47 protein-coding genes and 3 tRNA genes (2 of these 50 running past the window's edge) are annotated in these 57,671 nt (G+C 73.7%); 22 read left to right on the top strand and 28 right to left on the bottom strand.

Translation table 11 applies throughout. The features are described from left to right. Positions 1–915, bottom strand: partial view of an ATP-dependent chaperone ClpB gene (gene clpB / locus E4198_RS13395; RefSeq protein ID WP_136183355.1) — the beginning only. It extends 1,701 nt beyond the left edge of the window; 915 of the gene's 2,616 nt are visible here — the first part of the coding sequence; its start codon is at positions 913–915; its stop codon lies off the left edge, out of view. Between the two features lie 167 nt (positions 916–1,082). Between clpB and E4198_RS13390 the strand changes: the two genes are divergently transcribed. The 3 genes from E4198_RS13390 to E4198_RS13380 all read left to right on the top strand — a co-directional run bounded on the left by E4198_RS13390 (position 1,083) and on the right by E4198_RS13380 (position 4,394). After that, positions 1,083–1,478, top strand: coding sequence for a TIGR03618 family F420-dependent PPOX class oxidoreductase (locus E4198_RS13390; RefSeq protein ID WP_136183354.1), 396 nt, complete (start codon positions 1,083–1,085; stop codon positions 1,476–1,478). 503 nt (positions 1,479–1,981) lie between these two features. Next, positions 1,982–3,049 (top strand): zinc metalloprotease, encoded by a 1,068-nt coding sequence (locus E4198_RS13385; RefSeq protein WP_247597668.1) that lies wholly within the window; start codon positions 1,982–1,984, stop codon positions 3,047–3,049. A 367-nt stretch (positions 3,050–3,416) separates the two neighbouring features. Continuing rightward, complete coding sequence (locus E4198_RS13380; RefSeq protein WP_037790409.1) at positions 3,417–4,394, top strand: LuxR family transcriptional regulator; 978 nt, start codon at positions 3,417–3,419, stop codon at positions 4,392–4,394. Positions 4,395–4,454: 60 nt separating this feature from the next. On the opposite strand, the gene E4198_RS13375 is transcribed toward E4198_RS13380, so the two are convergent. Beyond that, positions 4,455–4,736: a hypothetical protein gene (locus tag E4198_RS13375; RefSeq protein ID WP_247597667.1), complete on the bottom strand. Its 282-nt coding sequence runs from the start codon at positions 4,734–4,736 to the stop codon at positions 4,455–4,457. Further along, positions 4,733–6,133: an amidohydrolase gene (locus E4198_RS13370; RefSeq protein ID WP_247597666.1), complete on the bottom strand. Its 1,401-nt coding sequence runs from the start codon at positions 6,131–6,133 to the stop codon at positions 4,733–4,735. Before E4198_RS13370 ends, E4198_RS13375 begins: the two co-directional genes overlap by 4 nt. Before the next feature lie 155 nt (positions 6,134–6,288). On the opposite strand from E4198_RS13370, the gene E4198_RS13365 reads away from it, so the two are divergent. Continuing rightward, a complete protein-coding gene (locus E4198_RS13365; protein WP_023529351.1) occupies positions 6,289–6,465 on the top strand; it encodes a thiazolylpeptide-type bacteriocin in 177 nt (58 codons plus the stop codon). 168 nt (positions 6,466–6,633) lie between these two features. On the opposite strand, the gene E4198_RS13360 is transcribed toward E4198_RS13365, so the two are convergent. The 13 genes from E4198_RS13360 to E4198_RS13300 all read right to left on the bottom strand — a co-directional run bounded on the left by E4198_RS13360 (position 6,634) and on the right by E4198_RS13300 (position 24,685). Further along, complete coding sequence (locus E4198_RS13360; protein ID WP_136183352.1) at positions 6,634–8,682, bottom strand: TOMM precursor leader peptide-binding protein; 2,049 nt, start codon at positions 8,680–8,682, stop codon at positions 6,634–6,636. After that, the gene (locus E4198_RS13355) at positions 8,679–9,434 is read right to left on the bottom strand and encodes an ABC transporter permease (protein ID WP_136183351.1); all 756 of its coding nucleotides are present in this window, start codon (positions 9,432–9,434) and stop codon (positions 8,679–8,681) included. The genes E4198_RS13360 and E4198_RS13355 overlap by 4 nt, the downstream gene beginning before the upstream one ends. Positions 9,435–9,496: 62 nt before the next feature. After that, positions 9,497–10,378 (bottom strand): ABC transporter ATP-binding protein, encoded by an 882-nt coding sequence (locus E4198_RS13350; RefSeq protein WP_247597921.1) that lies wholly within the window; start codon positions 10,376–10,378, stop codon positions 9,497–9,499. A 110-nt stretch (positions 10,379–10,488) separates the two neighbouring features. Further along, on the bottom strand, positions 10,489–11,649 hold the full coding sequence (locus tag E4198_RS13345) for a M50 family metallopeptidase (protein WP_247597665.1): 1,161 nt from the start codon (positions 11,647–11,649) through the stop codon (positions 10,489–10,491). Then, on the bottom strand, positions 11,646–12,755 hold the full coding sequence (locus tag E4198_RS13340; RefSeq protein WP_281727983.1) for a lantibiotic dehydratase C-terminal domain-containing protein: 1,110 nt from the start codon (positions 12,753–12,755) through the stop codon (positions 11,646–11,648). The genes E4198_RS13345 and E4198_RS13340 overlap by 4 nt, the downstream gene beginning before the upstream one ends. After that, entirely contained in the window at positions 12,752–15,487 is a 2,736-nt protein-coding gene (locus E4198_RS13335) for a lantibiotic dehydratase (RefSeq protein ID WP_247597664.1), read from the bottom strand. Before E4198_RS13335 ends, E4198_RS13340 begins: the two co-directional genes overlap by 4 nt. A 64-nt stretch (positions 15,488–15,551) precedes the next feature. Further along, a complete protein-coding gene (locus E4198_RS13330; protein WP_136183348.1) occupies positions 15,552–17,195 on the bottom strand; it encodes a nitroreductase family protein in 1,644 nt (547 codons plus the stop codon). A 56-nt stretch (positions 17,196–17,251) separates the two neighbouring features. After that, on the bottom strand, positions 17,252–19,153 hold the full coding sequence (locus E4198_RS13325) for a TOMM precursor leader peptide-binding protein (RefSeq protein ID WP_247597919.1): 1,902 nt from the start codon (positions 19,151–19,153) through the stop codon (positions 17,252–17,254). Between the two features lie 100 nt (positions 19,154–19,253). After that, entirely contained in the window at positions 19,254–21,449 is a 2,196-nt protein-coding gene (locus tag E4198_RS13320; RefSeq protein WP_136183346.1) for a TOMM precursor leader peptide-binding protein, read from the bottom strand. A gap of 4 nt (positions 21,450–21,453) precedes the next feature. Then, positions 21,454–23,475: an AfsR/SARP family transcriptional regulator gene (locus E4198_RS13315; protein WP_136183345.1), complete on the bottom strand. Its 2,022-nt coding sequence runs from the start codon at positions 23,473–23,475 to the stop codon at positions 21,454–21,456. A gap of 5 nt (positions 23,476–23,480) precedes the next feature. Then, on the bottom strand, positions 23,481–23,768 hold the full coding sequence (locus E4198_RS13310) for a hypothetical protein (protein ID WP_136183344.1): 288 nt from the start codon (positions 23,766–23,768) through the stop codon (positions 23,481–23,483). Positions 23,769–24,314: 546 nt separating this feature from the next. Beyond that, positions 24,315–24,387, bottom strand: a tRNA-Arg gene (locus E4198_RS13305). Positions 24,388–24,594: 207 nt separating this feature from the next. Further along, positions 24,595–24,685 (bottom strand) — tRNA-Ser (locus E4198_RS13300). Positions 24,686–25,005: 320 nt separating this feature from the next. Here E4198_RS13300 and E4198_RS13295 point away from each other — a divergent pair. Continuing rightward, positions 25,006–25,542 carry an SSI family serine proteinase inhibitor gene (locus tag E4198_RS13295; RefSeq protein WP_136183343.1) on the top strand — a complete coding sequence of 179 codons (537 nt, stop codon included), beginning with the start codon at positions 25,006–25,008 and terminating at the stop codon, positions 25,540–25,542. Positions 25,543–25,763: 221 nt separating this feature from the next. Further along, the gene (locus tag E4198_RS13290; RefSeq protein ID WP_136183342.1) at positions 25,764–29,738 is read left to right on the top strand and encodes a PAS domain-containing protein; all 3,975 of its coding nucleotides are present in this window, start codon (positions 25,764–25,766) and stop codon (positions 29,736–29,738) included. Between the two features lie 182 nt (positions 29,739–29,920). On the opposite strand, the gene E4198_RS13285 is transcribed toward E4198_RS13290, so the two are convergent. The 6 genes from E4198_RS13285 to ddaH all read right to left on the bottom strand — a co-directional run bounded on the left by E4198_RS13285 (position 29,921) and on the right by ddaH (position 35,752). After that, positions 29,921–31,579, bottom strand: coding sequence for a long-chain fatty acid--CoA ligase (locus tag E4198_RS13285; protein WP_136183341.1), 1,659 nt, complete (start codon positions 31,577–31,579; stop codon positions 29,921–29,923). Between the two features lie 120 nt (positions 31,580–31,699). Continuing rightward, positions 31,700–32,326, bottom strand: coding sequence for a SigE family RNA polymerase sigma factor (locus E4198_RS13280; RefSeq protein WP_136183340.1), 627 nt, complete (start codon positions 32,324–32,326; stop codon positions 31,700–31,702). 245 nt (positions 32,327–32,571) lie between these two features. Then, positions 32,572–33,393 carry a DUF1906 domain-containing protein gene (locus tag E4198_RS13275; protein WP_247597663.1) on the bottom strand — a complete coding sequence of 274 codons (822 nt, stop codon included), beginning with the start codon at positions 33,391–33,393 and terminating at the stop codon, positions 32,572–32,574. 319 nt (positions 33,394–33,712) lie between these two features. Next, entirely contained in the window at positions 33,713–33,934 is a 222-nt protein-coding gene (locus tag E4198_RS13270; protein WP_136183338.1) for a hypothetical protein, read from the bottom strand. A gap of 328 nt (positions 33,935–34,262) precedes the next feature. Beyond that, a complete protein-coding gene (locus tag E4198_RS13265) occupies positions 34,263–34,811 on the bottom strand; it encodes a YoaK family protein (protein ID WP_281727982.1) in 549 nt (182 codons plus the stop codon). A 167-nt stretch (positions 34,812–34,978) separates the two neighbouring features. Then, positions 34,979–35,752, bottom strand: a complete 774-nt coding sequence (gene ddaH, locus E4198_RS13260; protein ID WP_247597662.1) for a dimethylargininase — start codon at positions 35,750–35,752, stop codon at positions 34,979–34,981. Between ddaH and E4198_RS13255 the strand changes: the two genes are divergently transcribed. After that, complete coding sequence (locus E4198_RS13255; RefSeq protein WP_136183335.1) at positions 35,694–36,002, top strand: hypothetical protein; 309 nt, start codon at positions 35,694–35,696, stop codon at positions 36,000–36,002. The two genes, ddaH and E4198_RS13255, sit on opposite strands and share 59 nt — an antisense overlap. A gap of 880 nt (positions 36,003–36,882) precedes the next feature. Here the strand turns inward: E4198_RS13255 and E4198_RS13250 are convergent. Both E4198_RS13250 and E4198_RS13245 read right to left on the bottom strand, forming a co-directional pair. After that, positions 36,883–36,969, bottom strand: a tRNA-Ser gene (locus tag E4198_RS13250). 72 nt (positions 36,970–37,041) lie between these two features. Then, positions 37,042–38,760, bottom strand: coding sequence for a trypsin-like peptidase domain-containing protein (locus tag E4198_RS13245; RefSeq protein WP_247597661.1), 1,719 nt, complete (start codon positions 38,758–38,760; stop codon positions 37,042–37,044). A gap of 231 nt (positions 38,761–38,991) precedes the next feature. Here E4198_RS13245 and E4198_RS13240 point away from each other — a divergent pair, with 231 nt between their 5' ends. The 3 genes from E4198_RS13240 (at position 38,992) to E4198_RS13230 (ending at position 41,908) form a co-directional block, all read left to right on the top strand. Then, positions 38,992–39,831, top strand: coding sequence for a glycerophosphodiester phosphodiesterase family protein (locus E4198_RS13240; protein WP_136185359.1), 840 nt, complete (start codon positions 38,992–38,994; stop codon positions 39,829–39,831). A gap of 153 nt (positions 39,832–39,984) precedes the next feature. After that, positions 39,985–40,590: an ATP-binding protein gene (locus E4198_RS13235; RefSeq protein ID WP_210732819.1), complete on the top strand. Its 606-nt coding sequence runs from the start codon at positions 39,985–39,987 to the stop codon at positions 40,588–40,590. A gap of 349 nt (positions 40,591–40,939) precedes the next feature. Beyond that, on the top strand, positions 40,940–41,908 hold the full coding sequence (locus E4198_RS13230; protein ID WP_136183333.1) for a DUF5926 family protein: 969 nt from the start codon (positions 40,940–40,942) through the stop codon (positions 41,906–41,908). A 435-nt stretch (positions 41,909–42,343) separates the two neighbouring features. On the opposite strand, the gene E4198_RS13225 is transcribed toward E4198_RS13230, so the two are convergent. After that, positions 42,344–43,174 (bottom strand): bifunctional DNA primase/polymerase, encoded by an 831-nt coding sequence (locus E4198_RS13225; protein WP_136183332.1) that lies wholly within the window; start codon positions 43,172–43,174, stop codon positions 42,344–42,346. 591 nt (positions 43,175–43,765) lie between these two features. Here E4198_RS13225 and E4198_RS13220 point away from each other — a divergent pair. The 4 genes from E4198_RS13220 to E4198_RS13205 all read left to right on the top strand — a co-directional run bounded on the left by E4198_RS13220 (position 43,766) and on the right by E4198_RS13205 (position 49,085). Then, positions 43,766–45,355: a PP2C family protein-serine/threonine phosphatase gene (locus E4198_RS13220; RefSeq protein ID WP_136183331.1), complete on the top strand. Its 1,590-nt coding sequence runs from the start codon at positions 43,766–43,768 to the stop codon at positions 45,353–45,355. 178 nt (positions 45,356–45,533) lie between these two features. Next, positions 45,534–47,015, top strand: coding sequence for an aminopeptidase P family protein (locus E4198_RS13215; protein WP_247597660.1), 1,482 nt, complete (start codon positions 45,534–45,536; stop codon positions 47,013–47,015). A gap of 332 nt (positions 47,016–47,347) precedes the next feature. Then, a complete protein-coding gene (locus tag E4198_RS13210) occupies positions 47,348–47,833 on the top strand; it encodes a TrkA C-terminal domain-containing protein (RefSeq protein WP_136183329.1) in 486 nt (161 codons plus the stop codon). 7 nt (positions 47,834–47,840) lie between these two features. Further along, the gene (locus E4198_RS13205; RefSeq protein ID WP_136183328.1) at positions 47,841–49,085 is read left to right on the top strand and encodes a cation:proton antiporter; all 1,245 of its coding nucleotides are present in this window, start codon (positions 47,841–47,843) and stop codon (positions 49,083–49,085) included. An 82-nt stretch (positions 49,086–49,167) separates the two neighbouring features. Here E4198_RS13205 and E4198_RS13200 read toward each other — a convergent pair whose 3' ends face one another. Next, complete coding sequence (locus tag E4198_RS13200) at positions 49,168–50,022, bottom strand: SAM-dependent methyltransferase (RefSeq protein ID WP_136183327.1); 855 nt, start codon at positions 50,020–50,022, stop codon at positions 49,168–49,170. 277 nt (positions 50,023–50,299) lie between these two features. Here E4198_RS13200 and E4198_RS13195 point away from each other — a divergent pair, with 277 nt between their 5' ends. From E4198_RS13195 to E4198_RS13185, 3 genes are all read left to right on the top strand, one after another. Beyond that, a complete protein-coding gene (locus E4198_RS13195) occupies positions 50,300–50,548 on the top strand; it encodes a DUF397 domain-containing protein (protein WP_136183326.1) in 249 nt (82 codons plus the stop codon). Positions 50,549–50,645: 97 nt separating this feature from the next. Continuing rightward, positions 50,646–51,536 carry a DUF5753 domain-containing protein gene (locus tag E4198_RS13190; RefSeq protein WP_247597918.1) on the top strand — a complete coding sequence of 297 codons (891 nt, stop codon included), beginning with the start codon at positions 50,646–50,648 and terminating at the stop codon, positions 51,534–51,536. Between the two features lie 161 nt (positions 51,537–51,697). Further along, a complete protein-coding gene (locus E4198_RS13185) occupies positions 51,698–52,162 on the top strand; it encodes a MarR family transcriptional regulator (RefSeq protein WP_136183324.1) in 465 nt (154 codons plus the stop codon). 25 nt (positions 52,163–52,187) lie between these two features. Here E4198_RS13185 and E4198_RS13180 read toward each other — a convergent pair whose 3' ends face one another. Both E4198_RS13180 and E4198_RS13175 read right to left on the bottom strand, forming a co-directional pair. Then, a complete protein-coding gene (locus E4198_RS13180) occupies positions 52,188–52,736 on the bottom strand; it encodes a carboxymuconolactone decarboxylase family protein (protein ID WP_136183323.1) in 549 nt (182 codons plus the stop codon). A 322-nt stretch (positions 52,737–53,058) separates the two neighbouring features. Beyond that, complete coding sequence (locus tag E4198_RS13175; protein WP_136183322.1) at positions 53,059–53,514, bottom strand: ATP-binding protein; 456 nt, start codon at positions 53,512–53,514, stop codon at positions 53,059–53,061. Positions 53,515–53,768: 254 nt separating this feature from the next. Between E4198_RS13175 and E4198_RS13170 the strand changes: the two genes are divergently transcribed. The 5 genes from E4198_RS13170 to E4198_RS13150 form a co-directional block, all read left to right on the top strand. Beyond that, positions 53,769–54,584, top strand: coding sequence for a hypothetical protein (locus E4198_RS13170; protein ID WP_136183321.1), 816 nt, complete (start codon positions 53,769–53,771; stop codon positions 54,582–54,584). A 233-nt stretch (positions 54,585–54,817) separates the two neighbouring features. Then, a complete protein-coding gene (locus E4198_RS13165) occupies positions 54,818–55,579 on the top strand; it encodes a YcnI family protein (protein WP_136183320.1) in 762 nt (253 codons plus the stop codon). Positions 55,580–55,610: 31 nt separating this feature from the next. Beyond that, entirely contained in the window at positions 55,611–56,273 is a 663-nt protein-coding gene (locus tag E4198_RS13160; RefSeq protein WP_136183319.1) for an SCO family protein, read from the top strand. Next, positions 56,270–56,860 carry a copper chaperone PCu(A)C gene (locus tag E4198_RS13155; protein WP_136183318.1) on the top strand — a complete coding sequence of 197 codons (591 nt, stop codon included), beginning with the start codon at positions 56,270–56,272 and terminating at the stop codon, positions 56,858–56,860. Before E4198_RS13160 ends, E4198_RS13155 begins: the two co-directional genes overlap by 4 nt. Before the next feature lie 14 nt (positions 56,861–56,874). Next, on the top strand, positions 56,875–57,671 hold the 5' end (the start) of the coding sequence (locus E4198_RS13150) for a FixH family protein (RefSeq protein WP_136183317.1). 1,636 nt of this gene lie beyond the right edge of the window; the window shows 797 of its 2,433 coding nt (coding positions 1–797); it begins with the start codon at positions 56,875–56,877; its stop codon lies off the right edge, out of view.

Genomic DNA, 57,671 nt, shown 5'->3' with positions numbered 1-57,671 from the left:
CAGCATCGGCTTGAGCATGTTGCCCGCGTCCATGGCGGAGTCGCCGCCCGCGCCGGCGCCGACGACGGTGTGCAGCTCGTCGATGAAGGTGATGACCTGCCCGTCGCTGGACTTGATCTCGCCGAGCACGGTCTTCAGCCGCTCCTCGAACTCGCCGCGGTATTTCGCGCCGGCCAGCATGGCGCCGATGTCGAGGGCGACGAGGCGCTTGTTCCGCAGCGACTCCGGGACGTCGCCCTTCACGATGCGCTGGGCCAGCCCCTCCACGACGGCGGTCTTGCCGACACCGGGCTCGCCGATCAGCACCGGGTTGTTCTTGGTGCGGCGGGAGAGCACCTGCACCACGCGGCGGATCTCCTGGTCGCGGCCGATGACCGGGTCGAGCCGGCCCTCGCGCGCGGCCGCGGTGAAGTCGGTGCCGAACTTCTCCAGCGCCTTGTACGTGCCCTCGGGGTCGGGGGTGGTGACCCGGCGGCCGCCGCGGACCTTCTCGAACGCCGCCATCAGCTTCTTGTCGGTGGCGCCCTGCTCCGCAAGCAGCTCCCCGGCTCGCCCGCCGCGGGCGGCGACGCCGATCAGCAGGTGCTCGGTGGAGATGAAGGCGTCTCCCAGCTCCTTGGCCCGCTGCCCGGCGTCGGCGATCACGGCGAGCAGCGCACGGTCGGCCTGCGGACGGGAGACGGTGGAGCCCTGGACGCGCGGCAGTCCGGCGAGCTCCCGCTCGGCGCCGGCCCGCAACGCGGCCTGGTCCGCCTCGACCCCGGCGAGCAGGTCCTGGATGTTCTCGTTGTCCTCGCCCTCGAGCAGGGCGAGCAGCAGATGGGCCGGGGTGATGTCGGGGTGCCCGTCGGTGACGGCCCGGTCGTTGGCCGCGCTGATCGCGTCCCGGCTCCTGTTGGTCAGCTCGGCATCCACGCTCGTCTCTGCCTCCTTCTTCCGCGATATCCCATGCCTTGCACGGTCCACGGTACAACAAGTTGAGTCTATTCCACTCAACTATATCGGCAGCAGTCCGCGCAGCACTCGCGAGGGCGCCCGCGAGCCGCCCCCACCACAGTGCAACCCCGCGCTACGGTCGGGGCATGGCCCTCCAGGACGACCCGGCGTTTCTCGCCTTCTGGCGCGAACGCCACTACTCCACTCTCACCACCTTCCGCCCCGACGGCACGCCACACGTGGTCCCGGTGAGCGTGACGTACGACCCCCGCACGCACACGGCCCGGGTGGTCGCGCGCGGGACGAGCCGGAAGGTGCGCAACGTGCGGGCGGCCGGGCCGGGGGGCAGCCGGGTCGCGCTGTGCCAGGTGGACCGCCGGCGGTGGGCCACTCTGGAGGGCCGAGCGGTGGTCCGCACCGAGCCCTCGCTGATCGCCGACGCAGAGGAGCGGTACGAGGCGCGCTACGGCCGGCGCCCGAAGCCCAACCCGGAGCGGGTACTGATCGAGGTCGCCGTCGACCGCACCATGAGCCGCCTCTGACACACGCCGCGACCCCCGGCACGCGGGACACTCCACCTCCAGCGCTCCGCCCCCGCGCGCCCCATGCGCACCGCAGGCCCCGGACATCGCGCACATCCCGGACACCTCTCGCGCCCCGTACGCCCCACCCGCCGGTACACCCCTGCGCGCCGCGCCGCCCCGGCGTCCGGTACCCGGCGCACTCCTTGCCGGTAAGTGACGAGGCAAGATGCTTTCCGGCCAGATTCCGATGACCCTCCCCGACCCTTGACGCGGGACGACCCACCCCGGCAAGCCGTGCGCACATCCGCACGAATCCGCGCACATGCCGCAGTGTCCTGCGTCACACGGCGGTCGCGTGGGCTCACCGGCGCGAGTTGTCCAGACCTCTCACACCCACCGATGGCGACGCTGCGTCGAATCTTTGGGCCGGATCGGGCCTGGCTGGCTTTCGCCACTCAGCCATAACCTGCGCCGCGGATGCGAGGAGATCCCTCGCGCCGGTGTCTCGGGAGGAGCGCACCTTGCGCCGATTCAGACGAATATCCCCATCCGCCCGTAACCGCCTCATCGGTATCGCCGCAGTGGCCGGAACACTCGCCCTCGTGCCCGTCTCCGCCCCCACGGGAGCCGCCGCCGACGCCGCCCGCTCCACGACCGCCGCATCGGTCGATGCGGAGTGCCGCACCGCTGAGGGCCACGGCAACTCCGAGCCCAGCCACGCCGAGGGCCACGGCAACGCCCCCGCCGCCGCCCGCGTGACCCGCCCGCACGGCCACGACCACGCCGCCCACGAACCCAACGCGGTGAGCGCGAAGAAGGCCGCCGCGATGGAGCGGGCCCTGGACAAGAAGCTCGACCGGATGCGCGCCGACGGTCTGCTCGCGCAGAAGAAGGGCAAGAACGGCCAGCTCGCCCCCGTCACCATCCCGGTCTACTTCCACGTCGTCCACGACGGCGCGACCGGCAAGCTGACCGCCGGCGACATCGGCGCCCAGATGGACGTCCTCAACGACGCCTTCGGCGGTGTCGGCTCGGGCAACACCGCGTCGCCCTACAGCTTCGAGCTGGTCGACACGACCTACACGGACAACGCCAACTGGTACAACGGCCTCCAGCCGGACAGCGCGGCCGAGGCCAACATGAAGTCCAGCCTCCGCCAGGGCGGCGCGAACGCGCTGAACTTCTACACCGCCAACCTGGGCGGCGGCCTGCTCGGCTGGGCCACCTTCCCGACCTCCTACCAGAGCGAGCCGGAGATGGACGGCGTCGTCGTCCTCGACGCGTCGCTGCCGGGCGGCTCGGCCACCAACTACGACGAGGGCGACACGGGCACGCACGAGGTCGGCCACTGGATGGGCCTGTACCACACCTTCCAGGGCGGCTGCGGCGGCCAGGGCGACTACGTCTCGGACACCGCGGCCGAGGCCAGCCCCGCGTTCGAGTGCCCCACGGGCCGCGACACCTGCAGCGGCGGAGGCGTGGACCCGATCCACAACTTCATGGACTACACGTACGACTCCTGCATGACCCTGTTCACCCAGGGCCAGGTGGACCGCATGAACGAGTTCTGGACGGCCTACCGCGCCTGACCGCCGTGCGCGAGGGCCGCATACCCTCCGCCGGCCGCCGCGGGCCCGTACCGGTCACGGTACGGGCCCGCGGCGGCGCGGACGGGACTGTTGAATCTGCGACAACTTCGTTGTCCATCGGGCAACTTGAGTACCGTGCGTGTCCCTACGAACCGGTACCGCCACGCAGAGCGAGGACATCGATCACGGTTCGTCCACAGGTTCCACTTCCGTTGCCTCCTCGCACTGCACCTGTGGCTGTTCACGGCATACGCTGGCCTCGACCCGCCCGGCGCTCTGCTCGCGCGCCGTGGTGCTCGCCCGACCAACGAGCCACACCACCGGTTCGCCATCCGAGCAGCAGGGGGCCGACTTGGGTACCAACATGATGTCAGTCTTCGGCATCTCCGCGGAGGAAGAAGAGATCTACCGGCACTTCCTCCGCCATCCCGGCACCCCTGCGGACGACCTCCACGTGAAGATGCACATCGACGCGCCCGTCGCGAAGCGAGCGCTCGAACGGCTCCGGGAGTTCGGCCTGGTGCGCGACAGCGGCGAACGCCACGCGTACACCCCGACCAACCCCGACATCGCCATGGCCCGGCTGATGGACCGCCGCCTGCACGAACTCCACGAAGAGATCATGCGGGTGACCCAGTCACGCTACGTCATCGATGCTCTACGCGCGGAGATGGGCTCGCGTACGCCCGCCCCGCAGGGAGTGGAGCAGCTCACCGACCTGGCACAGATTCGCAGCCGGATCGACGACCTGGCGTTCTTCGCCCGCGAGGAGATCCTCTCGGTCGAGCCCTACACCGAACTCACCCCGGCCAACATCGACCACGCCCGGCCGCTGGACATGCGCTGCCTCAGACGCGGCGTGCGCATCCGGAACGTCGTGCTGCGCAAGGCGACCACCCACCCGCCGACCGTCGCCTACCTGAGGGAGCTGGCGCACAAGGGCGCCCAGATCCGCGTCGCCGACGACGCCTCCGAACGCATCCTGGTCTACGACCGCCGGGTCGCCCTGGTGCCCGTCGACCCCGGCGACACCTCGCGCGGGGCGCTGCTGGCCCACGAGAGCGGCCTGGTGTGCAACATCATCGCGCTCTTCGAGAAGATCTGGGACCAGGCCGAGGACCTCCTCACCGCGATCAGCGAGCCGGACGGCACACCGACGCTCTCCGAGATGGAGCGCCGGGTGCTCGCCTCGATGGTGTCGGTCGGCAAGGACGAGGCGGGCGCGCGGGAGCTGGGGATCTCCGTACGCACCTACCGCCGGCACGTGGCCGACCTCATGCGGGTGCTGGGCGCGGCGAGCCGCGCCCAGGCGGCGCTGCTGGCCCGCGAACACGGCTGGGTCTGATCCCGGGCCCGCCGAGGCGGGCCCGGTCCTCCACGGGGGCGCGCGGCCGCGCGCCCCCGGTCAGGTCTCGGCGAACCAGCCGCGCATGGCCGGGTCCGCCATCACCTCCTCCACCTCGGTGCGGACGGCGTCACAGCCGTCGGTGCTGCCCAGCATCACGTGCAGCACCACACGGTCCCGTTCGACCTCCGGCAGGCAACTCCAGTGGGGCGGCAGCAGTCCCAGCAGCCGGACGACCGTGGTCTCGCCGCCGGGAGCACAGGGCTCCCGGCGCACCACCACGATGTCCATATAGGCGCAGCTGAGGACCGTACTGCTGTCGGCCCTGGTCACACTCGTCATCGGCACGTTTCCCCCTCCGGAACGTCCAGAATCGCTTCGGCGCCGTCGCACATCGCCGCGATGCCCGTGGGCAGCGCGACACGCACGTCCGGCGCGAACTCCGGTGCGTGATTGGCCGGAACGCCGCGCGCTTCGCCACGTATGCCGTACGCACCGCCGGCATGCGCTCGCGCGGCGGCCCGCCATGTGCGGGCCCCGGTCACCCCCAGCATCCAGTACGCGGTACGCACTCCGGCAGCGCCGTGCACGTCCGCGCCCGCGGCCCCGAACCACGCGAAGTCCTCGGCCGCGGTTCCAGCCTGCCACGGGAGTACCCGCGCCGTCCCCAGCAGACGCGCATGGCCACCCCGCAGGGTGGTCGTCAGGTCCGCGTCGGGCTGCAGGACGGGTGAGCGCGCGGCGACGGCGAACTCCGGTTCGCGCGGGCAGCCGCCCGCCGCGCACTCGCCGCGCACGATCCGTTCGACGGCCGTCTCCATCCGCGCCAGCGCGCCCGGGGAGAAGGCGCGCAGGCCGACCGACAGGGCGGCCGACTCGGGAACGAGGTTGGCCCGTTCGCCCGCGTGCAGCGCGCCGACGGTCAGCACGGCCTGCTCGGCGGGCGCGGTCTCCCGCGACACCACGGTCTGCAGGCGCAGTACGGCCGCGGCGGCTGTGACCACCGGGTCGACGGTCAGCTGCGGCGCACCCCCGTGCCCGCCGCGGCCGTGGATGCGGACGTCCAGCGCGGTGCTGCCCGCCAGCACCGGTCCGTCGCCGTGGGCGACCGTGCCCGCCGGCAGCGGCGCGGTGTGCTGGGCGAGCACGACGTCGGGGACGCCGAAGCGTGCGTAGAGGCCGTCCTCGAGCATGGCCCGGGCGCCGTCCAGGGTCTCCTCGGCCGGCTGGCCGACGACGAGCACGGTGCCGCGCCAGCGTTCCCGGCGGGCGGCGAGCATCGCCACGGCGCCGTACAGCGCCGCGAGATGCAGGTCGTGGCCGCAGGCGTGCATCACCCCGGGCACCGAACTGGCGTAGGGGAGGGCGGTGTTCTCGGCGACGGGGAGCGCGTCCAGCTCCGCGCGCAGCAGCACGGTGGGGCCGGGCGGGCGTCCGTTCCCGTCCCCGGATGGGGCGGACGTCAGCACGCCGACCACGCCGTGCCCGCCCACCCCCCGCGTCACCGTGCAGCCGGCACGCTCCAGGGCGTCGGCGAACCGGGCGGCTGTGCGCGACTCCGCACCGGACAGCTCGGGATGGGCGTGCAGATCCAGGTACAGCTCCAGGGCGGCGCGCAGGACACCGGAGGGCACGGCCGGACCGCGCGGGCCGGGGCCCGGGTCCGCGCCCGCCGGGTCCGCGACCGCCGCCGTGGCCATCAGCGCCTCCTTCGGGTACGCGTTCCGAGCGTGCTGCACGCGTTGCGCATATGCCGAGCAGTCCGCTGACACCGGCTGTCAGCGGTGTGACAGCGGAAGCCGTGCGGATCTGCCAGTGGCTCCGGGTCCAATGGTTCCGACGCCGGGGCGCGCAGCCGGAACAGCCGGCCGCCGGCGCGACTTGAGGAGACACCATGGCTGAGAAGACGCAGCTCGCCACGCTCGCCGACGAGATCCTGGAGCTCGAATCGGAGACCTTCGAGATCTCGGACTACTCCGACGCGGCCGAGGTCGTCCTGGCCGGTTCCACCTCCTGCTCGTCGACCTCGACCTGCTCCAGCACCACCAGCACCACCTCCTGCAGCGCCTGATCCGGTTCCCACCGGACTCGGGTATCTCAGGTACCCCAGCGGCCCGTTCCCGTACCGCCGTCTCCGGCGCGGGAACGGGCCGCTGCCGTGTGCGGCGGCGACGGGGAACGGGGCCTGCGGGCCGCTCTGCTGACGTTGCTGGTGCGGCACGGGAACTCCCCTCGGGGGTTACGGGAACGGGTGCGGTACGCGTTTGACGTCGGCTGCCGGCAGGTCGTCGGCCCGTCTGCCCGCCTGTCTGAGCCCGGTGAGCAGCCGGGGCGTCCGCAGCACCCGCTGCCGGTTCCAGCCGAAGTCGAGCGGCAGCAGCCCGGGAACGGTCGCGCAGACCGTGTGCAGGCCCATCCGCCGCTGCTCGGGCGCCGTCTGGTCCACCGCGATGACGTCGTGGCCGGCGCCGGCCAGCGCGTCGACGAGCAGCCGCAGGTCGTCCACGAGGTCGCCGGTGCTCGGCCGTTCCCGGTACCAGTCGGCGAACAGCTCCGGGATGCCGCCGCGTCCGGCCGGTTCCAGGAACTCCCGCGAGTGGTGCGCCATGCCGGGCAGACCGTGCAGCTGGGCGTGGTCCTTGAGGTGCAGGACGCGGCCGAAGTCCGCTGCCATCGCCTCCAGTTCCGCCTGCCGCTCGGTGACCTGGTACGGCAGATGCGGGATGTAGGTGAGCACCTCGGAGAGCGCGGACTCGACGGCGTCCTCCGGGTCGAACCCGGCGGCCGCACCGAAGGACAGCGTGCCCGGGCCGCCGTCCCGGCGCACCGCGAGCCCGGTGACCACGGGGACCGGCAGGTCCATGCGCGTGTCGTAGGCCCGCACGTCGTAGCCGTGCATGCCGGCCCGGTCCAGCAGCGACCGCACGGTGCGGCCGGTGCAGGAGCCGAGGTCGACCTCGGTGAGCGGAGTGCGGGTGTGCCAGGCCAGCAGGAAGGCGTCCCGCTCGATCAGCTCCAGCAGCGCGAACAGCATCGCCTCCACCGGACTGCCGCCGGTGGCACAGCCGTTGGAGCACTCGAAGACGAAGTTGTCCGCCGCCACACCCGCGCTGTAGTGCACCAGCCGGGCCGGCACCAGGATCGGCCGGTCGTCGCGCAGCGAGTGGCCCCACAGCCAGGGGATCGCCCGGGCCGGGTCGAAGGGGCTGACCATGGGGTCGGTGGCGTAGGTCTCCGGGGCGTAGAAGCCGCACGCGGCGGGGTCCAGCACCGGCTCCCCGGCCGACCGGAGGGCGTCGAGGGAGGCGACGACGGGCTGTTCGGGACGACGACGATGGGTGCCGGCGTAGCGTTCCAGACCCTCCAGGTAGGTGAGCAGCCGACTGGTGGTGTAGCGGCTGGCCTGACCGCTGAAGGTCACGTCGTTGAGCCCGGCGTAGCCGCGTACGAAGACGCTGCCCGCGACGGGGGCGGTGGTGGTCGAGGCCGGGTTGATCCAGGTGCCCGAGCCGAGGGCGCCGCACACCGGGTTGGCCAGCGCGTCACCGGGCAGCGGGAACGACTCCAGCGGCCGGACGCGGTAGCCCTCCGGGTCCGGCTTGGGCGCCGGGCCGAGCGGTATCCGGCCCGCCTCGCGGGTGTCCGGCACACGCTGCACGCAGTGCGGGCACAGCGGTTCGGGGAGCATCGGGAAGGTGGCCAGGGCGAGCGTGGCCAGGTCGACGCGTGTCACCCGCGGCAGTCCTTCGGCTCCGGGTGACGTCGGTACGGCCCGGGGCGGCCGCAGCGCGGCCACCGGACCGGCCGGGGTCGGGTCCGACTCGTGCACCGGGCCGAACGCCGACGACCAGGCGGCACGTACGGCGTCCACCGCGAACGGTGTGAGCAACGGCCAGTCCTCGGCGCCCTGCAGGGGCTGCCGTCCCTCCAGGGCCTCGCGTTCGGAGCGGCTGCGCAGCCGCTGCCAGCGCATGCCGAGGCACCGCCCGCAGCCGGTGGCCTCCGCATCGCCGCCCCACGGCCCGATGAGTACGGCGCGGGCGGTGAGGTGCACGGTCGCGTGCGGCCGCACCGCGGCGTACCGGTCGCCGGCGGCGTCGCCGAGCACGTCCGCCGCGCCGAGCGGCACCACCAGCGGCTGCGGTCCGGCGTCGGCGGCGCAGGCGGGGAACTGCACGTAGCGGGGGTCGAGTTCGCGCTGCAGGTGGGCGCGCGCGGACTCCAGCGCGCGCGGCCCCGGCGAGGCGGCGGCGTCCGCGGGCGGCGGCACGGTCGGCGTCGTCGTCATGCGCGGTCGCTCCAGCGGAAGGTGCGCAGTGCGACCAGCCCGAAGAGGACGGTGAAGCCGGTGAGCCCGGCACAGGCCAGCGCGACGTCTGCGGTGCTGCCGTCACCGAGCAGCGCGACGGACACACCCTCGTTGAACCAGCGCAGCGGGAGCACGTGGGAGCCGGTCTGGATCCACTCCGGCATGGCGTCGATGGGGAAGAACGCGCCGGACAGGAACGCCATCGGCACCATGATGCAGTTGGCGATGGCGGCGACGGCCTCCGGCGTCTTCCCGTACGTGCCGACGATGACGCCGAGCGCGAGGAACGCGGTCACGCCGAGGATCAGCACCGGGATCATCAACAGCACCCGGCCGTCGACCTCCAGGCCGAACGCGGGAAGCATCGCGACGCCGACGAACAGCACGGTCTGCGCCACGCCGACGGCGAGCGCCAGTACGTAGCGCGAGCCGAGCACGGTGGGCAGGCGGGTGGGCGTCATGCGGATGAGGCGCAGCAGGTCGTCCCGCCGCCACTGCATGAGGACGAAGCCGATCCAGAACACGGCGGAGTTGGCGACGCCCCAGGAGAGCACGCCGGGAGCGATGTAGCTGATGTAGGGCTTGCCGCTCTGGTCGACGTCCTGGCCGGAGAAGATCAGGCCGAAGACGACGAGGAAGAGCAGCGGGAAGGCGAAGGAGAAGAACAGGGTGGTCTTGTCGCGCGTGTAGGCCCGGTAGCCGGCCGTGGTCAGCGCCGCGTACGCACTCATGGGCGTTGCTCCGTGTCGGGAAGGGATGGGAGTGGGGGGTGTGTCGCCGTGGTGGGGTGCGGTCAGCGGTCGCCGGTCGCGGTGAGTTGCAGGTAGACGTCCTCCAGGCTGGCGGTGCGGGTGCGGACGCCCTGGAGCCCGGCGACCGCCTCGACGGCGCTGAGCAGGGGGCCCGCCTCGGTGGTTTCCAGCACCACCACGTCGCCGTCGACCTGCACGTCGAGCACGCCGGGGAGTTCGCGGGCGCGGGCCTCGGTGAGCCGGTCGGCGGGCACGAGCAGGCGGGTGTTGCCGCTGCCGGCGGCGACCAGCCGGGCGGGCGTGTCCAGTGCGGTGATGCGGCCGTTCACGATGATCGCGACGCGGTCGCACAGCGTCTCGGCCTCGTCGAGGTGGTGAGTGGTGTAGACGATCGTGCGACCCTCGCCCTTGAGGTCGCGCAGCACCTGCCACAGGTCGCGGCGGGCCTGCGGGTCGAGGGCGGCGGTGGGCTCGTCGAGGAAGATCAGCTCCGGGCCGTGCACCAGCGCCGAGGCGATGGCCAGCCGCTGCCGCTGGCCGCCGGACAGGCCCTCCACCTGGGTGTCGCCCTGTTCGGTGAGGCCGACCACGGCGAGGGTGCGTTCGGCGGCGTCGCGGGCGGCGCCGTACAGCGCGGCGACGGTCCGCAGGTGCTCGCGCGCGGTGAGGCGGACGAAGAAGGCCGACGCCTGGGTCTGCAGGCCGATGCGGGGCAGCAGCGCCAGGTTGCGGGGCCAGGGCGACGTGCCGAGGACGCCGACGGTGCCGGAGTCGGCCTGCCGCAGCCCTTCCATGATCTCCACCAGCGTGGTCTTCCCCGCGCCGTTGGGGCCGAGCAGTCCGAGGAACTCACCGCGGCGGACGGTGAGGGAGACGCCGTCGACGGCGCGGGTGTCGCCGTAGCGCTTGTGCACGTCGGTCAGTTCGACGGCGGGCTCCGGGCCGGTACCTGCGGCGTCCGTGTCGGGCCCGGTGTCCGCGGCGGCGGCCGGGCCGGGGGGTGGCGTGGGGGTGGTGGACACGTGGTTCTCCTTCAGGGGTGGAACAGCGAGGCGACGAGCAGGGCGGCGAGGACCGCCAGCCCGGCGACCACGGCGGTGGAGCCGAGCCCGTAGGCGGTGTAGACGGCACGGGCACGGCGCGGGTACCGCTTCGCCGCGGGGTCGCGGCGCAGGGCGAGGCGCAGGTAGTCGCGGCTGGAGGCGGCCAGGGCGGTGGCGCCGGCGGCCTGGCTCACCACCTTGTAGCCGTCCAGCGGCGGCAACGGGAGCAGCATGGCCAGCGCCTGGACGGTGCCGATGAGCAGCAGCCCGGCCAGCCCGTCGTGGGTGGCGTCGTCGACGGGGACGAACAGCCAGAGCGCGCAGAACGGCAGCAGGAACAGCAGGTTCGCCACCGCCCCGGCGACCGCGGTGAAGATCCGGTCCCGGCGGCGGGGCAGGAAGAGGTAGTTCTCCACGCTGCAGTACATGATCGGGACCGGTTTCCAGCGCAGCCCGATCTCGCCGACGGTGCCGCCGAAGCGCACGGCGACCACACCGTGCGCCAGCTCGTGCAGGGCCGTGGACAGCCACATCAGCAGCGCGGCGCCGGTGATGAGCACCGGGTTCGCGAACGTGGCGGCGGTCCCTTCGAGGACCTCGTCCGCGCGGAGCACCAGCATCGTCTCCATCGCGAGGACGGCGGCGAGCAGCGGCAGCAGGCACAGGGGGTGCAGCAGGAAGCCGACCGCGCGGTGCAGCCTACGGGCGGTGGCGTCGGCGTCGGCGACCATGCGCAGCGTGCCGGTGGACGGCTTCGCCTCCTCCTCCGGCGGGTCGGCGGCGGGGCCGCCCACCAGCAGGCCGCGGCTGCCGAGCAGGGTGAGCAGCTGGGTCCAGTTGCCGTCGCCGAGCCGCCGCCCGAACGTCTCCGCGTACCCGCGCCCCAGCTCGGCCAGGGTGCGGGTGCCGTCCATCCGGGAGAGCAGGTGGTGCTCCCGCGGGCCGAGTTCGAACGACCGGCCGTCGCCGGTGTTCTTCACCAGGTGGACGAAGCGGTCGCCGCGCAGCACGGCGTCGCCGAGCAGCACCCCGGGCCTCAGCTGCGGGCGGTACTCCGCGGTGGCTCCCTGCCGCGCGGCGCCCGGCCGCCGGTGCGGGCCCGGCGCCGCCCCCGGTGCCGCGCCCCCGGTCCGCTCGGCGGGCGCGGTCACGTCGCGCCTCCGGATCCGTCCTCCCGCAGCACGCGGTGCAGCACGTGGGAGAGGTAGGCCTCGTCCCGGATGGTCACGTGCAGCCGGTTGTTCGTCATGTGCATGTACGGGGAGAGGAGGACCTTCAGGGCCCCGTCCGGGTCGGTGATGCGCTTCTCGCGCGCTCCCTTGTCGAAGCCGAAGACCAGTGCGCCGTCGACGGCCAGTTCCCGCACCCGGTCGCGCAGTTCGCGGCAGTGGGCGGCCCAGCCGGCGAGGAAGTCGGGCAGCTTCTCGTCCTCCCCGGCCGCGAGCGCCGAACGGATCGCGCCGAACATGCGGGACAACGACGGCGCCGTGGCCGCGTAGTTGTTCTCGTACTCCTTGTCCCCGATGAATCCCGTGCCGGGGAACGCCTTGTGCCAGAAGTGGTAGTAGTCGTCCAGGAAGTCCGCCAGGTCCTCCTCGTCGGGCAGGAAACAGGCGGCCATCACCATCATCAGCTGCGCCGACGTGCCCAGCAGCACGGTGCGCAGGTGCAGGTTCTTGGTGCGGAAGGCGTCCAGGACCAGTTCGCTGGAGTACCGGAAGTGCCACTCGGCCAGCTCGATCCCGGCCGGGCCGCCGTACTTGGCGTACTCCGGGTCGTACGGCATGGCGTGCCGCGAGTTGTTGGGCCGCAGGTTCATCCGGCCCTCGTCGTCGGTGTACGGGCTGCGTTCGGCGTCCGGGAACTCGATGTCGAACAGCGCGTTGTAGAACTCGTTGAGGAAGCCGGTGTCCACCTCGTACAGCGCCGGGCGTTCGGCGAGGAAGGCGTCGATCGCCTCCTCGGTGCGGCGCCGCACCTCCGGCTCCGCCTCGGGCGAGGACGGCCGCACCCGCAGCCGCACGTGCGGGCCCTCCAGCCAGTAGTTGATGAAGAACCAGTTGGCGAGCAGCCCGTCTGCGTCCAGTTCCCGCACCAGCGGGCGGACGCACTGGAGCAGGAGCGGGCGGGGGTTGGCGGCGTAGAAGACGTGGGTGGCCTGCCAGGCGCCCCGCTGCTCCCCGCCGGACGCGGCCCTCGCGGCGGCGTCCGTACCGGCGGGGGCTGCGGTGCCGGAGGCGGTCACTTCGGCGTTCACGTGCGGGTCCTTCCCTCGGGGGCGGGCGCGGTCTCCAGGGCCATCTCGGCGACGTGCCGGCCGCGTCCGGAGACGGTGTGCAGGTCGTCCTCGTCGGGCAGCGCCTCGCGGAACACCACGCGCGCCTCCGCCGTGCGCAGCAGCGCCTCGAAGGCGGTCAGCGAAAGGTGGCTGTCGAAGTCGACGTACTGCGGCTTGGCGCTGGTCGCGCCGCGCCCGCCGCCGTCCGAGACGGTGGCGAACACCCGGTCGGGCAGGCGGTGCCGGCGGCGCCAGCGGTGCCAGCCGAGGTACCAGTCAGCGTCGGTGTCGCCGGGTCCGCGCAGCGGCAGCGCCGAGGCGGGCGCGCTCCAGCTGCGCCGGCTGAGCACCACGCTGCCGTGCCGCACGCGCGGGCGCGTGGTCACCCCCTCGTCCGGCTCACCCTGCGGGACGCCGCCCCAGACGTCGAGGCGGGTCATGGAGGTCGGGGAGAGCAGCAGCAGCGTGCGCGGGATCTCCGGGAGCGCCAGCGGGACCAGGTAGCCGAGGTAGACGGGGATCACCTCGCGGTCCAGGCGGGTGGAGCGCAGTACCAGCCGGTCGGCGTCGGCGTCGTGGACGATGTACAGGTCGTCCAGGTGCAGCCGGTACTCCTCGGGCACGCCGCCGGTCTCGCCGGGGCACACGATCTCGTAGTCCAGCAGCCGGTCGTGCAGGTTGAGGTTGCTGGTCACCGGGCCGCCGGTGATCTCGGCGAAGACCGCGCCGTCGGGCGCGAGCCGCCGGGTCTCCTCGCGCAGCCGGTCCGCGAGCCCGTCGAAGCAGTGCGTGAAGCGGCTGAACGGGAACGACAGGCCGCCGTAGGAACGGTTGAGGACGACGAGCGGGTCGCCGGCCCGCTCGGCGAGCTGCAGATGGTGGCTGAGCGGCGCGAACGCCGGGGCCACGCCGTCGAGTCCGCCGGCGACGGCGTCGAGGAGGCCGGCGCCGATCTCCACCTCCGCGACGCCCGAACCGGCCGCTGACGCGCCGCTGCGCTCCCACACCTCGCGCATGCCGTCGAAGAAGGTCTGCCGAGCGGTGTCGAGCGCCTTGATGCGGGGCAGCCCGAGCCAGTTCTCCTCCGGCACGTACCGGCCTTCGGCGTCGAACGTGCTGCGCTTGGCGGTGAAGGAGATGTACTGGTCGAAGAAGTCCTCGTGGAAGTCGTGGACCAGCTTGAGCAGGTCGTCGCACCGCCCGCCCTGGCCGAAGCGGGCGGTGAAGAAGCCCTGGAACGTCAGCCGTTGCGGCAGCGTCACGTCGAAGGCGGGCAGCGCGCGCTCCACCTCCCGCAACGGCTCCCCGGCGATCCGGCTCCAGGCGGCCAGGTCGCAGCCGGACCGCGCGACGGGGGCGGCGTCCTCGTAGAGCACGGTCTGCGGGACGCGCGGCTCCCCGGCGCCGAGCCCGCGCTGGATCGCGGCCAGCGAGTCCCGGAGTTCGGCGAGCAGCGTCCGACGGCGCTCCGGAGCGGCCCCGGCGAACTCGTCGATGCGGGCGAGCGGTCCGGCCAGGTCGTCCGCGAGGCTGTCGGCCCAGTCGCGGTCCAGGCCGCGCAGGGAGGCCTGGAAGGCGCGCAGCGGGTCGGTGTCGTGCACGCCGATGCGCAGGCAGGGCACCTGGAGCATGCCCAGGTCGAGGAGGGCGGCCAGGTAGCGGTCCACGTCCTCGGCGGTGGCGTCCGGCTCCTCGTCCGCGAGCATGCCGCCGAGTTCGCCGTAGCGGATCTCCGGGCGGCGCTCGAAGAAGGCCAGCATCCTCTCCAGCGCGCCGCTGCGGCGGAGGAAGAACAGCCGGTCCTTGACGCTGTCGAAGGTGACGGCGGTGTCGTCGTCGCCGGTGGTCACCCAGCGGCGGACGTAGCGGACGCGGTCCTCGTCGTGGCCCCAGCCGGAGGCGAGCGTCACGGGCAGCCCGTCGCGGCGTTCGGGGTCGTCGAGCACGGTCTGCGCCAGGCGGCCGAGGGCGACGACGTTGAGCCGGGTGTGGCTGGTCCACACGTCGTCCACCCGGATCTGCAGCGGATCCGCCCCGTCCGCCGCGTCCCGGGGACCGTCGGTGAATTCGCCCAGCGCGAGGCCGGTGAAGGTGGAGAACGGGCTGGTCTTGCAGGCGGTGCGGTAGAGGTAGGCGAGGAGGGAGCGCTCGATCTTCCGGTGGCGCTTCTCCGCGCCCTTGTCGCGGCTGCCGTCCGCCCGGGCGGGCGGACCGGCGGCATAGCCGTCGACCTGTGCGTCCAGGGAGGGCGAGGCGAGCAGCAGGCCGCCGCCCAGGCGGCGTTCGCCGGCCAGGGCCCGCAGTTCCGTGCGGGTGCGGTCGAGTTCGCCGGCCAGCACCTCGGCGCCGTCCGCCGTACGGGCCGCCAGGTGGCGGCGGTCGGCCAGCCAGGCGGTCAGCTTCTCGGCCACGCGCGCGTCCAGTGCGGCGACGAGCGCGACGGCCGCCTCCGGGTCGTGCGGCAGGCGGTTGTTGAAGAGTTCGCGGCGCAGCTTCAGCAACCGGCGGCGCACACCGCCGTCCTCGCAGCCGCCCACCAGATCGTGCAGCAGGTCGCCGACGGCCTCCCCGGCCGCGCGGGACCGCGTCGAGGCGTCCAGCACCTCATCGGCCCACTGGCGGCTCCCGGGGCAGCGCAACCGCTGCACGGTCTCCACGGGCAGACCGGCGACCCGGAGCACGAACGGGCGGTGGAACAGCTCACCGGTCACGCCGGTCTCCTCCTGGTTCGGTTCCCGGGTCGCTTCCCGGGCATGAGCGGTGGACATGCGGCGGTCACGCGATCTCGAAGTGGAAGGCGGCGGGCTCGGGCCGTTCGTGGCCGATCATCATGATGAGCAGCGGCGCCTCGTCGGTGCCGGCCAGGCCGAGTTCGTCGGTGTAGGAGATGTTGTCGAAGCCGAGCGCCACACCGCAGCCCAGGTCCAGCGCGGCGGCCGCGGTGTAGACGGCCTGGGAAGCGGCGCCGACGGTGGCGCCGACCAGCCGGTAGCCGCGGTCGCCGACCGCGTCCAGCACGGCGTGCGTGCGGACGGTGGGCACCAGCACGGCGCCGGCCTGCTCCAGGTTGTAGTTGGACAGGAAGTAGTTCTCCTGGAGGAAGGAGCCGGGCTTCCCCTCGCGCACCGGCCGCAGCCCGCCCGCCTCCGGGTCGTACAGGTAGCTGCCGGGAGGGACGTCCTCGACGTGGTTGACGAAGACGAAGGTGCGGGCCAGCCGGACCGGCGAACCGCCGCCGGGGCCGCCGGAGTAGTCGCCGCCGAGGCGAGCACCGGCGTCGGCCGCCGCGAGGGTGGCGGCGAGCTGGTCGGCGGTCACCGGACGCCGGGCGTCGAACCGGCCGAAGCTGCTGCGGCGGCGGCGCAGTGCGGTCCGCACGTCGGCATCGAGCGGGCGGGGCGCGGGCAGCGGCAGCAAAGGGGCTGAGGCGTCGGGAGCGTGCGCCGCCGCGGACTCCAGCGCGCCGGGAGCGGGGCGGTCCTCCGCGCGCCCGAGCGTGGCGGCGTGCATCGCGCGGACGTCGTCGAAGGCCAGCAGACGACGGGACTTCTCGATGTCCCGGTGGCGTACGGCGGCCGGTGCGGGAGCGACGCGCGGCGTGCGCGCCTGCGGCCCGGCGTCCGTGTCCGCGTCGGAGTCCTCGGTGCGCCGCCACCGCAGCGGCACCACCGCGAACACGCCCTCCGCGTCGCCCTCGACGCCCAGCAGCCGCGCCAGCCGCTCCTCGTCGAACCACAGCAGCGGCTCCACGTCCAGGCCGCGGGCCCGCGCCCAGATGCGCCACGTCTGCACCAGCGCACCGAGGTCCATGGACACGACGTGGAAGCAGAAATTGTTGTATTTGAACGCGTTCTGCCAGTACTTCACGCCCAGCACGAGGTAGTGGTCGGCGTCCGCGCCCGGGGCGCCGTCGCCACCGAGGGCGGTGCGCACCTCGCCGGTCACGTCCCCGGTGAGCAGGCGGTGCATCGCGTGGTGCCGGGTGGAGTAGTAGTGCAGTCCGGGGGTCACCGGGCCGCTCCTGCCGGAGACCCAGTGGATGCTCACCGGGTACAGGCCGCCGCCTGATGCGGAGCCGCGCGACCAGTTGGCCAGTGGGTAGAACGGCAGCGCGTTCAGGTCGGTGTTGGCCTGCACCGCCAGCCGCCTGCCGGTCAGCCCGTAGGAGTCCCGCAGCATGCCGGACAGCGCGTCCAGGTCGAACCCGCCGTCCGGACCGGCCGGTTGCGCTGCGGCGAGGCCCCGGTCGACGTGCGCGTCCGCCGGGTAGCGGCCGTCGGGCAGCGGCAGCCGGTCCACGCCGGGATAATGCTTGCCCTTGCGCGGGCCGTCCGCCCAGTCGGGCACGAAGTCCGCGGGGTCCATCGGGACCCGGCCACGATGGAGGATCGCGGTGGCGTAGTCATGGGCGAGACCCACGGGTGCTCCTTGCTGCTCGTGGACGGGCCCTGCGGGGCGCCGAAGGGGTCGGACGGTCAGGGGAAGGGGTGCGGGGCGGGGTTGAGGTCGTCTGGCGTCAGGTCCTTCTCGCGCAGTCCGGCCTCGCGCAGGGCGGTGCGCAGCCGGGGCATGCCCAGCGCGCGCTGCCGGGTCCAGCCGAAGTCGATGGGCAGCAGTCCGGGCACCAGGACGCTGACGGTCCGCAGGCCGAGCCGCCGCTGCTCGGGCATGGTCTGATCGACGACCACCACGTCGAAGCCCTCGGCGGTGACCGCCTTCACGCAGGTGAGGAGGTCCTCGCGCAGGTCGTCGGAGACGGCCGGCACCGATCCGTCGCCGTACAGGTCGGCCATGCTCCGCCGCGCCGGGCGCGGTGCGCCGGGGCGGCCGAGCAGGAAGTCGGCGTGCCGGCCCATCTCGGGGATGCCGTACGCGAGGGGGTGGTCGTGCAGCGCGGCGACGCGGTGGAAGTCCCCGGTCATGGCGCGCAGCCGTTCCTCCTCCCGCTCGGTGCGGCCCTGGAGGTTGACGGCGTCGGTGGCGATCTCGCAGAGCGCGGCCGCCAGCGCGGCCTCGGGGTCCAGCCCGGCGCCCGCGCCGAAGCACATCCGGCCCAGGCCGCCGTCGTGGCGGAGCGCGACTCCGGTGACGACCGGCACGGGGAAGGTGATGCGGGTGTCGAAGAAGCGCGCCTCGTAGCCGTACATCTCCAGCCGGTCGACCATGTGCCGGGTCGCGGCGCTGCCGCTGGTCGCGGGGTCGATCTCGGGCAGGGCCGCGCGCCCGTACCAGCTGAGGAGGAACGCGTCCCGTTCGACGACCTCCATCAGCCCGAAGTAGACGGCTTCCTCCAGCGCGCCGCCGGAGGCGCAGCCGTTGGAGCTCTCCTGCACGAAGCGGTTCTCCAGCCCCGGCGCGTGGTAGTACGTCAGCACCTCGGGCACGAGGAGCGGGCGCTCGTCGCGCAGCGACCAGCCCCACACCCACGGCACCTCGCGGTCCGTGGTGAAGGGGGTGATGTGCGGGTTGGCGCGGTGGAAGTCCTCGGAGTAGAGCCCGCACACCCGCGGGTCGACGGCCGGGACCCCACGGGCCCGCAGGCCGTCCAGCGAGTCGCGCACCGACGCGGTACGGGCCCGCGCGCGCATGCCCGCGTACCGTTCCAGCCCCTCCAGGACGCCGATGCGCATGCTGGTGCCGAAGCTGTCGTCGTGGCCGCCCCAGAAGGTCTCGCGCAGGTAGTCGCCCGAGCGCATGGAGAAGCAGCCGATGGTGGCCGAGGTCGAGGTGGACGACACGTCGTGCACGATCGACGGGCCGAGCGAGCCGCACACCGGGTTGGCGTAGGGCTCGACGGGCAGCGCGTACTCCCCTATGCCGCGCACCCGGAACGAGCCGGGCGACCTCTTGGGCGCGGGCCGGAGCGCGAGCGTCGCCGCCTCGGCGGTGTCCGCCTCCGGACGGGCGCAGCGCGGGCACTCGGGGTCGGGCACCAGCGAGTGGCGGCGCACGGTGAGGCTCTCCAGGTCCAGCACCTGCACCCGCGCGTAGGAGTCGTCGGGCGACGGGGCCGGCCCGGTGGCGAGGCCGGTCACCAGGGCGGCGACGGCGGCCGCCGCGTACGGGGTGCCGTACGGCGACTCGCCCGCGGCCCGGGTGCCGCCGCCGATCTCCAGCGCCTCCCGCAGCGTGACGGACCGTACGGCCTGCCAGCGCCGGGCGAGGCACTGCGGGCAGGCCGGCGCGCCGGGGGCCGGGCCCACGACGACCTGCCGCCCGTACACGTGCACCGGCAGCGACGCGGCGGCCGGCGTGTCGGCGCCCGTGCCGGGCACGGGGTGGGCGACCGCGTCCGCCGCGCGGCCGGCCGGGCCGTCGGCGGCGAACGCGTCGGCGACGCCGAGCGGTGCGACGGTGACGGGCGCCCGGCAGCCCAGTTCCGCGAGGGCCGGGCCGAGGGCCGCGGCGAGCGCACGGCAGGACCGGTCCCACGGGGCGTCCGGAACGGCTGCCCGGGACGCCGGCGCGTCGGCGACGTCAGCGCTGGGCACAGGCACCGTCCTCCGGACCGCCGGTGAGCAGGACGCGGGCGGTGTGCACGCCCGCGGTGCGCAGGTCGGCGGGGGTGGTGGGGACGTGCAGCACGTCGCGGCCCGCGGCGCGGAGCCGGTCGAGCACGGAGTTCCAGTCGGTGTCGGGGGCGTCGGCGGGCAGCTCCGGGTCGCCCTCGACGACGAGCGTGCTGGGGGCCAGGTCAGGGACCAGCGGGTCGCCCAGGTCGACGTCGCCCCGCTCGCCCGCCGCGTCGTCCCCCACGAGCTGGGCCTGCCCGAGCAGGTCGCGCAGCGCGGCGCAGGCCGCGGCCTCGCGGTTCAGGTCGCAGCCGACCGCCCAGCGCGCGCCGTCCGCCTCGCGGGCCAGCACCACGTGGGCGGAGGAGTGCGCGCTCTCGCCGAGGTCGAGCAGTTCGGCGTCGACCCCGATGGTGGCGGCGGTCTTCCGCAGGAACACCAGCTCCGGGTCGGCCTGCGCGGCGGCGTCCCCGTCCGCTTCCCCGGCCGAGGCCGTCGTGCCGCTCTCGACGGCCAGCAGGGTCGGCCGGGCGGCGCCGCGCAGGGCGCGCAGCAGCGCGTCGTGGGCGAGCGCCGACAACAGGCCGGTGCCCGCGGCCTCCTGCGGGGTGGCGCCCGCGCCGGAGCCCGCGCGGGTCGCCGGATGGACGCGGGCGCGGTTGTGCGGACCGAACGGCCGTACCGCCGCGGCGGGAACGCGTACCGGCTCCTTGGTGAGCAGGGACGACGCCGCCACCTCCCCGCCGCCGTCGAGCGCGGGCGGCACCACGTGCTCGACGTAGACGGCCGCCGCCGCGTACAGGGCGCGGGTCCGGGCGCCGGCCAGGTGGTGCACGTCGAAGGCGGCGATGCGGCGCTTCCCGCCCGCGCCGAGCGGCAGTTCGACCCGGCTGAGCTTGAGCGGCGTCTGCGTCAGGTCCTCGTCGTCGAAGCGCGTGAACACGCCCGCGTGCGGCCGTACCAGAGCGGTGCCCAGGGCATTGAGGTCCTCGACCGTCTGCTCGGCGTCCCGCGCGGTGGCAACGGTCGCGGTCCGCGGCAGCGCCAGCCCTTCGGCGAGCACCCGGGCGGCCCCGGTCTCCTCGGCGGCGTCCGGCGGCTCCGCTTCCGGCGTGCAGAGGCGGCAGCGCGGGTGCGGGCGCAGCGGCTCGGCGACCACGTCCAGCGACTCCAGTTCCTGGAGGAGAATCTGGCCGTCCGTCTCCGCGCGCAGCGCGCCGGTGGTGAGGCGGAACACCTCGTAGCCCAGCAGGTTGCCGGTCATGGCGGCGACGGGCCCGTGCAGACCGCCCCCGGCGACCGGTTCGCGCGGCGCCACGACACCCGCGATCACGCTCCACGTCTCCGCGGCGGCGTCCGCATCGGTCGCCGCGCCCAGCCGCAGCAGCGCGCAGCCGAGGCAGCCCGTACCGCCCGGGCGGCTGACCGGCCCCGTGACGGCACGATCGCCGAAGGTCCAGGACGGCAGCAGCGTCCGGCCGTCTGGCACGCCCTCGGCCAGCAGCCGGTGGGCGAGGGGCGCGGCGCCGTCGCCGGTGACCACCACGACGTCGTAGCCCTCCAGCGCCGCCCAGCCGCGCGGCTCCGTTTCCAGACGGTCGACGCGCGCGGGGCAGCCGCCCTCGGCCAGTTCGCGTTCCTCGGCGCCGACCTCGGCCGACGCCTCCTGCACGGCGATGTGGGCGCAGCCATTGCGGAGCAGGCTGACGGCGCACCAGCGGGCGACCGGGCCCCGGCCCAGCACCGCGACCCGCGCGTCGCGGAAGCGGCGGAAGCGGGCGGGCGCGCCGCCGGTGTAGTGGTCGATGTAGGCGATCTGCGGCGCGAACCGCTCGGCCGCGGCGGGATCGGGCACGTGCGCCGCGACGTCGTCGTCCTCCTCGGGGACGCTGCGGGCGAAGCCGCGGTCGTACAGCCGATCCACCAGACCGGCGGCCATGGCGCGCTGGGCGTCGGGGAAGCCCTGGCAGATGTCGGCCAGGCTGTGCCGGCCGTTGAGGTGAGGGACGAGCAGCGAGGCGAACCGGTACGCGGTCCGCCCGGTGAGGTGGAAGCCTCCGTCGGCGTTGTGGAACAGCACCCCGCCGGGCGTCTCGGTGAAGAGCACGTCGCGCCGGATACGGGGTCTGGTGCCGGCGAGGGCCTCGAACGCTGCTGCCATCTGGTCACACCTTCTGTGCGTGTCTGCGAGTCGGTCGGTGCCCGTGGGGGCCGGCGGTGCCGTACGTGCGGACGGCGTGCCGCGCGAAGGAGCGGACGAGCGCGTGCATCCGGTACGGGCCGGGCGGCCCGTCCTCCAGCAGCCCGGCGTCCGCGAGGTGGTCCAGGAGGGTCGCCGCCTCCTCGGCGGCGTCCCCGTCGAGCACGGCGGCCGCGTCGTCCGCACGGAACCCGTCGGTGTCCGCGCCGTCGAGGGACCCGAGGCGCAGCAGCGCCTCCGCGCACCGCTCCTCAAGCCGACCGAGGGCACAGGTGAGCACCTCGCGGACGGACATGCGGGAGTCGCCGGGCAGCGAGAGGCGGCCGACGGGGTCCTCGGCGAGCCAGTCGGTGGCGTCGGCGAGGGGGAGTCCGGGCCGGGTGGAGAGCCAGGCGGTGGTGATGCGGAGCGCCAGCGGGAAGTGGCCGCAGGCGGCGGCGAGCCGGTCGGCAGCCTCCGGTTCGGCATTGACGCGCGTAGCGCCGAGTACCGCACGCAGCAGCTCGCGCGATTCGTCGGGGACGAACGCGTCCAGACGGTGGACCCTGCCGCCGTGCGTGGCGATCAGTCCGGCGAGCCAGCGGCGGCTGGTGACGAGTGCGGCGTCGTCGGAGTCGGCGGGCAGCAGCGGCCGTACCTGATCGGCGTCCACCACGTCGTCGAACACCAGCAGAACGGAGCCGCTACGTCTGAGCCGGGCAGCGGCGATCTCGGCGGCCGCCTCCTCCGCGCTGCGCGCCGCGCCGTCCGGACCCACCATGCGCACCAGCAGCCGGCCGCCCGGGTAGCGGTCCCGCACCAGGTGGGCCACCTGCCGGGCCAGCGCCGTCTTGCCGATACCGGGCGCGCCGCAGACCAGCAGGGTGGCGGGGTCGTCGCGGACGCCGGTGAGGTGCTCCGTCATCGCGGCCAGGTGCGCCGCCCGCCCCGCGAACGAGGGCACGCCCGCCACCTCGGACACGGCGGGCGCCGCGCCCTGCTCGCGCGTGGGGCTCCCCGTGGGGGTGCTCGCGCCCGGCGCGGCGTCCTCGGCGTGGTCCGCAGCGGACTCCGCGGCCTCTCCCGCCGCGGCTCCGGCGGGGGGGACGCCCGCCGCGGGCGGGCCCGCCGTGCCGGTCTCCGGGAGCGGCGTTCCGGCCCCGGCGGGCAGCGCGAGCCGGTTCGCGCCGGGCCGGTGGCCGCGCGTCTGGCCGGGCACGGTCGCCCGGGTCAGCACCGCCCGGTCGCTCGGCTGCGTCGGCGCGCCCAGCTCGTCGCCGCGCAGGATCGCCAGCTCCAGACGTTGCAGCGCCGGCGACGGGTCCACGCCCAGCTCGTCCAGCAGGTACCCCTTGATGGACCGGTACTCCGCCAGTGCCTCGGCCTGCCGGCCCGAACGGTAGAGCGCCTCGATGAGCTGCTCCCGGAACCGTTCGTGGGCGGGGAACGCGCGGGTCGCACTCCACAGTTCGACGAGCGCCTGCCCGTACCGGCCGAGCAGCAGCTCCAAGGTGCAGGCACGTTCCACGGTGCGCAGGCGTTCCTCGGTCAGCCGCGGCACCTCGTCCCGGTGCAGGACGTCCGAGGGCACGTTGGCCAGCAGCGAACCCTGCCAGAGCGCGAGGGCGTCCTGGAGGGCGTACAGCTCGGCCTCCGGATCGTCCGTCAGCCCGGCCGCCGCCCGTACCCGCGCACGGAAGGCGAGCAGGTCGAGCGTGTCCGGATCAGCGGTGATGCGGTACCCGCCCGGCACCGCGTCGATGGGGGTTTCCGTCACCCCGTGCTTGGTGAACAGCCGTCGCAGGCGCAGCACGCAGGTCTGGAGCGCGGCCTTCGCCGTCGCCGGCTGGTCCGGGCCCCAGATGGTGCGCTGCAGGTAGCCGGCGGACACCACCGAGCCCGCCTGCAGCAGCAGGGTGGCGAGCAGGATCGTCGGCTTGGACGGTTGCAGGACGACAGCGTCGTTCCCGTCGGTGAGGGTCAGCGGTCCGAGAAGCTGGAACCGCATGGCCTTTACTGCCAGCCGTTGACGTTCTTGCAGACCACGTCCGGCATCGCACCGGCGGAGGGCAGGACGCCCGTCAGTCCGGAGCAGACGTCGTCCACGACGGACTGCGAGACGGAGACCTCGCCCTGAAGGTGCTGCGGCGACGGGGGCGTTACAACGGGGGACGCCGCCGCAGCACCGGCTGACAGGGAGAACAGCGCCGCGGTGAGCACCGACAGAACCGCGCCGCGCCCCCGTCCGGCGCGAATAGAACGCTGCCCGTCCGTCGTGCTGGATGTGGTCTGTGCACCCATCACTGTCCCCTCGAACTGCTGGTCTCAGGTCTGCACCGGTCCGCCCCGGCCAAGGAAGAGGATCTTCGTCCGGCCGACCGGCGCAACAGACCCTGCCAGCTGGGGCCGTGAGGGCCCATACGGCGCCGTGTCAGGTTGCTGCATCCGCGAAGCAGCTTCTTGCCAGCGCTACATGCATGGAAGGGCTCCCCGCACCCGCATCCATACCTCTAGAGGCGAACATCAAGGCGCTCTCGACTCCTTGTCGAGCCTGACGAGCAGCACCGCGACGAAAGGGGACCACCGGCGTCGTCCATCGACTGCTGCCCAGGCCGCTCCGGCCACCGATGGAAAGGCGTCCGGGCCGGGCTCGGCCTCGCCCGCGCGGTGCGCGGCCTCGGATGGCGCCCACGGACTCGCCGTCTGCGAGTACGAAGCAGTCCCCCTGTCGCAGGGCGCGCAGGATGCGATCACGGTGCGGCGGACACTGCCGCTGAGCGGCGCACTGATGTCACCCGCTGATGCCAGAAGCCCCCTGCGGATTCCGCAGGGGGCTTCTGACCTGTGCGCGCTCGGCAGGATTCGAACCTGCAACCTTCTGATCCGTAGTCAGATGCTCTATCCGTTAAGCTACGAGCGCTTGACGTCCAGCCTCTTCCGTGCCGGTCGGCGTTGCGGGGACAACATTACATGACCGGCGCCGCCAGGCGAAATCCGATTACCGCACCCCTGCCGACCTGCGAAAACGGTCTTCCAGGGCCCCTCTCGGGCGCCGTTCACCCAGGCCCCCGGAAACGCAGAAGCCCCGGCGGCCGGCCGGGGCTCTTCGTGATCGCTGCGGATCGAGCGGAGGCTGAGGGATTTGAACCCTCGATGGGCTTTAAGACCCAAACCGCATTAGCAGTGCGGCGCCATAGACCAGACTAGGCGAAGCCTCCAGACACACCCGTGACCCACACACGGTGGTCGGGGTATGCGTGCAGATGATGACACAGCCGGGGCCGCGGTCACCAATCGCCCCCCACGGTACTAGGCCCGGGGGCCGCCGGGCAAAGCCTTTGCCCCAGGTCGGAGTGTGGCGTTGCCCGCCACCTGAGCGAGATGCCGCCACTCGACGCGACGATCCGCGTTGAACCGGGAAGAGACGGACATGGCGGTCCGGCCGACGGGTGCTCCGGCCCCCACACGCCCGTGCCGTCCCTCCGCCCGTCCCGCGCACGCACCCGTGTGCGCGCACGCACGCCCCGGGAGTCCCGCCATGCCTCGCCGTACCGCCCCCACCCTGGCCGCGCTCGCAGGCGCCGCGGCCGTACTGACCACCCTGCTCGGAGCCGGAGCCGCCTCCGCCGCCGTGCCGCAGGAGACCGGCTTCCCGGCCATGCCCCCGGCACAGGCTGACTACCTGAGCATCACCGTCTCCGGCACCGGCGACGCGCGGCACGACGGCACGCGCTCCCTCTTCTGCCACCCCGCGGGTGGCACCCACCCCCGGGCGCAGGCCGCCTGTGACGCGCTGGACGCCGCCGTCTCCGCCGCGCGCACGGCCGGCCGCGACCCGGAGGGCCCGGTCGGCCTGTCGGGTGACACACAGCGCGCCCTCCGCGCACCGGCCGCCGGACCGTTCGCACCCGTGCCGTCCGAGGCGGTGTGCACGATGGTGCACGGCGGCCCCGCCCACGCCCGGATCAAGGGCGTTTGGCATGGTAAGCCGGTGGATGCCCGGTTCGACCGCAGCAACGGATGTGAGATGTCCCGCTGGGACCGGCTCGTCCCCGCCCTTCCCGCGCTGGACTGACCACCCGGCCCACCGCCCCAACTGGGGTTTCACCGGAAGGTGTTGACCTCACGCTCACGCTTCCCACCCGGCGCCCCCGCGCATCCGCCGCCTGAGGGGGCGCCGGTCCCCGTAGACTCTGCCTCTAGTGACGCCCCGGGGACTGCGGGCAGACTGACGGCCTCGAGCGGGCCGTTCGGCCCCGCCTCCGGTACCAGCGGCAACAGGGAGGAAGCACCGTCGTGAGCAGCAGGCCACCCCGAGGCGCTGCTCGTCTCGCCGCCATACTCGACGCGCTGCCCGATGCACTGCTCCTGGTGAACTGCAACGGCACCGTCGTCAACGCGAACAAGATCGCCCTGGAGGCCCTGGAGGCCCCGGGGACGGCACTGGTGGGCCGCGGGCTGCTCGACCTCCTCCCGGAGTTCGACCCCAACCGCATCCCCGGATCGATGCGCCGGCCGGGCGAGGACGAGGGCGAGGCCCGGACCAAGCCGACACGCATGACCGCGCGCCGCACCGACGGCAGCGAGTTCCCGGTCGAGGTGACCAGCGCCAACCTGGAGGACGGCCGCAGCACCTACGCCTCCTCCTTCGAGGCCGCCTGGTCCGACCACGGCACCGGCGGCGGGCGCAACGCGCACTACACCGGCGACGAACTGCTGATGCTCGTCGTCCGCGACCTCACCGGCACCCTGGACACCGAGGCCGAGCTCGCCCGGCAGCAGCGGCAGACCGAGATGATCCTGCGCGCCGCCTCCGAAGGCGTCGTCGGCGTGGACACCTCGGGTCGTGTCGTCCTGGTCAACCCGGCGGCCGCGCAGATCCTCGGCTACCGCGCGGGCGACCTCGGCGGCCACGAACTCCACCCCCTGGTGCACCACTCCCGCCCGGACGGCTCGACGCTGCCCTACGAGGAGACCCCGCTCGCCGACACGCTGCGCTCCGGCCGCAAGCACCGCGTCCGCGCGGCGCAGGTGCTCTGGGCGAAGGACGGCAGCCCGGTGCCCGTCGACATGACGACGGCGCCCGTACGCGACGGCGACCAGCTGGTCGGCGCGGTGCTGACCTTCACCGACCGGCGCCCGTACGTCGCCCTGCGGGAGCGGCACGAGCAGCTGCGCGCCGTGCTCGACGAGGCGCTGCGCGGGCCGCTGGACCAGCTCCGCGACGAACTCGGCGGCCTCGCCGCCGACCCCGCCGGCCAGCTGTGGCCGGAGGCCAACCAGATCCTGCACCACCTCTCCGCCGGCTACGCGCGCATGACCACGCTGGTCGACAACGTGCTCGCGTTCCAGCGCCTGCAGACCGGCAGGGAGAAGCTGAGCACCGCCCGCGTCTCGCTGGACACCGTCGTGGCCGCGGGCGTGGACGGCGCGGTCGAGCTGATCGGCCCGGGGCGCGCGCAGTTCGCCGTGCACGCCCCGCCGATCGAGGCCGAGGTCGACGCGGCGCGGCTCTCCACCGCGCTGGCGCACCTGATCGCGGACGTGGCCGGGGTGGACGCCACCGGCAACCAGTCGCTGACGCCGCCGACCGGCGACTCCACGATCGTGGTCGCGGCCGCCCAGCGCGGGGAGGTCGTACGCATCGAGGTGCGCGGACCGCACCCGGGCGGCAGCCCGGTGCACCAGCCCGTCGTCAGCGGGATCGTGCGACGGCACGGCGGCGTGCTGCAGACGCACGAGGTGCCGGGCGCGGGCGGCAGCGCGTACGTGCTGGAGGTGCCGTGCGCGGCCACCGGCGGCACCGGAGCGGCCGGCGCGGGCGCGAGCACGGACACGGGTACGGACGGCTCGGCCGGCGCCGGGTTCGGCACCGCCGGAGCGCTCGGTGCGGGCGTGGCCGGTACCTCGGGCACGGCCGGTACCTCGGGCACGGCCGGCGCCGGGATCCCGGGTGCGGGGACGGACGGGGCGGGCGCGAGCGGCGTGACACAGGCCGGGCAGACGGACAACGAGACCACCGTGATGCCCGTCCCGGCCGAGCCCATGCGCGGCACCGAGGCGGCGCCGCACGCCGCGGTACCGGCCGCCCGTACCCCCGAGCCACCGCAGACGGCGCCTGCGGCGGAGCGGGGCGGCGTCCCCGCGCAGGGCGGCCCGTACGTCCCGGAGCAGCAAGGCGGGATCCCGCCCGGGGGAGAGGGCCCGGCGCCCACCGGACGCCGCCGGCGCGCACGCGCCGACCATCCCGAGACCCCGCAGCCGCCACCCGGAGCCCCGGCGCCCCCGGCCCCCGCAGGCCCGTCGCCGGCCGGCAAGCTGCCCGCGCTGCCCGGCCCCGCAGGCCCCGCACCGGCGCAGCCGCCGGGCGGCGGACGAGCCGGCGGGCAGGCCGGCGGGCAGGGGGGCGGCACGCCCCCGCAGGGCACCGGCCGCCGCGCCCGCCGCACGCTGGCCACCCCGTCCGGGGACGGCACCTCCGGGAACGGTCCGTCCGGCAACGGCAACGAGGCTGCCGCGGCGACGCACGTGCCGGCGGCTCAGCGGGCGCCGGGAGGCATGCCGGCCCTCCCCCCTGCGGCGCCCTCCCCGGCCCCGCCGCAGCAGGCGGCCGCAGCGGACGGAGGCACCGTCCCGCACCAGATCCCGCCCGGCACCGGGCGCCGCGGGCGCCGCGCCGCACCTCCCGTGTCCGGGCCCGGCGGCGAGCCGGCTCCCCACGAGGTAACGGAGGAGGCCCTGCCGGAGCACGAGCGGGCCGGCGCCGCCGAAGGCGGCCGGCGCGCCCGCCGCCTCGCCGCAGCCCGCGCACGCGCTGCGGAGCAGGCCGCAGGGCAGGCGCCCTCGCACGAGCCGTTCGCGCTGCCGCCGGCCGAGGCGGACCGCGCCCCCGCCCAGCCCACGTCGAACGGCACGGGCACCGGCAACGGCTTCCACCCTCCCGGCAACGGTCCCGGCGCAGTCGCCGACCCCGCCTCCGCCGCAGCGGGGCGGGCACCGGCCGCGGATCCGGCCGCGGAGGAGGCACAGGCCGCGCAGCGCGCCGACCACTCCCGAGTCGCGGCCAGCCCGATACTGGGCGGCGGCCACACCACCGAAGCGGCGAACCGCCCGGTGCGCCGGCCCGGCCTCCCCATGCCCGGCGGCGGCCAGGACGCCCACGCCGCCGAGCAGACCGGCGGCGGCATCAGCGTGCGCACCCTCGGACAGGGGGTGCCGTTCGCCCGGCACATCGCGGAGCACGGAAACGGGCAGGCCGCAGGCCACGCCGAGGCGCCGCCGTCTCCCGCCCCGGCCATCCCGTCCACCCCCTCCACTCCCGCGCAGGCGACGGGCTCCGGGAGGCGGCGCAAACTGGCCACCCGCGAGGGCGACGCGGCACCCGGTCAGGCGGGTCGGCCCCAGGGGCAGGGACGCGAGTTCGCCATAGGAGCACCGGAAGCAGGAGCCGCCGAGGGCCCCGAGCCGCTGGACGGCCCGAACGGCGCCGTCGAGATCACCGACGGCGGCGGGATGACGATGCCGCTGCGGGCCGTCGACGACGAGCTGCCGCCCGAACCGCTGGACAACCCGCGGCGGCTGCTGGTCTGGCCCGAGCCCGACGTCTCCACGCAGCAGGCGCTGTCCGACCGCGGCTACCGGCCGGTCATCGTCAACTCCCGCGAGGAGGTGGACGCACAGATCGCGGCCTACCCCGCCGCGCTGTTCGTCGACCCCCTCACCGGTCCCATCACGCGCACGGCGCTCCAGTCGTTGCGGCAGGCCGCCGTCGCCGCCGAAGTGCCCGTGCTCGTGACCGCGGGGCTGGGCCAGGCGACCCGCGACGCGGCGTACGGCGCCGACCCGGCCGTGCTGCTCAAGGCGCTCGCCCCGCGCGACAGCGAGCAGCACCCGCCCCGGGTACTGCTCGTGGAGGAGAACGAGATCGTTGCGCGCGCGCTCGCGCAGTCCCTGGAACGGCGCGGCATGCAGATCGCACACGCCCCGTCGGACGCGGAGGCGGTCAACGTCGCGGCGCAGATGCAGCCCAACCTCGTGGTGATGGACCTGATGCAGGTGCGTCGCCGGCGGGCCGGGATCATCGACTGGCTGCGGGTGAGCGGGCTGCTGCACCGCACCCCGTTCGTCGTCTACACCTCGGCGGGCATCACCCCGGCGGGACTGCCGCACCTCGCGTCCGGCGAGAATCTGCTGTTCCTCGCCGAACGCTCCACCAGCGACGAGGTCCAGTCCCGCATCGTCGACCTCCTCACCAAGATCGGCGCCCACTGATCCCTGCCGGGGACGGCGCTCCGGCCGACGGCATCGCCGTGGCGGCGAGGGTCAGTGCGTGCCGACGACCCCTCGCCGCCACGGCGGGCGGCCACGAGGCGAGGGGGTCCCGCGGCGCGAGGGCCCGGCCCGACGCACCACGCCCGCCGCCCCGTCCACCGGCGCGGCGCCCGTCCGCGCGCCTACCCGCCGACTGTCGTGATCTCCAGCTCGCGCGCCGCGTACTGCGCGCGCAGCACCTTCTTGTCGAACTTCCCCACGCTCGTCTTCGGCACCTCGCCGATCTGCGTCCACCGCTCCGGCAGCTGCCACCGCGCGATCCGGTCCGCGAGGAACGCCCGCAGCTCCTCGTACGTCACCTCCGCGCCGCCCTCCGCGAGCACCACCACGGCCAGCGGGCGTTCGCCCCAACGCTCGTCCGGCACGGCCACGACCGCCGCCTCGGCGACCGCGTCGTGCGCCATCAGGTGGTTCTCCAGCTCCACGGAGGAGATCCATTCGCCACCCGACTTGATGACGTCCTTCGCCCGGTCGGTCAGCGTCAGGTAGCCGTCGGGCGTGATCACCCCGACGTCACCGGTGCGCAGCCACCCGTCGGGGCTGAACTTGTCCTCGGGGCGCTCGGGCTCGCCGTCCGCGCCCCCGTAGTACGCCCCGGCGATCCACGGCCCGCGCACCTCCAGCTCACCGGCCGACTCGCCGTCCCACGGCTTGAAGTCGCCGTCGGGGCCCACCAGTCGTGCCTCCACGCCGGCCGGGAAACGGCCCTGCGAGATGCGGTACGGCCACTCCTCCTCGGGCGTCAGACCGCCCGGCGGGTGGGCGAGACTGCCCAGCGGCGAGGTCTCCGTCATGCCCCAGGCGTGGCAGACGCGGATGCCGTACTGGTCCTCGAAGGCGCGCATCATCGCGGGCGGGCAGGCCGATCCGCCGATGGTGACGGTCCGGAGCGAGGTGATGTCACGCGCCTTCTGGGCGAGTTCCGCGAGCAGCCCCTGCCATATCGTCGGCACCGCCGCCGCGTGCGTGGGCCGTACGGTCTCGATCATCTCCGCGAGCGGCGCGGGCTGGAGGAAGCGGTCGGGCATCAGCATGCCGACGCCGGTCATGAACACCGCGTGCGGCAGCCCCCACGCGTTCACGTGGAACATCGGCACCACCGGCAGCGTGATGTCGGCATCCGTGAGGCCCATCGACTCCGCCAGGTTGACCTGCATCGCGTGCAGGTAGATGGAACGGTGCGAGTAGACGACGCCCTTCGGGTCCCCGGTGGTGCCCGACGTGTAGCACATCGCGGCGGCCTCTCGCTCGTCCAGCTCCGGCCAGTCGTACGTGGTCGGCTTGCCGGCGAGCAGGTCCTCGTACGCGTGCACGGTCGGTCGGCAGCCGTCCAGCACGGACGTGTCACCCGGCCCGACGACGACCACGTGCTCGACGGTCTCCAGCCGGGGCAGCAGCGGGGCGAGCAGCGGCAGCAGCGTGCCGTTGACCAGCACGACCCGGTCGGCCGCGTGCCCCACGATCCACACCAGCTGCTCGGAGGGCAGGCGCAGGTTCAGCGTGTGCAGCACGGCGCCCATGCAGGGGGCGGCGAAGTACGCCTCGACGTGCTCGGCGTTGTTCCACATGAGCGTGGCCACGCGGTCCTCGCGGCCGACGCCCAGGTCGTCCCGCAGCGCGTGCGCCAGCTGCGCGCTCCGTGCCCCGATCTCGGCGAACGACCGCCTGTGCGGCTCGCCCTCCCCGGTCCACGTGACGACTTCGGACCTTCCGTGGACGGTCGCGCCGTGGCGCAGGATGCGCGTGACGGTCAGCGGTACGTCCTGCATCGTGCTCAGCACCGGGTGCCTCCCCGAGTTACGGCCGGGTAATGGTGCTGCGATTCTGGCCGCATACCACTCGGTATGTCGACCCCCCGCCACCCCGCTTCCTCGCACCGGCTCCCGCCCCGGCCGGCACGGTCAGGCCGCGGCGCGCTCCGTGGCCGGGGACGGGATCGGGGCCGCGGCCGGGGTCGGGGAGGGCTCGCCGTGGATGTCGGCGGCGAGCCGGGGGTCCTCGCGGAGTTTGGCCAGGGCGCGGGACACCGCGCTCTTGACCGTGCCGACCGACACCCCGAGCACTCGGGCGGTCTGCGCCTCGCTCAGGTCCTCGTAGTAGCGCAGCACGACCATCGCGCGTTGACGCGCGGGCAGCGCGCACACCGCGCGCCACATCGCGTCGCGGACGGCCTGCTGTTCGGCCGGGTCGGGGCCGGGCACGGGCTCCGGCTCGGGCAGCTCGTCGACGGCGAATGTCTCGACCCGGCGCTTGCGCCACTCGGACGTACGGGTGTTGACCAGGGCGCGCCGCACGTAGCCGTCCAGCGCACGGTGGTCCTCGATGCGGTCCCACGCCAGATAGGTCTTGGTCAGCGCGGTCTGGAGCAGATCCTCCGCGTCGCAGGGGTCGGAGGTCAGCGAGCGCGCGGTGCGCAGCAGCACCGGACCGCGGCTGCGCACGTACGACGTGAACGTCGGCGGCGTCACGGTCGTGGCGGCGGCGGAGCCGGGGCGCCTCGCGCTCCGGACGGTCCCAGGCGTGGTCATGGCTCCACGCTAGGAGTGGGGCGGCGCGGGGGGATCGCCCGGAAGTCCCGAAGCGCCCTCCCCCTCAGGGAGTACACCACGCGGCCGCAGCACTCCCCGGGGTGGAGGGCGGTCCGCCGCGCGTCAGGGTTCCGTTCGCCGGGTGGTGCCGCCGTGTCCGTACGGGCTCCGGTAAGACGTCCGCCGGGCGGCCCGTCGGGGCCGCCCGGCGGGCGGGAGAACGCGGGCGCAGCGGCGCCGGAACGCTAGCCGATCACGGCGACCGGCGCGTCGACCAGGTTGCGGTCGATGTTGACAGTGCGGCCGCCGTGCGTCTCCTTCACGTTGCCGCGGTACTGGTGGATGCGGCGGTGCGGCTGCCAGTCGCCGGCGGAAAGCGTGGGCTCACCGGCGACGTCGGGGCGGTCGTTCCAGCGTGCGAACCACATCACCTCGGGCAGGTCCCGCTCGCCTGCGTCGCGTGCCTGCTGGAGGTGCGTCACGCCGGATCCGGCCGAGCTGTAGAAGCCGGGCAGGTAGCCGTGCCGGCTCACCTCGCGGTTCCAGCCCTGCACGAAGGTGAGGGTGACGTCGGCGCAGCGGGCGTCCTTGCGGTCGTACGCCTCCATGTCGAGGTAGAGCGGGCTCGCGGGCAGCATGCCCAGCTCCTCGGCCTGCCGTACGGCGTCCCGGCCCTCCGCGACGCCCATGCGCCACGCACGGTCGGGGTCGATGGCGTAGCGGCGCTTGCGGTCGGAGTGCACGCACGGCGACTGCGAGCCGACGTACAGCGGGAGCAGGTTCCAGCCCATGTCCGTCACGCCCCGCACCCAGTCCGGGGTGAGGTGGTGCTGGTCCGGACAGGCACGGCCGCGGCCCCCGATGTAGACGCCGACGGCCCGGTACGGCGAGTCGGTCCAGGCCGCCATGGTGCCGAGGGAGGGCGCCTGGCAGGTGTCGAACCCGCGCCCGGTGAAGATCTGCGCGCCGCCGAGGCGCGGGTCCTGGTCCGCGTGCGCCGGTGTGGTCGGGCCGACGACCAGCAGGGAGGCGAACGCGGAGAAGAAGACAACGAATCGTCGCATCATGTGCCTTTTGTGCCGCATGAGCCGAGTGAACGACCGGACTACCCGGCGGAGCCCACGACATGCCGAGCACCTGCTCACGGCACCGCATACTTCATCCGATCGCAGCAACGCCCTCCGCGCGTACGCGTCCCTGCGTCCGCCCGTACGTCCACCGCGGGCTCGCCCGCCCGCACGCAGCGAACGCGCACGAACGTCCGCGCGCCCGCACCGTCTTGTGCACGACGGTGCGAACGCGGCGGACGACTACCCCTTCACTCCCCGGAAGACCCGGAAGTCCCCGGTGCGGTGATGCGGTGCACCCGGCCTCCCGGCTCCGGGCCTACCAGAGCTCTGAGAAGTTGATGGACACGTTGTCCTGGTCGATCCAGGTCGGCCCGAGGCCGTTCACCCCGGCGTTGTTGGCCTGGTTGCCCGAACCGACCTGCGTGTTGACGATCGTGTTCGCACCGTTGTCGGCCTGTGCCACACCGCCCATCAGGGCGACCGCGAGCGGCAGGGATGCCGCGGCGGCGATGAGGCGGGCGGTACGGATTCGTGCCATGTCTGTTCCCTCCCAGGAACCGGTGTCTCGGTGGACTGCGACGTCGCGCCCCGATGCTGCCCGTGGGACACCCCACGAACCCACCCGACCAGCCGATTCCCCCGCAAGAATGACGATCCGCCGATAAACCCCTATGCGCCCGCGCACGGTCGGAGCCCGGGGCGGCTCCGGTGCCCGGGCCGCCCTGCGGCATGGGCCCGAGCCCGGGTCCCGTGCCCGGCCCGCCGAACAAGGCTGACCGCCACCGCCAGCACCGCCGCCACCAGCAGCGGTGCCGTCAGCCCGACGTGCAGCAGCAGCGTCCCCGAGGCCGCGCCCGCGAAGATGCTCAGCACCGCACACAGGTAACGCCACCGCTGCACCGTCGGCGTGGCACCCGGACCGGCCGTGCGCGCACGGCCGTACAGCAGCGCCAGCGCGTGGTGACGAGGATCGTCGACATCCCCGGCACGGCGACCCGCTGCGCCGTGGCCGCACGCGCCCCCATGACCAGCGCCAGCAGCGTCACCACCGCGCAGTGCCGGCCCGACAGCTGCGCCGACTCCTCGGTCACCAGCCCCCACGAGAGCGCCGACGCCGCGGTCAGCGCCACCGCCTCCGCGCCGATCGCACAGCGGAACCACCGGCGCCCGCGCCGTTCCATTCCGCTCAGCAGCCAGTGCCCCAGGCCCAGCCCGGTCGCGAACGACGCCAGCGCCGTCGCCGTGCTGCTCACCGCCAACTGCGGTTCACCAGCCACCGCCAGACCGAGGAACAGCACGTTCCCCGTCGCTAGCGCGCAGAAGACGCGCCCCAGCGCGATGAAGCCGACCGCGTCCACCATCCCCGAGGTGAACGTCCACCATCCGCCCGTCGATCTCCGCGGGGACCGCTCCACGTCCGCCCCGTCCGCCTTCCCTCGACACCGACACCTGCCGGTGCAACGGCACGGACGGCCGAGCCGTCACGGTCCCGCTGGCACGGTCGGGTCTCACGCGGCGGGCGGCACCCCCGGACCGCCTCCGTGGCGGCGTCGCAAGGCCTCCGGGCCGGCAGCGGCCGGAGTCAGGGCCCGACCTCCCGCAGCCGCACCGACAGGCACGTCACGCACCCCTCCAGCTTCTCGAACTCCCCGATGTCCACCGGCACCGGCTGATACCCCATCTCCGCGAACAGTTCCGCACTGCGCGGCGCACCGGCCGACATCAGCAGCCGGCTGCCGCCCAGCAGCACCACGTGCGCCCCCTCCGGCTCCGGCACCCCGCGGAACCGCGGGAACGCCGACGGCGCGTCCACCGCCTCCGGGTACCCGATCACCGTGCCGTCCGGCAGCGCCGTCACCGCCGACTTCAGGTGCAGCACGCTCGTCACCGGCACCCCGAACACCTGCGCGCCCGCCGGCTCGAACGCCGCCCGCAGCTGCCGCAGTCCCTCGGCGTTCGTACGACCGCCCTGGCCGACGTAGACGGTGTCACCCACCTTCAGCACGTCCCCGCCGTCCAGCGTCCCCGGCGCCTCCACCCGCCGTACGTCGTACCCCAGTTCGCGGACGACCGCCTCACAGCCCGGCACCTCACGACGCCGTTCCTCCGCTCCTGGACGCGCGAGCAGCGCCACGTCCCGGTAGACGACCACGGCGTCCTCCACGAACACCCCGTCCGGCGCCTCCTCCTCCGGCGGCACCTCGACCGTCTCCCAGCCGTTCTCCCGCAGCGCCGCGACGTACCCCTCCCACTGGCGCACCGCCCGTTCCGCATCCACGGGCATGCGCTCGAGATGCGTGACGATCCCTTCCGCCACACGTCCGCTCGGCCGCCGTACCAACGCTTTCCCCTGCACCGCACTCGCCTCCGTTCGTCGCCCCTGCGCGTACCTGCCCGGCGGCCGTTCGACCGCCTTCCGGCCAGAGCAGATTGAGTACCCCGGCGGTCCCGCCCGGACCCTCGCTGTCGCCCTGCTCTGGCTCCGCCCCTGGCGCGGCCGCACCTTCGGCGTCGCGGCCGGCCTCCCGCTCCTCCTCTGCGTCCTCCTCATGTCCTGGCCCGCTTCCCGCGGCTACGACCTCTTCGACCCCACCCTCTACACCTGACGTCCCTTCGCGACGGCGCAGCGCGGCCACCGCACGCCCCGGTCGAAGCACAACGCGACGCGCGACTTCCGGCGGCCGTCCATAGTGCTTTCGTAGGCACGCGCTTGCGACTTCCGGCGGCGTTCACCGGCGCGGCCCCGGGGTACCACACCGCACAGGTGCCGAACCGAACTCCGTTTCCGCGCCGGACCTGAGAAGACCGACTTCACGGCCAAGCGCTCACCGCCTGGCCGTCGCCCCCCGAGGAGCCGACTGATGGACATCATCATCCCGATCGTCGTCGCCATGATCATCGCTATCGCCATCACGTCGTCCAGGCGGCGCCGCCGCAAGTGACGCCCCCCTGACGGGCCGGGCGGCCACTCCGCTTCGTGACGCATGCGTCCGGCACGGTGACGTGCCGGACCGAGTACCCGCACTCACGCCCTCCCCGCGCCGCCGGACCTACGCTGCGGCGACACACGACGAACGGGGTGGGGCATGCGACGTCCGTTCACCAGAGCGACCCGGGAGCCGGCACGCTGCTCGCCCTGATCGCGAAGGCCCGCGTCCTCCTCACCGGCCGCCACCCGGCGGTGAGCGGGGAGGGCCGCCGACCGCGTGCACCCGGGGCTGCTCCACGCCGTCCGAGCACTGATCACTGCCGATTTGCACGACTTCGTGCACGACGCGGTCATGGCTGGCTACGCATCTGCGCTGCGGGACCTGGAAGCAGGGGGGTTGGACGATCGCGTTCGCGAGCGAGCAACCATGATCGGCTGATTCCGTGCCATAGGCGTGCCAGATCGGGCGGGGAATCACGGGGAACATTGGGTACCGACGGGCAGCGGGCATGACAACGACCCCCGACCGTTTGGGCTGGTCAGGGGCCGTTCATCGGCGGAGGCGGTGGGATTTGAACCCACGGAGACATCGCTGCCTCGACGGTTTTCAAGACCGTTCCCTTAGGCCGCTCGGGCACACCTCCCGGTGCCGACGCCGGGGCGTCGGCACCGGGACAGCGTAGCCGTTCGCGCCGGGGCGCGGGTGGGCGGGACGATCAGCTGTCGCCCTTGCGGGACCCGAGCGTGATGTCCGTGGTCCGCCGTTCGCCGTCGCGGACGTAGGTGATCTCGACGGTCTCGCCCGGCTCGTGCGCCCAGATGGTCGCGATGAGGGTCGGGCTGCTGTCGATCCGGGTGTCGTCGAACTTGGTGATCACGTCTCCCGGTTCGATGCCGGCCTTGTCGGCGGGGCCGTCGGGGGTGACGGGTTCGCCGTCGCTGACGCGTTCAGCGATGACGGCGCCCTGGCCCTGCTGGCCGGTGGCAACGCGGACGCCGATGACCGGGTAGACGGGGACGCCGGTCTCGATCAGCTGGGTGGCGACGCGTTCGGCCTGATCGATCGGGATGGCGAAGCCGAGGCCGATGCTGCCGGCCGAGCCGCCGCCGAGGCCGCCGCCACCGCCGGACTGGATCGCGGAGTTGACGCCGATCACGGCGCCGTTGCCGTCGAGCAGCGGGCCGCCGGAATTGCCGGGGTTGATGGAGGCGTCGGTCTGGAGGGCGTTCATGTAGGACGCTTCGCTGCCCTGGCCGTCGCTGGAGGCGACGGGGCGGTTCTTGGCACTGACGATGCCGGTGGTGACGGTTCCGGAAAGGCCGTACGGGGCACCGATGGCGAGGGTGGTGTCGCCGACCTTGATCTTCTCGGAGTTGCCGAGCGGCAGCGGGTTGAGCGTACGGTCGCCCGCGTCCTCGAGTTTGATCACCGCGATGTCGTAGCCCTCCGCACGGCCGACGATCTGCGCGTCGTACTGCTTGCCGTCGGAGAAGGTGGCGGTGAGGCGGCCGCCGTCGGCGGCGCTGGCGACGACGTGGTTGTTGGTGAGGATGTGGCCCTGTTCGTCGAAGACGAAGCCGGTTCCGGTGCCGCTCTCGCCGCCGCCGGAGGTCTCGATGGTGACGACGCTGGGCAGCGTCTTCTGTGCGATGCCCGCGACGGAGTCGGGGTCGCGGCTCTCCGAGCCGGCCTCGGCGGAGATGGTGGTGGAGGACGGGGAGCTGTCGCTGCTCTCCGCCGCCCAGAAGCCGATTCCGCCGCCGATTCCGCCCGCGACGAGAGCGGCGGCCAGCACGGCCGCGATCACCAGGCCGGGGCCGCGTCGCTTGCCGCCGTGCGGCGGCGGGGCCGGGGGTGCTCCCCACGGGCCCTGCGGGCCGCCGGGCCCGCCGTGGGCTCCGTGAGCGCCGGGACCGGGACCTGCCGGTCCGGGCGGACCGGGCGGGGTGCTGCCGCCGTAGCCACCGCCCGGCGGGGGCGGCGGAGGCGGGGTGCCGTGGCCGGCCGCGGCGTGTGCGGCGGGTGCACCGGCGTCCGGCGCGACCGGGGGAGCCGCGGGGGGCGGGACGGGCGGGAGCCGTGTGGTGTCGGCGTCGCGCGCCGGGGCGCCCTTGGACAGCGGGTCGGCCGGGGCGTCGCCGGAGGCGGGGGCGGCCGACGACGCCGGCGCAGGGGCGTCGGGGTCGATGCGCGGCAGGCGCGTGGTGTGCTCGGCGGGGGCGCCGGCGCCGGCGGGGGGCGCCTCCGGGGTGTCGGGGCGGGCCAGCGCGAAGTCCTCGTCCTCGCCGGGAGCGCGGACCGGGGCGGCGGAAGCACCCGAGGCGGCCGAGGGCTCCGGCGCCGGGGTACCGGCCGGGGTGCCGGGCGCGGCCGCGTCCTGCGTGGGTGGCCCCTCCGCCGGCGTGGCGGCGGCGCCCTCGTTCTCGGTGCTCACAGCTCTCTCCTCAGGTGCACGACATAGGCGAGTCGGATCGTTCCTGTTCATCGGGTTTCCCCAAAGCCTCTCCCATGAGCCGTAGGCGGGGCGTAAATCGCGGCGTGTGGCTCGGTCCGCAACACTTACAGCGGGCATTTCCGGCCCCTTGGGCGGCGACGCCGCCCGACGGCGCGCGGTGGGTGGCACGATATCCCGGTGAGGCATGAGATCCGCCGGGCGGTGCGGCCCCTGGCCGCACGTACGGCCGACCGTATCGCCGTCGTGGCCCACCGCGGCTCCTCCGAGGACGCGCCGGAGCACACTCTGGCGGCGTACCGGAAGGCCATCGAGGACGGCGCCGACGCGCTGGAGTGCGACGTGCGGCTCACCGCGGACGGCCACCTGGTGTGCGTGCACGACCGGCGCATCAACCGGACGTCCAACGGCCGGGGCGCGGTCTCCCGTCTCGAACTGGCCGATCTGGCCGAACTCGACTTCGGCTCCTGGAAGCTGCGGCACGGCGGTGCGCGGGCGGGGGAGGAGCCGGGCACCGACCCGTACGAGTCCCCGGACACCGACAGCGGGCCGGACGCGCGCGCCGAGCGCACCGCGGTGCTGACGCTGGAGCGCCTGCTGCAACTGGTCGCGGAAGCCGGACGTCCGGTGGGGCTCGCGATCGAGACCAAGCACCCCACGCGCTGGGCGGGTCAGGTCGAGGAATGCCTGCTCGACCTCCTCGACCGGTACCGGCTCGACTCGCCGGTGCGGGTGATGAGTTTCTCCGCGCGCTCGCTGCACCGCGTGCGGCTGGCCGCGCCGGAACTGCCGACCGTGTTCCTGATGCAGCTCCTGCTGCCGCAGCTCCGCGACGGGCGGCTGCCGGCCGGGGTGCGGATTGCCGGGCCGAGCGTACGCATCCTGCGCGCGCACCCCGAGTACGTGGACCGGGCCCACCGCGCGGGCAACGAGGTGCACGTGTGGACGGTGGACGAGCCCGCGGACGTCGTCCTGTGCGCACGCCTCGGGGTGGACGCGATCATCACCAACCGCCCGCAGCAGGTACGGGAGCAGCTCGCCGCGCTCCGGTGACTCGCCCGGACAACTGCCGGGCGCGCTCGGCGGGTTGCGTACGGCGGGGCGTGCACCGGCGCACTGAGGATGTAGTGGATCACCACGAAAACGTCAAGAGAGGAAGAACGTCCGGTTTCCTGCCGCCCGGCCTTGGGCATCCATCCCTCTGGCATGGCAAAGGAGGTCTCGGGGGTGGCGTTGGTGGTGGCACAGGAGGTGCCTACTTCGTCGTCGACCATGGCCGTGCCTCATGGTCCGGCCGGTGTGGGCACGGCACGGCGCCAAATGCGCGCCGAACTGCGTGCGTACGGGGCACCGGAAGGTCTGGTCGACGACGCCGTTCTGATCCTTTCCGAACTACTCAGCAACGCGTGCAGACACGCCCGTCCGCTGCGCGCGGGGACGGCCGAGGAGACCGAGGAGTACGTGCGCGCGGCGTGGAGCTGCGCGCCCGGCGGCGAGCTGACCATAGCGGTCACGGACGGGGGCGGGCCGACACGGCCGATGCCGTCGAAGCCGTCGGTCACGGCACGCGGCGGGCGAGGGCTGGCGATCATCACTTCCCTCGCGCGGGACTGGGGTGTCGACGAGCACCTGAACGTCGCCGCCAGACGGGCTCCCCGCACGGACGGCGTGCTGGGCGCGCGGCCTGCGGGGGTCACGGTGTGGGCGGTGCTCTCGGCCGGGGGCGAGGGATTCGGCGGGGCGCTGGCCGGGCTGGATCTCACGGACCTGGACGAGGAGCTCGGAGAGCTGGGCGGCCTCGGAACGGCGTGAGGCGAACCCTGCACGGCGTGAGGCGAACCCCGCACGGCGTGAGGCGAACCCCGCACGGCGTGCGGCGAACCGCGCGCGGGAGACGGCTCGATGGCCGGCCGGACGGCTGCGCGCCGGGAGGACCGGCACGGCCGGCGCCCGCTGCCGGGTACGGTTTCGGGCCCGGTCCGGCCGCGCGACGTGACGGCCGTCCCTCCCGCGGGTGAGATGCGTTCCTCTGAAAAGGACGGCCCCGTCCCAGAGGCCGGAACCCCGGGGCGCGCGCCGTCCGGCGGTACGGCTGAGGCGCGGCGGGGGGCTAGGCTCGCGGCGGAAGAGTGACCGTCCGCAGACCGGGAGTACCGCACGCATGGCCAAGAAGCGCCGCCCCCAGACGAAAGCCGGCACACCGCAGCGCGTGGACGGGGAGATCCCCGTCGTCGGTGCGCGCGAGCCGTGCCCGTGCGGCTCCGGCCGCCGGTACAAGGCGTGCCACGGCCGCGCCGCCGCGCAGGCCGCGACGGAACTGGTCCAGCGCCCGTTCGAGGGGCTGCCCGGCGAGGCGGACTGGGTCGCGCTGCGCGAACTGGTGCCGGCCGCGACGGTGGAGCTGACCCTCAAGGACGGGCTGCCGGAGGGCGTCCCGGCCGTGCGGCTGGCGACCGTGCTGCCGATGGCCTGGCCCGCGCTGCGGCGGGACGACGGCGAGGTGCTGCTCGGCCTGCAGAACGACACCGCCTCCGGCGATCTCAGCCGCGACCTGGCGGACGTGCTGACGCGGGCGCTGGAGGCGGACCCGGGTACACCGGTGAGTGCGGCGCGGGGGGCGACCGACGGGCCGCGCCTCCAGGACCTCCTCGACGACGAGGCGCCGTTCGTCCCGCAGGTGCACACGGGCTTCGAGTTCTGGATCGACGACGCGGAGAAGGCGACGGGCGAGGTCGCGGCCTCTCTGGAGCGGGCCAACGCCGCGGCCATCCCCACCGCGCGGCTCTCCGGGGTCGAGGGCGCGTACTGGTGCGAGACGCCCGACAAGAACCACCTGCGCTGGGTGATGGGGCACCCGGAGGAGGAGCTGCTCGACGCGCTGGCGCGTCTGCATGCGGCCGGTACGTCCTCGCTGGGTACGGACACCCGCCTGGTCGGCTCGTTCCGGGCGCATGGGCTGACCGTGCCGGTGTGGGACCTGCCGAGCGCGATGACGGCGGAGGACTGCGAGAAGCCAACGGAGGAGTTCGCGGAGCGACTGGCCGTGGCGCTCAAGGCGACGGAGCCGCTGACCGCGCAGGAACGCAAGGCGCGCAGCGGTCTCACCAACCGCCAGGTCACCCTGAGCTGAGAACGCCGCGCAGCTGGTCCGCCCCTGCTCTCCCTGCTCAAGGCACCGCCAAGCGGAATCCGCGCGCCCGATCGTGGCGGTTCCGTGGCGACCGCGTGCGGGTTTCGTACGAATCCGGTGGGTGCTCGGCGACCTTCCGTCGCGCCCACCGGTCGTGTACCAGCGAGTAGTTCGCTGTCCGGAGCTGGGGGCGGCGAGTTTGCGTATGGCCGATCTCTTGCTACCGTTCTAAGTGCCCGGTCGCTGGTGCATCCCCCGTCGCCAGCGACCGGGCTTTTTGATGTCCGCGTCACGTATGCGCTTTCGCGCCGGACGCCCGGTACCCGTGCACGGCACGGTCATCCTCCGGTCCGACGCCGCCGGACGTGCCGCCCCCACGCCGAGCGCCGGCGGCGGCCCACGGCCCCCGCCGGTACGCGGCACACGAGCCCGGTCTCAGTAGGCCAGTCGGCTGCCGGTGTCCGGCGTCTCGGTGCTCGCCTCGATGAGCGTCTCGACCAGGGTCTCCATCCGCGGCAGCCACGGGGCGGAACCGACCGGCTTCCTGCCAGGCGCCGCGCTCGGCTCCGTACCGGGCCGCGCAACGGGCTCCGCGACGGCTGCCGCGGGTTCGGCCTCGGGCGGTCGCACCCAGTGGACGCCGCCGGTGGCCGCCGGGGTCGGTGGCAGCGCCGCATAGCCGCCGTCGCCGTGGAAGCGCAGCGAACTGGGCACCCGGTCCTGGGCGTAGAGGAGTTCGCCGAGTTCCGCGAGTTCGTACGGGCGGACCAGCAGCGCGTACCGGGTGGGCATGGCGATCACCGGCCCGACGCGGACGCCGAGCCGGTCGAACTCCGCGAGCGCGGCGCGGCCGGCCGCCGCGGGCAGACTCAGCGCGCACGGGGCACGCCCCGCGCGGGTGGCCGCGCCGGTGGCGAGCAGCAGTGAGGCGTCGGGGCGACGCGTCCACCACCAGTCGACCATCCGGGCGTCGGTGGTCGCGGCCAGCAGCACGGGGTCGAGGGGATGCGCCCCGGGCACCACGCACTCCGGGTCGCCGCAGGAGCAGCCCGCTGTGAGGTCGGTCGTGAGGTCGGTGGGAGTGGTTTCCGGGGAGCCGGGCGTGGGGGAGCCGGGCGCGAGCGAGGGGGCCGTCGGCCCGTGTCCGCCGTTCAGGCGGATCGACGCGCCGGGGAGCACAGGCCAGTGCCAGCGGGTGGCACAGGTGAGCGCTGCGTTCCGCAGCGATGACCGGGTCATGCGTCGCCTTCCGAGGATCTCGCGCATGAGCGCTCGTTCCTTTCCGTTAACGCCGGATCTTCTCGGTACTTCGGATCGTCGAACCCATCGTTGGCGCGTGGTTCTGGCATCGCTTCACACCGCATGCGTACGACGGGCGAAGCGCTGCTTCGGGCGATCACGGGATCATGTCGCCGGACAAGCGTGGTACCTGGCGGGGGGTGGCGCGCACGGGGCGCTCTCCACATCGTGACTGCCCGCCGCTTCGATGGGGCACGGCCGTCGCGGACTGGGACGCGCGGGCTTCCTCTTGAGTTCCGTACCCGCAACGGACGGGGTGACTCTCCACCCGGGCCGCTCCGCCGCCTCTTTCGGACCGCGACGGGAGCCGGGTTGTACTGCTCCGCCCAGTCGACCGTAAAACCTCCGAGCGGGGGTGATTTTTCAGCCAAACTGAAACGCTCTCGGCCTGCCCCCTGTGAGTGAGGGCGTCACAGGGACACCATCGAACCCCTGGGGACAATGCTGGACATCGTCACATCGGTGCGTGTACATCTGGATGCATTCATAGCGGAGCACCATGACATGGGGGTTTGCGATGCTATCGAGAAGAGTGAACTCGGCTGAAAGCCACCACCCATGAGCACCCCACATCTCCCGAAAGTGGCCGGTTTCAGCTCTACACTTACGCCTCCCTCACAAACTTCCCCGGTCGACCGCCTCGCCGCGGTCCAGGACCGCCTGGCCGGCTGGATCGCCGACCTCACCACTCTTCACGACCTCACCGAACGCCTCGCCCGCACGGACGAACTCGATGCCGCGCTGCGCGAGACCCTGGCCGCCGGTGCCACGCTGGTGGGCGCCCGCCGCGGCCTGGTCACGCTGGCCCCCGCCGACGGCCTGGGTACCGAGCACACCGTCGGGCTCGGCCTGGCGGCGGCCGATCTCGGCCAGATCGAGACGGTGCCGCGCGAGTCGGCCTCCCGCACCCGGCTGCTCGACGGCCTGGAGGACTGTCTCCCCGGCGGCCTGCGGACCGGGCTCGCGAGCGACATCCCCCACGGCAGCACCCCCAGCACCCCGAACGACCTGCCGACCGGCCTCGCCGTCGAGGGCCGGCCCGGTACCCGTACCACCGCGGACCTGGGCGGCGACGGGCCGGACACCCCCACCGGCCACGACACCCCCACCGTGCCCGGGGCACCCGCCACCGGCGAGGCCGGCGTTGCGGACGACGTGGAGCCGGAGCCGCAGGCCGACCTCGGCCTCGTGCACCCCGACATCCCCGGCGACGAGACCCTCGACCCCCGGCACCGCGAGGTCGCGGCCCGCCTCGGCTTCGGCGCCAGCTACGCGCTCCCCCTGACCACGCACGACGGCACCCGGCTGGGCGTGGCCGTCTGGCTGTACGACGAGCCGGCCGAGCCCACCCGCCGCCAGCGGCACCTGCTGGAGCTCTACGCGCGCTGCGCCACCGAGCACCTGGCCCGCACACTGGAGCTGGCCCGTGCCCGCGAGGAGATCGCGACCGTCCGCGAGGAGCTGCTGCCCGGCCGGCTCCCCCGGATGCCCGGCGTACGGATGGCGGTGCGGCACCGCACCGGGCCGCGCGGCGGCGGCGACTGGTACGACGCGTTGCCGCTGCCCGAGGGAGCCCTCGGCCTCGCCGTCGGCGGCGTCACGGGCGCCGGACCGGGTGCGATGGCCGCGATGGGCCGACTGCGTGCCTCGCTGCGCGCGTACGCGGTGATGGAGGGCGAGGACCCGGTCGCCGTCCTCTCCGACCTGGAGCTGCTGCTGCGCCTCACGGAGCCGGCGCGTACAGCCACCGCGCTGTTCGCCTATGCCGAGCCCGCCGCCCGCAGAATCGTTCTCGCAGGTGCCGGGCACTGCCCGCCGCTGATCGTCGGCCCGGACCGAACGGAGTGGGTGGAGACCTCCCTCTCCGCGCCGCTCGGCATGCTGGCCTGCTGGGAGGCGCCGAGCGTGGAGCTGTCGGTCCGCGGCGGGGAGACGCTGCTGCTCTACAGCGACGGCCTGCTGCGCCGGACCGGCGAGTCCACCGACCGGGCCTACGCGCGGCTGCACGCGGTGGTGTCCGCGGCGCCGGCGGCAGTCCGCGACGACCCCGAGCTGCTCGCCGACCACGTGCTGCACACGATGCTGCCCGACGGCCGTGACCGTGTGGACGATCCGGAGGACGTCGTCCTGCTCGTGGCACGCTTCTGAACTGGGCGGACGTTCCACCTGCCGTCCCGTCCCCGCGGCGCGGGGCCTTTGCCGCCCGCCCGCCGCGCGCCCCCGGCCGCCCCGCTGACAGAAACGTCACAGGCTTTTGCCCCTGTACGGCGCGGGCCGCCGCCATACGATGGAGGGCGGTCCGGACACCCGCACGAGGAGGAGCGACGTGGCAGCCGCCGAGGAGCACACGGCCGACGAGCACACCACCGACGAGCAGACGGCCGAGGAGCAGCCGGTCAAGCAGCGGAAGAACGGCCTGTATCCGGGCGTCTCCGACGAGCTCGCCGAGAACATGCGCACCGGCTGGGCCGACACCGAGCGCACCGACCTCTCCCCGGTCCCGCAGGCCGGGCGGACCGCCGCCCGCCGCGCCGCGCTGTCCGAGCGCTTCCCCGGCGAGCGGCTGGTGGTCCCCGCGGGCAACCTCAAGGTCCGCTCCAACGACACCGACTACCCCTTCCGCGCCTCCGTCGAGTACGCCTGGCTGACCGGCAACCAGACCGAGGACGGCGTGCTGGTCATGGAGCCGAAGGCGGCCGGCGGCCACGACGCCGCGCTCTACCTGCTTCCCCGCTCCGACCGGGACAACGGCGAGTTCTGGCTCGGAGGCCAGGGCGAGCTGTGGGTGGGCCGGCGCAACAGCCTCACCGAGAGCGAACGGCTGTACGGCCTGCCCTGCAAGGACGTCCGCAAGGTCGCCGAGGAACTGCGCGAAGCCACCGGACCGGTCCGCGTGGTGCGCGGACACGACGCGGCCGTCGAGGCTGCGCTCACCGACAAGGTGACCAGGGAGCGCGACGACGAGCTGCGCACCTATCTGTCCGAGGCCCGCCTGGTCAAGGACGACTTCGAGGTCGGCGAGCTGCAGAAGGCGGTGGACTCCACGGTCCGCGGCTTCGAGGACGTGGTGAGGGTCCTGGACCGCGCCGAGGCGACCTCCGAGCGCTACATCGAGGGCACCTTCTTTCTCCGCGCTCGTGTCGAGGGCAACGACGTCGGCTACGGCTCGATCTGCGCCTCCGGCCCGCACGCGACCACCCTGCACTGGGTGCGCAACGACGGCCCCGTCCGCTCCGGGGACCTGCTGCTGCTGGACGCCGGCGTGGAGACGCACACCTACTACACCGCCGACGTGACCCGCACGCTGCCCGTCGACGGCCGTTTCAGCGACCTCCAGCGGAAGATCTACGACGCGGTGTACGAGGCCCAGGAGGCCGGTATCGCCGCGGTGAAGCCGGGTGCGAAGTACCTCGACTTCCACGAGGCCGCGCAGCGCGTGCTGGCGACCCGCCTCGTCGAATGGGGCCTGCTGGAAGGCCCGGTCGAGAAGGTGCTGGAGCTCGGCCTCCAGCGCCGCTGGACGCTGCACGGCACGGGTCACATGCTGGGCATGGACGTGCACGACTGTGCCGCCGCCCGCCGCGAGGCGTACGCGGAGGGCACGCTGGAGCCGGGCATGTGCCTGACCGTCGAGCCGGGCCTGTACTTCCAACCGGACGACCTGACGGTGCCGGAGGAGTACCGCGGCATCGGCGTCCGCATCGAGGACGACCTCCTGGTGACCGAGGACGGCAACCGGAACCTGTCGGCCGCGCTGCCGCGCACCAGCGGCGACGTCGAGGAGTGGATGGCCCGTCTGAAGAGCTGACCCTGCGTCGGGAGCAGATGCGGCAGCCGCCCGCCCCACCGGCCCGGTGGGGCGGGCGGCTGTTCCGCTTTCTCCGTGCCTCCTACAGCCAACTTCGCCCCACCGGGACGGACTTTCGCCCCACTGCATCCGAAAAGACGCCTTTTGGGAACAATGCCGTCGGGTAATGTGTTGGTCAAAAGTCACCCCCAGGCGGCCCGTGAAAGGGAACGCACCACCGCCTCGTGTCCCGACCCGGGCGGCGTCATACTCGTCCACCGCGGCCACCGGTCCGTACCGCACGGGCGCCGGTGCCGCGCCACGACCGGCACACCGTCACCTGGAGCCCGCCCATGGAGCCCACCGCCCACTCCCGCAAGACCGTTCTCCCCGGGGTCGGCGCCCGGTACGACCTGAACACCGACGCCGGACACCACCTGTCCGTCGTCGCCCATCAGGACGGCCGCCGGATCCTCGCCTTCCACGACCCGGAGGACGACGACGCCTGCAAGGACGCGGCGCCGCTCGAACCCAACGAGGCCACCGCACTCGCCCAGCTGCTCGTCCCCGACCCCGTCGCCCACATCCACCAGCATCTCGAGCTCGACCTGGTCACCGAACACATCGAGGTGACCAACCGGTCGCCGTACAGGGGCCGCACGCTCGGGGACACCCAGGTCCGCTCCCGGACCGGCGCGTCCATCGTCGCCGTGCTGCGCCGGACCGCAGCAGAGCCCTCGCCCACCCCCGACTTCCGTTTCGCCGCCGGTGACGTCCTCGTCGTCGTCGGCACCCGCGAAGGCGTCGACGCCGTCGCCGAACTGATCGCCGGAGGATGACCAGCCCGTGCACGACACCACCGCCATGCTCATCGAACTGGGCGCCATCATCCTCGGCCTGGGCATCCTCGGCCGACTCGCGGGGCGCATCGGCTTCTCGCCGATCCCGCTCTACCTGCTGGCCGGCCTGGCCTTCGGCCACGGCGGTGTACTGCCCCTCGGCGCCAGCGAGGAGTTCGTCGCGACCGGCGCCGAGATCGGCGTCATCCTGCTCCTGCTCCTCCTCGGGCTGGAGTACACGGCCAGCGAGCTGGTCACCAACCTGCGCACGCAGTATCCGTCCGGCGTCGTCGACTTCGTGCTCAACGCGCTGCCCGGAGCCGCGGCCGCGCTGATACTCGGCTGGGGCCCGGTGGCCGCCGTCGCCCTGGCCGGCGTCACCTGGATCTCCTCCTCCGGCGTGATCGCCAAGGTGCTCGGCGACCTCGGACGTCTCGGCAACCGCGAGACCCCCGTCGTCCTCGGCGTGCTCGTCATCGAGGACCTGGCCATGGCGGTCTACCTGCCGATCCTCACCGCCCTGCTGGCCGGTGTCAGCCTGACCGGCGGCAGCATCACCCTGCTCATCTCCCTGGGCACCGTCGGCGCCGTCCTCTACCTGGCCCTGCGGCACGGCCGCCACATCAGCAAGGCCGTCTCCTCCGACAACCCGGAGATGCTGCTCCTCGTCGTCCTGGGGCTGACGCTCCTGGTCGCGGGCGTCGCGCAGGAGCTCCAGGTCTCGGCCGCGGTCGGCGCCTTCCTCGTCGGCATCGCCCTGTCCGGCGAGGTGGCGGAGGGCGCGCACAACCTCCTCACCCCGCTGCGCGACCTGTTCGCCGCCGTCTTCTTCGTCTTCTTCGGCCTCCACACCGATCCGTCCAAGATCCCGGGCGTGCTGCTGCCGGCACTCGTGCTGGCCGTGGTGACCGCCTGCACCAAGATCGCCACCGGCTGGTACGCCGCCCGGCGCGCGAACATCAAGACGGCCGGCCGCTGGCGGGCAGGCGGCACGCTGGTGGCCCGCGGTGAGTTCTCCATCGTCATCGCCGGCCTGGCAGTGAGCGTGGAACCGCGGATCGGTCCGCTGGCCACGGCGTACGTGCTGCTGCTGGTCGTCATCGGCCCGCTCGCCGCACGCTGGACGGAGCCGCTGGCCCGCCGTCTGACCGGCGGCGGCAAGCCCGGCAGCGGGAAGCCCGGCGCCACCGCGCCCGCCGGCGTCGGCCCGGTGACGACCGAAGCGGCGGACGCGGCGGCCACGCACGGCTGACGCGCGCCCCAGCAGGAGCGCCCCCGGGACGACGTCCCGGGGGCGCTTGAGTGTCCGGGCTCGCTCGGGTGCGGCGCGCGGGTCAGTGCTTGAGCGCCACCCCGGCCCACAGGCTGACGGCCGCGTCGTCCAGGCTGCCGATGTCCACCAGGCGCTCGGTGTCCGCGTCTGGGTGCCAGCGGTGCGGCACCTCCACGCCCGGCTCGACCAGCTCCAGGCCGTCGAAGAACCGCTCGATCTCGGCGCGGCTGCGCACCTGCGCGTTGCCGCCGTCCGCCTTGTAGACCTGGATGGCGCTCTTCCACTCCTCCGGCGCGAAGTCCGGCGTGCAGTGGGAGAAGACCAGGTACGAGCCGGGAGCGAGCTCGTCCACCAGGGCGCGCACCAGGTCGTAGGGCTGCTGGTCGTCGGTGATGTAGTGGAAGAGGCCGACCAGGCTCAGCGCCACCGGCTGCGCCATGTCGAGGGTCTCGCGGAGCTGCGGCGAGTCCAGGATGTCGCGCGGCTTCATGATGTCCGCGTCGACGTACGCGGTGCGGCCCTCGGGGGCGCTGGTGAGCAGTGCCCGCGCGTGCGCCAGGACGATCGGGTCGTTGTCCGCGTAGACCACCCGGCTGTCGGGGGCGACGGCCTGCACCACCTCGTGCAGGTTGGGGCTGGTGGGGATGCCGGTGCCGATGTCGAGGAACTGGCGGATGCCCCGCTCGGCGAGGTGGTGGGCGGCCCGGTGCATGAAGGCGCGGTTGGTGCGCGCCGCGGTACGGAAGCCCGGGAAGGCGGCCAGGAGCTTCTCCCCGACCTCGCGGTCCGGCGGGTAGTTGGTCTTGCCGCCGAGGAAGTAGTCGTAGATCCGCGCGGAGTGGTGCGTGTCCAGCCCCAGGTCGCGTTCTGCCGCGGCAGGCCCGGCCGCCGGTTCGTGGTCGAGGTTGCCGCCCATGTGTGCCCCTGTCAGGTCGCCGTGGTCACCGTCCGATGCGCGGATCGTAGTCTCCCGGGCCGGGCGGCTTCCGGTCATTCTGCAACGTCAACTTCTCTGCCGGAAAGGGACGTTGAACGATCAGTACCGGTCTCCTCCTCCGAACTCTGGCCGTGCAAGCACGAATGCAATTACAGTTGTGCGCACATCGGTAAGAACACCTGCACTTGCAGCCGCAGTTGCAGCACGGTCGTACGGGCTCCGTACGCCGGCCCCCCTCTGCGAAGGAGACGTCGGGATGCAGATCGACAACGGAGTCCGCGCGGACCGGATCACCGGAGCCGTGTGGCGCAAGAGCGGACGGAGCGCCCCCGGCGGCAACTGCGTCGAACTCGCGGCCCTCCCCGGCGGCCGGGTCGCCGTCCGCAACTCCCGCTTCCCGTCCGGACCCGCGCTGGTTCACAGCCGCGAGGAGATCGCCGCACTGCTGGGAGGCATCAAGGACGGCGAGTTCGACGGACTGGTCACCGAGGGCACCCTCGCCTGAAACGGACGAACCCGTCCGGAAAGCTGTACCTGACACCCCCACAGGTGCGACACTGTGCTATCCACCGGCCACACCTGGGGAGTTGGACATGCCCGCGATGCCGCGGCCGATCGGCGCACCGTCCGGAGGCGACCTTCCCCCGCAGGACGAGGTCGGTCCCACAGCTCTGCGCATCCTGCTGGGCGCGCGGCTGCGCAGGCTCCGTCAGGACCTCGACATCACCCGTGAGGACGCCGGCAAGCACATCCGCGGCTCTCACGCCAAGATCAGCCGGCTGGAGCGCGGCCAGGTTGCCTCCAAGCACCGCGACCTGGCCGACCTCCTCACTCTCTACCACGTGCTCGACGAGGGGACGCGCACCGAGTACTTCGAGCTCGCCCGCAAGGCCAACGCGCCCGGCTGGTGGCACCAGTACAGCGACGTCCTGGAGGAGTGGTTCGAGCTCCACATCGGCCTCGAGGAGGCCGCCTCCCTCATCCGGACCTACGAAGTGCAGTTCCTGCCCGGCCTGCTGCAGACCGAGGAGTACGCGTACGCCGTCAGCCGGCTCGGCTACCCGAACGCCTCCCCGCGCAAGATCGACCGGCTGGTCGACCTGCGGATGCGCCGCCAGCAGCTGCTGCACCGCGCAGGCGGACCGAAGCTGTGGGCCGTGGTCGACGAGGCCGTCCTGCGCCGCCCGTTCGGCGGCGAAGCCGTCATGCGCGCCCAGCTCGAACACCTGCTGGAGGTCGGCGAACTGCCCCACGTCACACTCCAGATCGCCCCGTTCGAGGTGAGCGCCGCGGCAGCGGGCTCCCCGATCACCATCCTGCGCTTCCACGAGCCGACGCTGCCGGACAAGGTGTACCTGGAGCACTTGACCAGCGCGGTCTACCTGGACCGGCAGGCGGAGATCGACCAGTACTCGATGATCATGACGCGGCTGCAGGCGCAGGCGTACACCCCGGAGCAGTCGGCGGCCTTCCTCCGCGACCAGCTGGGCTGACCCGGCCCCCGCCGATGGGGGCGGGCCCCACGGACCTCCGGACGTCTACGCTGGACGCGCGGCACCCGTGTCGTCGCGCCCCCCGCGTCGTCGCGCGGCGGCCGCACCCGTTACGACGTGCCCGCAGCGTCGCCGCACACCGCCGGAGTCCCTGGTCCGCCATGCCCCCTTCCGCACGTCCCGGAAACGCGCTTCCCTTCCTCCTCCTGTCGGCGTTCCGCGCCCTCATCGACGAACTGCACGTGCGGCTCGCCGAGGCGGGCCACGGAGACCTGCGCCCCGCCCACGGCATGGCGATGCAGATGATCAGCAGGGGCGGCGGCGTCTCCGATCTCGCCCGGCGGCTCGGCGTCTCGAAGCAGGCCGCCAGCAAGACCGTCACCACGCTCGAACGGCTGGGCTACGCCGAACGGAGGCCGGACCCGCGCGACCAGCGCCAGCGCGCGGTCGCCCTGACGGCCCGGGGCGTGGAAGCACTGGCCCTCTCCGGCGACATCCTCAACCATCTCCGCGACGAGTGGGCCGCGGTGGTGGGGCCGGGCGAGATGGACGGGATGGAGGACGCCCTGGCCCGACTGGGCCGACACGGCGGCCTCGACGGGATGGGGGACTGGCTGGGCGCGTGACCTCTGCGCCGGTCGGGGGCCGGCCTCAGTGCTGCGGGTGCCAGGCGAAGGCCCGGAAGGGCTCGTCGACCGGTGCCTCCGTCATGCGGTTCGAGTAGGTCGAGAGGGTGTAGACGCCCAGGCCGAGCACGACCTCCAGGGCGTTCCGGCGCGTGTACCCGGCATCCAGGAAGCCCTGCATGAGGTCCGGCCGGACGCTGCCGCAGCCGGCCATGACGGCGAGGGTGAAGACGCGGAGTGCCTCGAGCCGCGTGTCCTCCAGTGGCCGGCGTTCCCGCAGCGCGTCGACGAGGGAGGCGTCCGTGCCCGACCGGGTGAGCATCGCGGAGTGCATCGCCACGCAGTAGTGGCATTCCACCGAGCTGGCCATCGTGAGGATCAGCACCTCGCGTTCGAGCAGGGTGAACGACGTCTTGTCGAACAGCTGGCTTCCTGTCAGGAACCCTTCGAGCAGTTCCGGCGACTCGGCCATCATCGCGACCGGCGCGGGGACGAAGCCGAAGCCCCGGGCCGTGTTCTCGAGGTGCGGGCGTGCCCCCTCCGGGGCGGACGCGACGTCATGGCGGACGAACATCGTGGTCGGTTCCTCTCTTCAGCCGTGGGCCCGGGTGACGGAGTCGCCTCCCGGTCGGGCGCGCTGTCGGCGCCGGGGCGGCGGAGGGCGCACGCCGTGCGTCGGCGGCGCGACGGGTGCCGGAGCGCCTCGGGTGGTCCCGCGCGACGCGCCCGGCACCCGTCCTCCTCCACCCCTTCGATCACGGCCGCGCAGCTCCCTCTCCTTATGGTCAACCAGGTTGACTATATCGGAGGTTCACTCGCGCGCGCAGGGTGTTCTCCGAGACGTGGGGCAGTAAGGCCCCACCCCACGGGCGGGCGAGAGGGGGCTGCGACGCGTCTCAGCCGGCGCGGACCAGCGCGTCGTCGCGCCACTTGAGGATCTTGTCGAAGCTCACCACGGCCCCGCCCTGCTGCGGCCTGTTGGCGAAGCGGACGTGATCCGCGAGCGTCTCGATCAGGTACATGCCGCGCCCGTCCTCGGCGTCCGCGGCCGCCGCTCCGGGCGGCGGGGGCGCGGCTGGACGGCCGGCGCTCGCCGCGGGGAATCCCGGACCGCCGTCCGTCACCTCGATGTGGCAGGTGTCGCCGTCGATGCAGGCCGTCACCCGGTACCCGTCCGCGCCGCCGCTGCCGTGCTCCACGGCGTTGGCGCAGGCCTCCGACAGAGCGACCGCGAGGTCGTACGAGATTTCCGGGTCCACCCCGGCCGAGTCCATCGCGCCGAGCAGCATCCGCCGGGCGAGGGGCACCGTGGCCGCCTCACGACGCAGGTGCAGAGACCACCAGATGCTCATGCTCAGCCTCCAGGCCGCGGCTCGACGTCGGACCACGAGGGCCCGTCCGGCCATACCCGTACCTATTGCCAAGGGGGTCGCCGGATAAGCCCCGACCCTTCGGTACCCCCCGATCGGCGGACGCGCCCGGCTGTCCGCCCGGTGTACGGCCACCCGCACACGCCCCCAAGGCCCAGGTCACCTTCTCCCGCCGCGCCCCGCTCCCGGGCCCTGCCGGGGGCGAGGGGAGAAGCCGGTGAGATGATGACGCCGCCATGACTGCCGGTGCGGATCTCAGACTGCTGCGGGCCGCGGTGTTCACCGCGGTCTGTGTGCTGCTGTCCGCCGCCGGACACTCCGCGGCCGCCGGTGTCCCCGTGCCACTGTGGACCCTCGGCGCCGGCTGCGCCGTCGTCCTCGCCGCCGCAGCACCGCTCGCCGGGCGGGAGCGTGCGCTGCCGGGCATCGCCACCGCGCTCGCCGCGGGACAGGTCGTGCTGCACGTCCTCTTCTCCGCCGGGCACACCCCGGCCTCGGCCCCGCCCGCCCGGCCGGACGTCCACGGTGTCACCGCGCTGGCCCGCACGCTGCTCTGCGGCGACGGCGGACGGGCCCTCAGCGAGGGCGAGGCGCGGCGGATCGTCGCCGACGCCGGGCTCCCCACCGGGCCCGCCGCGCCGGGGGCAGGCGGAGCCCCCGCACACGCGGGCGGTGCGGACGCCGTACCGAACGCCCTGGACTCGGCGCTCGCCCAGCTGTCCCTCCCCATGCTGCTCGGCCACCTCCTCGCCGCCGTCGCGCTCGGCTGGCTGCTGCGCCGCGGCGAAGCCGCCCTGTGGCGGCTGGTGCGGCTGTCCGCCACCACCGCCCGCGCGGCGGAGGAGCTGCTGACCGTACGGGCGCTGCGCGCGGCCGTACGGCTGCTGGGCGCCCTGCGCCGCGGCCTGACCGCCAGTGGCGGCCACGGCCAGGACGCCGTACGTCGCCCCGACCGGGACCGGACGCCCGGCGGGCCGTCCGCGCCGCTGACCGGGGCCGTGACCCGGCGCGGCCCGCCGCGGGCCAGGGACGACCTGCACCTGGCGGCCTGACACCCGCACCCCGGCCGGGGGCGCCCGCGCGCAGCCGCGCGCTCCGGCGCAACCGGACGCGCCCGCGCACCGACGCGCCCGGCGGTCCGAAGGCGGTGTCGCACGCTGCCGACCCCCTTCCCCGCCCCTGCGCCGTCGCGCGCCGGTCCACGCCTCCGATGCGCCGGACCGTATCCGGCCACGCCCCGCGTGCCCGGGAGTGGGCTCCTTCGCGAGAGGAAAGAACGCCCGTCATGACCACTGCCCCGACCGCCAGTCGCTTCCCCGCCGTCCTCGGCCGCCGTGCCGCCGCCACCGGCGCCCTCACGGCCGCCGCCGTGCTGCTCTGCGCCGGCCCGGCCGCCGCGCACGTCACGGTCGACCCCGACCAGGCCGAGCAGGGCGGCTACAGCGTCGTCAACTTCAAGGTCCCCAACGAGCGGGACGACGCCGGCACCGTCAAGCTCGAGGTCAGCCTGCCGCCGGAGCACCCGCTGACGTCCGTGCAGCCGCAGGCCGTGCCCGGCTGGGACGTCGAAGTCACCAAGTCCGAGCTGGACGAGCCGATCGAGCAGCACGGCAAGCAGATCACCGAAGCCGTCACCAAGATCACCTGGAGCGGCGGCGAGATCGAGCCGGGCCGCTTCCAGCAGTTCCCCGTCTCCATGGGCCGGTTGCCTCAGGACGCCGACCAGCTCGCCTTCAAGGCCCTGCAGACCTACGAGGGCGGCGAGGTCGTGCGCTGGATCGAGGTGCCCGGGGACGGCGCCGCCGAGCCGGAGCACCCCGCCCCCGTCCTCCAGCTCGCACCCGGCCACGGCCACAGCCACGGCGGCGACGACAAGGCCGCCGACGCCGACGCCCCGAAGGCCGGAGCCGACGGCACGCAGGAAACCGCTGCCGACACCTCCGGCGGCACCGACACCACCGCCCGCGTCCTCGCCGTCGCCGGCATCGCCGTCGGCATCGCCGGAATCGCGTTCGGCATCTTCGCCGGCCGCCGTCGCGGCGCCTGACCCAGAGAAGAAAGCCAGGTAAGACCGAGTCATGCGCACCACCCGAGTACTGAGTGCGGCCGCCGTCGTCCTGACGGCGGCCCTCGCCCTGACCGCCTGCGGCGGCGACACCTCGACCGGCGGCACGTCCGACGTCGCCTCCGTCGAGGGCGCCGACCAGGCGCGCGGCGGCGTCACCCTCGACACGCCCTTCCCGAAGCCCGACCTCACCCTCACCAGCGACACGGGCGAGGAGTTCGACCTGATCGAGGAGACGAAGGGCCACCCGACGCTCCTCTTCTTCGGCTACACCAACTGCCCCGACGTGTGTCCGCTGACGATGAGCAACATCGCCGTGGCCAAGGCCGAACTCAGCGAGGAGCAGCAGCGGAAGCTACGCGTCGTCTTCGTCACCACCGACCCCGAACGCGACACCCCGAAGCGCCTCGACGCCTGGCTGGGCATGCACGATCCGTCCTTCATCGGGCTGACCGGCGACTTCGACACCATCCAGGCCGCAGCCCGCGGCGTCGGCGTCCACATCGAGGAGTCCTACGAGAAGAAGAACGGCGACGTCGTCTCCACCCACGGCGGCCAGGTCCTCGCCTTCTCCCCGAAGGACGACAAGGGGCATGTGCTGTACACCGAGGGCTCGGCCACCCCGCAGATCCTCGGGAAGGAACTGCCGAAGATCATCAAGGGGGAGACGCCGTGAACGCGACCCGCGCCCGCGACCCGCGCCGCCACCACGGCCGTACGGCCACCGCCGCGTCCCTCGCGCTGACCGGCGCCCTCGCCCTCGGTGCCTGCTCCACCGGCACGTCGGCGCAGGCGGGACACGGGGGCGACACCGGGCACGAGCAGGGCCTCCAGGTCACCGGCGCGTACATGCCGGCGCCGCTCATGACCGACATGGCAGGCGGCTACTTCGTCGTCCGGAACCACGGCCCGAAGGACGACCGCCTGACCGAGGTCACCAGCGGCCTGGCCGAGTCGGTCGACATGCACCGGACCGTCGACGGGCAGATGCAGCGGGTCGACTCGCTGCCCGTGCCCGCCGACGGGAAGCTCGAACTGCGCCGCGGCGGCAATCACCTGATGTTCCACGACCTGGACCGGAAGCCCGCCGAGGGCGACACGGTGCGGATGAAGCTGCACTTCGCGCACCACGATCCGGTCACCGTCGAGGTCCCCGTCAAGGCCACCCACCACGATCCGTCCGCCGGAGACCCCCGTGAATCCGGCGACTCCAGCGACTCCGGCAGCCACGAGGGCGACGGCGGACACGAGGACCACCACTGAGACAGGTCGTGACCATGCCGTCCACCACCGCCCACCGCGGCCGGCGCCGCACCCCGACGCACGGCACGCTCGGCGTGCTCGCCGTCCTCTCGGCGCTCTGCGCGTACCTGCTCGGCGCCGCGCCGCCCGCAGCCGCGCACGCCGTCCTCACCGGCAGCACCCCCGCGGCCGGTGCGGTGGTGGACGCGCAGCCCGAGGACGTCGTCCTCACCTTCTCCGAAGCCGTCCAGCTCTCCGACGACTCGGTACGCGTCCTCGCCCCCGACGGCAGCCGCGTCGACACCGGCGGGACACGCGAGCGCAGCGGCGCCTCCAGCGGCGACGCCCGGTACGCCACCCCGCTGCGCGACGGCCTGGCCGACGGCACCTATACCGTCGCCTGGCAGGTCGTCTCCGCCGACAGCCACCCCATCTCCGGTGCCTTCACCTTCTCCGTCGGCGCCCCCTCGAAGACCACCGTCGCCCTCCCCGACCAGGAGGCGGGCGGCGGCGCGGTGGGCGTCCTCTACGACTTCGCCCGCTGCATCGCCTACGCCGGGTTCCTGCTGCTCGTCGGCGGCGCCGGATTCGTCCTCGCCTGCTGGCCGCAGGGGACGCGGGTGCGTGCCGTGCAGCGCCTCGTCACCGGCGGCTGGGTCGCCGTGACCGCCGCCACCCTGGCCATGCTGCTGCTGCGCACGCCGTACACCGGCTCCGGCCGACTCGCCGACGCCTTCGACCTCGGCGGGATCGCGGACGTCGTCGACACCAAGACCGGCACCGCGCTGGTCTCCCGGCTGCTGCTGCTCGCCGCGGCCGCCCTGTTCACCGC

The sequence above is a fragment of the Streptomyces sp. RKND-216 genome, assembly GCF_004795255.1.
GTDB lineage: Bacteria > Actinomycetota > Actinomycetes > Streptomycetales > Streptomycetaceae > Streptomyces > Streptomyces hazeniae.
Note: the sequence above shows the minus strand (reverse complement) of the source record. Positions and strands in the feature narration are given on the sequence as shown.

Excerpts from the sequence above, each read along its gene's own strand:
- E4198_RS13195 (WP_136183326.1), top strand. The coding sequence starts at position 50,300 with ATGCAGATCGACAACGGAGTCCGCGCGGACCGGATCACCGGAGCCGTG.
- E4198_RS13315 (WP_136183345.1), bottom strand. The coding sequence starts at position 23,475 with ATGCGGTTCCAGCTTCTCGGACCGCTGACCCTCACCGACGGGAACGAC.
- E4198_RS13230 (WP_136183333.1), top strand. The coding sequence starts at position 40,940 with ATGGCCAAGAAGCGCCGCCCCCAGACGAAAGCCGGCACACCGCAGCGC.
- E4198_RS13220 (WP_136183331.1), top strand. The coding sequence starts at position 43,766 with ATGAGCACCCCACATCTCCCGAAAGTGGCCGGTTTCAGCTCTACACTT.
- E4198_RS13320 (WP_136183346.1), bottom strand. The coding sequence starts at position 21,449 with ATGGCAGCAGCGTTCGAGGCCCTCGCCGGCACCAGACCCCGTATCCGG.
- E4198_RS13375 (WP_247597667.1), bottom strand. The coding sequence starts at position 4,736 with ATGACGAGTGTGACCAGGGCCGACAGCAGTACGGTCCTCAGCTGCGCC.
- E4198_RS13165 (WP_136183320.1), top strand. The coding sequence starts at position 54,818 with ATGACCACTGCCCCGACCGCCAGTCGCTTCCCCGCCGTCCTCGGCCGC.
- E4198_RS13275 (WP_247597663.1), bottom strand. The coding sequence starts at position 33,393 with ATGATGCGACGATTCGTTGTCTTCTTCTCCGCGTTCGCCTCCCTGCTG.
- E4198_RS13280 (WP_136183340.1), bottom strand. The coding sequence starts at position 32,326 with ATGACCACGCCTGGGACCGTCCGGAGCGCGAGGCGCCCCGGCTCCGCC.
- E4198_RS13200 (WP_136183327.1), bottom strand. The coding sequence starts at position 50,022 with ATGGGCGGCAACCTCGACCACGAACCGGCGGCCGGGCCTGCCGCGGCA.
- E4198_RS13360 (WP_136183352.1), bottom strand. The coding sequence starts at position 8,682 with ATGACGACGACGCCGACCGTGCCGCCGCCCGCGGACGCCGCCGCCTCG.
- E4198_RS13235 (WP_210732819.1), top strand. The coding sequence starts at position 39,985 with ATGGCAAAGGAGGTCTCGGGGGTGGCGTTGGTGGTGGCACAGGAGGTG.
- E4198_RS13175 (WP_136183322.1), bottom strand. The coding sequence starts at position 53,514 with ATGAGCATCTGGTGGTCTCTGCACCTGCGTCGTGAGGCGGCCACGGTG.
- E4198_RS13185 (WP_136183324.1), top strand. The coding sequence starts at position 51,698 with ATGCCCCCTTCCGCACGTCCCGGAAACGCGCTTCCCTTCCTCCTCCTG.
- E4198_RS13355 (WP_136183351.1), bottom strand. The coding sequence starts at position 9,434 with ATGAGTGCGTACGCGGCGCTGACCACGGCCGGCTACCGGGCCTACACG.
- E4198_RS13160 (WP_136183319.1), top strand. The coding sequence starts at position 55,611 with ATGCGCACCACCCGAGTACTGAGTGCGGCCGCCGTCGTCCTGACGGCG.
- E4198_RS13180 (WP_136183323.1), bottom strand. The coding sequence starts at position 52,736 with ATGTTCGTCCGCCATGACGTCGCGTCCGCCCCGGAGGGGGCACGCCCG.
- E4198_RS13190 (WP_247597918.1), top strand. The coding sequence starts at position 50,646 with ATGCCGCGGCCGATCGGCGCACCGTCCGGAGGCGACCTTCCCCCGCAG.
- E4198_RS13380 (WP_037790409.1), top strand. The coding sequence starts at position 3,417 with ATGTCAGTCTTCGGCATCTCCGCGGAGGAAGAAGAGATCTACCGGCAC.
- E4198_RS13295 (WP_136183343.1), top strand. The coding sequence starts at position 25,006 with ATGCCTCGCCGTACCGCCCCCACCCTGGCCGCGCTCGCAGGCGCCGCG.
- E4198_RS13310 (WP_136183344.1), bottom strand. The coding sequence starts at position 23,768 with ATGGGTGCACAGACCACATCCAGCACGACGGACGGGCAGCGTTCTATT.
- E4198_RS13270 (WP_136183338.1), bottom strand. The coding sequence starts at position 33,934 with ATGGCACGAATCCGTACCGCCCGCCTCATCGCCGCCGCGGCATCCCTG.
- E4198_RS13390 (WP_136183354.1), top strand. The coding sequence starts at position 1,083 with ATGGCCCTCCAGGACGACCCGGCGTTTCTCGCCTTCTGGCGCGAACGC.
- E4198_RS13170 (WP_136183321.1), top strand. The coding sequence starts at position 53,769 with ATGACTGCCGGTGCGGATCTCAGACTGCTGCGGGCCGCGGTGTTCACC.
- E4198_RS13365 (WP_023529351.1), top strand. The coding sequence starts at position 6,289 with ATGGCTGAGAAGACGCAGCTCGCCACGCTCGCCGACGAGATCCTGGAG.
- E4198_RS13210 (WP_136183329.1), top strand. The coding sequence starts at position 47,348 with ATGGAGCCCACCGCCCACTCCCGCAAGACCGTTCTCCCCGGGGTCGGC.
- E4198_RS13225 (WP_136183332.1), bottom strand. The coding sequence starts at position 43,174 with ATGCGCGAGATCCTCGGAAGGCGACGCATGACCCGGTCATCGCTGCGG.